Raw genomic sequence first — 57671 nt, 5'->3', positions numbered from 1 at the left:
TGGTAACGGCGGAGCCATCGCGCACAGCAGCATCTCTGCACCCTTCGCCCTGACCGCGAGCATCCTCACCGGCAACGAAACAAAAGGCCTGGGCGGCGCCATCCACAACAACAGTTCCTCCGCGACCATCGCCGACAGCCAGATCCGCAGCAACGACGCCAGGACCGGCGGGGGCATCGCCAACTTCGGCACGCTCACCATCAACACCCTCACCACCATCCGTGGCAACACCGCAAGCTTCTCCGGTGGCGGCATCTACAACTTTGGAACGCTCAATACCCGCAACACCGTCATCGACAGGAACGCAGTCACGCTAGGAACCGGCGCCGGCATTCACAACCTGGGCGACGCAACGCTCAACGACTCCCGTGTCACAAGCAATACCGCGGCCCACGCCCCCGCCGGCCTCCACAACGAAGGCGGAAACGTCACCCTCAACCACACCACCATCGCAAAGAACAACCCCGGCAACTGCGCTCCCTCAAACCCCGCTGCCACCGGCTGCACTCGGTAGGCCCACCCAAGGCCGGTACACCGAGCCGGAAGAAGATCCGATTCTTCGGCGGAGCCGGGATCCGCGCAAGATCCCCGGACCGCCGCCAGGACCTGCACACACGCCGAAGGTCTCACATGCCGCCTCCCCACCAGCTGAAGCGAGCTCCCTGAAGGCCGCGCAGCACGAGGCTGCCTCAAGAAGGGATCGGCTCCACCCGCCCAGCCACCGCGTCCAGCCCTGCCGATGGGTCGTCGAGCGGACGCCGGCCTGGATCATGCACGCCCGCCACCGCCGCCGTCCCGGCCCTCACCGGTCCGGCTGCCACGCCGCCGCACACAGTGAGGTCTCGGCCGCCTCGGCGTACAGGGCCGCACCCAGCCAGGCGCGGGCGAAGTCGGTCGGGTCGGCGGGGAGCAGGCGGCCGAAGGGGTCGCGGCCGCGCCGGGTTGCGGTGCGTTGCAGTTCGGCCAGAAGCTCGGCGGCGGTGGAGAGGGCCGAGCGGCGCAGGTGCCCGGCGTCGGCCGACAGCGATCCGGGGACGGCCAGGAAGGGGCGTCCGGCGGCGACGGCCTGTTCGAGGCGGCGACGCAGGAGGTGGAGCGGGGCCGGGTCCGCCCCCCGGCCGGTGGGGACCTGTGCGACGGAGGGCGGCGGGGCGGAGGGGAGGTCGGCGCGTTGCAGCCGGTCCAGGCCCAGGTCGACCCGCCGGGCGGGATCCGCCGGATGAGCGGCCGCCAGGAGCTGGAGGGTGGGCCGGGAGTCCGGGACGAGGCGACCGACGACGCGCAGGCGCGTGCCGGGCAGGGTTGCCAGCATCCGGAGGTTGTCGCGGTACGCCAGCGCGGGATGGTCGTGGGCCGCGGTGAGGCGGAGCGTCAGGTCGTCGCACGTGGCGAGGAGGCAGTCGCCGCCGGTCTCGCGGGCGGGGCCCAGGATCGTCACGTCGAGGAAGAGCAGGTCGCCGCCGGGAGCCTCGGAGTGCAGGGCGCGCGCGGCCTGTCCGGCGGCCGGCGGGGCCCACAGGACGGCAATGGGTTCGTCCGTCCAGGCCGCGCCCGCCGCCTGGACCGCCTTGACCCCGGCGTCCGCGCCGAGGCGGCCGGTGGGCGAGACGGTGGCCCCCGACAGGGCGAGCCCGGCGTGGGACAACTGGCGGTGGGTGAGCGCGGTATCGCCCAGGCGTACGGTGCGCCCGGCTGCCGCCGTGGCACGGCCGGGGCCGCCCGGGGCGATGTCCGAGACGGTGTAGAGGCGGCCGTCGGCGGCGGCGGTCCAGGTGGTGGCGCCCGCGTAGCCGCCGGCGGTGATCAGGGGTTCGGTGAACAGGCCGTACAGGCGCAGGGATCCGTCCGGTACGTAGGTCTGTCGGGCGGTGCCGCGCAGGGCGGCCAGTTCGGGGCCGGTGGCGTCGGGCAGCCGGTGGGCGGTGCCGAGCAGTTCGCGGACGGCTGCCGTGAGGTCGGCGAGGCGGTGGGCGGGGTCGGCGGAGCGGGCGGAGCGCAGCGCGGTGACGACGGAGACGGCGGCCGCGGCCGGGCGGGGCATGCCGCCCAGCTTGGCGGTGTGGGCCGCCCGCAGCAGTTCGGACTGCAGGACGGCTCCGGCGCCTGCGATGCCCGTGTCGAGCACGGCGGCGCCCGCGGCCCACAGGTGGCCGGCCGCGGCACGCTGCTCCGGGGTGGCCGCGCTCTCCTCGGCCTCCGGCGGCTCCGGGGATCCGGCGTCCTCGCCGGAGGACAATTGCCCGGCGTCCGCGTCGGAGGACGGCTCGGCCACGGGGTCGGCCACCGGCGCGGCGGACGCGATTGCCGCCCGGTGGAGGCAGCCCGGGGCGAGCAGGCAGCCGCAGCGGATCGCGTCCGCCGTGGCCACCAACCCGGCGGGGGCGTGGAGTTCCAGGCCGGTCTCGTCGTCGACCACGATCCGTACGGTGTCGCCGTCGCGGGTGACGGGCCGGTCGGCGATCTTGGTGATGGCGGCGTCGAGCCGCTTGCGCAGCCTGGGCGAGAGCGCGCCGACGATCTCGGCGGTCACGGCGGGCGCGACGGCGGGCAGGTGTCGGCTGTGCTGGCTCATGCGATCTTCTCCCCTACCCAGCGGGCGAGTTCGAGCGGGCTGAGGGCTGCTACCGGCATCCCTGCGGCGACGAGCTGCCCGGCGACGCCAGTCGAGTACCGGGGGCGGCCGGCGTCGTCCAGGCTCGCGCAGCCGAGTACATGGCACCCGGCTCCGGCGAGGGTGCGCACCTCGGAGAGGAGCCCACCGACCGGATAGCCCTCCTCGAAGTCGCTGATCACGACGACCAGGGTGCGGGACGGCACGGTCACCAGAGTCCGGGCGTGGCGCAGCCCGGCGGCGATGTGGGTGCCGCCGCCGACCCGTACCTCCAGCAGCAGGGACAGCGGGTCGTGCACGTGGTCGGTGAGGTCGATGACCTCGGTGGAGAAGGCGAGGAAGTGGGTGGAGACGGTGGGCACCCCGGCCAGGACGGCGGCGGTGAGGGCCGACCAGATGGTGGAGGCCTCCATGGAGCCGGAGACGTCGGTGACCAGGATCAGCCGCCAGTCGGCGGCGCGCCGGGCTCGAGAGCGGAACACCGGGTGCTCGGGGATGACCTGGACGCTGCCGTCGGGGGTCCGGCGCGCGGTGGCGAGGTTGGCCCGCAAGGTGCGGGCCAGGTCGAGCTGTCCGCCGGGGCGTCGGCTCGGGCGGGGCAGCGTCATGCCGGTCAGGGCGGGGCGCAGCCGGGTGGCCAGCTGCCGGGTGAGCTCGTCGACGAGCCGGCGGACCAGGGGGCGGAGTGCGCCGAGCCGGGCCTCGGGGAGGCCGCCCGCGTGCTGGAGGACCGTGCGCAGGAGGTCGACGGAGGGGCGGACGCCGGCGGGGTCGAGTTCGCCCAGGACGTCGCGGCGGCCGGCCGCGGCGGCCGCGGCGAGGACCTCCTCTCGGATGCCGGGCCCGAAGAGGGCGGACAGTTCCTCGGACCATTCGCGGACGCCGGGGTAGGACGCCTGGCGGCCGCCGCGGTTGCCCGAGCCGAGATCGCCGCGGGAGCCCTCGCCGCAGCCGTTGCCGTACAGCTCGTCCAGCGCGGTGGCCAACGGTGCTGCCGATGCGGGCAGTTGGTCGGTGCGACGGCCGAGCACCAGCCGCCAGCGGTCGGCGGGGGCCAGGACGCGGTCCCGCACGGGTACGGCTTCCCCGGCCGCTCCCCCGGATGCGGCGCGCGCCGCCGGGAACGCCGCCGGCGGCAGGCCGGCCCGCTGCGCGGCCTCGCCGTCGGCGATGCCGCCGGGCGCAGCGACGTCCGGGACCGGGGGCCGGCCGGGGGCGTGCGGTGGCGTACCGGCCGGATCCGGGGGCGTGGGCTCCGCCAGGGAGGCTGGTGTCGGTTCGCCGGGGCGGTGATCGCCGTCTTGAGGCGGCGTCGCGGACGGTCCGCAGACGTCGGGACCCGCCGGGAGGGCGGGGGGCAGGAGGCCCAGCCCGGCCAGGGTCTCGCGGGCGGCGAGGTCGGCGCGGGTCCACAGCGCCAGCGCGGCCGGGTCGACGCCGTCCGTGTCGGTGACCAGGCCGGCCGCGTCGCCGAGCCGGTCCTCCACCGCTGTGAGCAGCCGGTCGCGGGAGGCGGGGCTGAGGGTGTCGAAGCCGCCGCGCAGCGCGGGCAGGCGGTCCAGGAAGGCGGTGTCGCCGAGGTCGGTGACCCGGTCCAGCACCGGGTCGAGGACGGGGGCCATGGTCTCCAGGAGCGGGGCGGCCGCGGTGAGCAGGCCGGTGAGGCGGGCGGTCAGCGCGGTCCGGGTGGCGGCGTCGGTGGCCGCGTCCACCCAGGATGCGGTACGGGTGCCGAAGGCGTGGGCGTCCTCGTGGCCGAGCAGGACGCGGACGGCTCCGGCCGCGGCGGACATCAGCGGCGAGCCATCGGCGGCCAGCCGGGTGAGGGCGTCGGTGAGCCGGATCCCGCCGAAGACGTCCGCGCGGTGGGCGAGTTCGAGCAGTGCCCGGGCGTCGTCGGGGTCGTCGGAGCCGGTGAGGCCGTCGACCTGGCGGACGGCGGCCGAGGTGAGCAGTTCGCCTGCCGCCGCCGACCGCGCGGCGCGGGCCGGGTCCGAACCCAGTCCGGCGATGTGGCCGGCCCGGATGCGGTCCAGCAGGCCGAGGGCGGACAGCAGTTGGGGCAGCGTGCCGGTGGCCGGGACGGCCTCGCCCAGTTCCGTGAGCCGTTCGTCGGCCAGCGCGGGCAGTCCGCAGGAGGCGGCCTCCGCGAGGCCGTCGATGCTCTGGGCGGCGGTAGGACCTCCGTCGTCCTGTTCGGCGCGGCGCCGTTCGCGCAGCAGGCCTTCGGCGGCCTGGGCCGGGGTGACGCCGCGGATTCCGGCGGCGGTGAGCATGGCGGCGGTGGCCGGGGTCCAGCGCACCTGCCACCGGGTGGTCACGGCCTCGCCGGCGCCGGTGCCCGTGACGGGCGTCGACGTGGCGTAGGGGATGCCGCAGACCGTCAGCCGGCGCAGCAGGAGTTCGCGGCGGCGGTCGAGGTCCGAGCGCAAGGGATCGAGCCGCAGATCGCGGGCGGCGGGCCCGGTGTCGCCGGGGCCGGGCAGGCCCAGCGCCGCGACCTCGTCCTCCACGGCCGGTGCCAGACCGCTGCGCGGGGCGGCGGGCGCGGGTCGGCCGGAGCGGGTGCCGACCAGGACTCGTTCCAGCGCTCGGGCGACTGCGCGCCCGCGGCCGAGCGGTTCGCCCTGGGTCAGTACGGTCTGCACTGCCTCGATGAGTTCGCCGCGGCCGGGCGCGGGCAGGCCGCGCAGCCGGGCGAGGTCGCCCGCCAGCCGGACGATCTCGCGGGCATCGGCGGGCCCCGAGGGGTGGTCCTGCGCGCGCAGTTCGCCGCAGATCCGTACGGCCGTGGTGAGCAGTGCCTCGTCGATGGCGGCCGGACGGCCCGCCGCCTCCAGGACGAGGTGCTGCCATTCGGGGTCGCGGATGCCGGCCGGGTAGCCGGACCGCTCGTCCAGCAGCGGATAGGTGTACGGGATGAGGGAAACAGTCCAGGCCGGACCGCTGGGGAGCGCGTCCCCGGGCGGCACCGGGCCGGGCCCGGGGCACAGCAGCGCCGGGGTGTGGAAGGCGCCCACGACCACGGCGGCCCGGCGCCCGGCGGCCGTGGCCTCGTCGATCCGGGCGCGCATCCAGCGCTCGCGGGCCAGGTCCGACTCGGCCACCGCCCCGGCCCGTTCGGCGTCGTGTCGCAGTGCCCAGCCCGTGAGCAGCGCGGCACGGCGCAGCGCTTCGGGCGGGGAGCCGGGGGCGGCGGTTTCCACCAGGCGGTCCCACAGGTCCTCGCCGGGACGGCCGGTGAGGCGGGCGGTGAGCGCCTCGCGCAGCCCGGGTTCTTCGTGGCCCGCCCCGGCCGGGCGCCGGGGCTCGTGCCGGGCCGGGTCGGACAGCGGAAGGTCGCAGGCGATCACGGGGATGCTGTGGAGGGCGGCCCAGCGCAGGGCCACGAGTTCGGGAGAGAAATCGGCGAACGGGTAGAAGGCGGGCCCGCGCCCGGCGCCGCCCCCACCGGAGGTGGCGGGGACGGCGGCCAGGGCGACGGGGGCCCGGGTGTCGGCGTGGGCGAGCCAGGGCAGCCACTCCTGCAGATCCGCGGGGAGCTCGACGAGCAGCACCTCGGGCTTCGCCGCGTCCAGTAGTTCCGGCATGACGGCGGCGAGCGACGGCGCGTGGTGGCGCACGCCGATGAGGTACGGGGCGGTGGGGTCGGTCAGGGCCTCCACCGCCTCGTCCGGAGTCAGGGCCGGGGCGGTGGAGTCGGACGGGGCGGTGGAGGCTTCCGCAGTGGTGGCGGCCGGGGACGGAACGGTCATGGCGTCAGCGCTCCAGGGCCGGGCGCAGGTCCCACAGGGTGCGCCAGGTCGCCGAACCCTGCTCGGCGCGGCGGCGCACCGCGCCGTCCCAGTAGCCCAGCAGCCGGGCGGCGTCGGCCGGGTCGTCCTTGCGGACCACGCCCAGCAGGTGGCCGGGGAGCAGGGACAGCACGTCCCGGTCGCCGGGGAAGTACGCGGCGGCCAGGGCCAGCGAACCGGCCACGGACACCGCCTCCGCGGTGCTCATCACCGTGGAGGGGCGCTCGACCTCCCAGCCTTCGGCCGACCGCCCGTCCCGCAGGTCGCGGAAGGCGGTAACGAGGGCTTCGAGGATCGCGTCGTCCACCTGGAAGGGGGCACCGGCCCGGGTGACGGCCGCGTGGGCCTGGCGGCGTACCAGGGCGGTCTCGGCGTCCAGGTCGCCGATGGGGCCGACGGTCTCGAAGTTGAAGCGGCGCTTGAGGGCCGCGGACATCTCGGAGACGCCCTTGTCGCGGAGGTTGGCGGTCGCGATGAGGGTGAAGCCGGGGGCGGCGTGGGCGAGGGCGTCGGCGCTGCCGGCCAGTTCCGGGACGGCGATGCGCCGTTCGGACAGGAGTGAGACCAGGGCGTCCTGGACCTCGGGCAGGCAGCGGGTGATCTCCTCGACGCGGGCCACCGCGCCACGGGTCATGGCGGTGAGGACCGGGGAGGGCACCAGGGCCTGCCGGGTGGGGCCCTGGGCAAGGAGCAGCGCGTAGTTCCAGCCGTACTTGAGCTGGTCCTCGGTGGTGCCGGCGGTGCCCTGCACCACCAGGCCGCTGGTGCCGCACACGGCGGCGGCCAGCAGCTCGGAGAGCATCGACTTGGCGGTGCCGGGCTCGCCGACGAGCAGCAGCCCGCGTTCTCCGGCGAGGGTGACGACGCAGCGTTCCACCAGGGCGCGGTCGCCGACGAACTTCTGCTCGATCACCAGCTTGCGCGGGACGCCGTCGGGCGCCGCGGCGCCCTCGGGCAGTCGCAGGGCCTCGCCTCCGCTGCCCATCACGAAGGTGACGACGGCGCGCGGGCTCAGCAGCCAGGCGGGCGGCCGGGGGCCGTCGTCGTAGGCGGCGAGGAAGGCCAGTTCGGTGGCGTGGCGGTCCTCGGGCGGGCTGACCTGCCGGGCGGACGGGGGTGCTGACGGGGGTGCGGGAACGGTGGTGTCGGTGGTCATCGGCGGCGGCCCTTCCGGGTGGCACGGGTGGTGAGTTCTTCGAAGGCGGGGGCGTCGCCGTCCTTGACACGGCCCCATGCGCGGGCGAACAGGGCGGGCACCGGCAGTTGCGGCACGGCCCGGGCGTGGTCGCGGAGCGGGTAGAGGGGTTCCTTCCAGGTCTCCACCGGCAGGGCGGGGGCCTTGAAGTCGTGCCAGCCGCAGGGCAGGAACAGGGTCCGCCCCGCGCGGGACCGCTTGGCCTCCAGGACCAGGCCGGTGGCGGCCAGTTCGGTCCTGGCCTTCTTCGACCGGCCCGGCGTCCAGCCGGTCCACCGGGCGCGGTCGCGGTCGGTCGGGTCGGGCAGTGCGAGCAGTTGCAGGTAGAGCGCGGCCGCGTCGTCGCCCAGCCCGTGGGTCGCGGCCACCTCGGCGACCAGCTCCGGGACCGAGCGGGCGGGGTCCTGGGCGTAGCCGGTGAAGCCGCCGGGCACCGACCCGGCCAGGACGGCCTGTTCGAGGTCGTCGCCGAGCAGGGCCCGCACGGCGGCCAGGGAGTGGCCACGGCCAGGGCCGACCAGCCCTTCGAGCAGCCCGAGGACGGGATCGTCCGCGTCGGTGATCCCCGCCGTACGCACCAACGTCATCTCGGTGTCGCCGTACCAGGGGCGCAGCACGAGGGCGTCCCCGAGCCGGGTGAGGCCGTCGGCTCCCGCCCCTCCCGTCGCGGGCAGGCCGTACGCGGTGCGCAGCGGGACCGCGGTCGCGGTGCCCTTCTCGGTCCACTCCACGTCCAGGTCGAGGATGAGGCCGGGGTCGGCCAGGCGCCTGCGTAGCGCGGCGAGTCCGGCCGGCAGGTGGGCGCGCAGCGGATGGCCGTACGGCAGTCCGTAGGCGAGCCCGCTGAGCGCGGCCACGGCGCTGGTGAGGTGGCCGCGGCCCGGGACCGCGGCCGGGTCCTCCGCCACGAGGTGGCCGTCCTTGTCGAGCCGCATCGGGGTGGTGCGGCTGAGCCACGCGGTGGTGCCGGGGTTGAGGACGGCTTCGGCCGACGCGATGGAGACGCCGGCCAGGAGGTCTGCCAGCTCCTCCGGCAGCCGGACCAGCGATCCCAGGCGCTCCGCCCAGGTCTTGGCGGCCGCCGCGGTGTCGGGGCCGGTCTCCCACAGGTCGGCGGGGTCGGCGGGCAGCAGCGCGTCCAGCAGTGCCAGCCGGTTGGTGCCGCCGAGCGCGCTCAGCCTGGCGTCGGCCCGTTCGGCCTGCCGGGCCTTGAGGCCCACCAGGGCCAGCCCTGCCGCGTCGAGTTCACCGGTCCCCGCCGCGACGAGGAGGGCCGCCTGTGCGGGCCCGATGCCGGTGGCGGCGTCGAGTGCGACGGGCGCCTCGGGCCGCCACGGCGCGGCGCCGCGCTCGCGGACGAGGCGGATCAGCGGGAGCAGGCGCTCGTGCGGGAGGGCCGGGGTGTACCGCTGGTCCTCGTGGTGGGTGAAGCCGCCGATCTGGCCGAACGCCCCTTCCGGGTCGTGGTCGAGGGCGAGCCAGTGGACGCGGTCGTTGCGCTGGGTGTGCTCCCGGCCGAGGATCACCACCGTGCGGTCGCCGCGGCGCAGCACCTGGCCGATCCGCTGCTTCTTGCCGACCTGGTCCTCGCTGTCCTCCTCGCACAGCAGGACCTGTCGCAGGGCGCCCGCGGGGTTGGCGAGCGGGCCGGTGGCGACCGCTTCCAGGAGGAGCAGCAGCGCCTCCCGGTGTTCTTCGGTGGTGGTGGGGGCGGCGGCGCGGTAGGCGAGGGGGCCCAGGGCGTCCAGGAACGGCAGCCAGCCCAGGTCGATGCCGGGGACGGTGCGGGTCTCGCTCGTCCAGCCGTCGCCGAGTGCCGGCAACGGGGTGGGGTCGGGCAGCGGCTTGCCGTCGGCGGGCTTGCCGGACAGGACCTGGTTGACGGAGAGGATCTGCTGGAGGCCGCTCCACTTCGCTTCGCGCCCCCAGTAGCCGTATCTGCCCGGCGCGGCGATCCCGTCCGCGGCGGCGGTCAGGGTCGTGTCGTCCCCGTGGACGGGCCTGTGGTCGGCGTACATCCCGTCGCCGTGCCGCTTCCCGCCGTGCGGTTCGTCCCGCGGGGGTGCTACGTACGCGGCGATGTCGGCGCGATGGCGGGCGGCCGTCCGCACGAGCACGCTCACGCCGGTGAGCAGCCGGGCGTCGGTCAGCGCGGGGAGCGCCGTGGCGACGGCTGCCTCGATGAGCTCGTCCGCGGAGGGGCCGTTGTACGACTCGTCGGCGGCGACCGCGGCCTTCCGCCCGGCCAGTGCCGTGGCGACGGCGTCGAGGAGGGTCGCGATCTGCGCGTCGGTGACCGCGCGCAGGGCGGCCGAGCCCCGCTCGTCGCGCGGGCGCAGGGCGTGCCAGAACGCGGGCGGCGGGACGTACCGGGTGCCGGCGGCGTACTCGCCGCCCTGGTCTCCCAGGGGGACCGATCCCAGCGCGTCGGTGGTGGCGGCGCCCGCCGGATAGAGCTCTACGGTGCCGCCGACGACGGCGGCGAGGGGCGCGGCTCCGCCCGGCAGCCGCAGGGCGCCCAGCGGTACGGGGTGGTCCCGGCGGCCCGGCGCGACGGCCAGGGTGACGGTCCGCCCGTCGGGGGTCCCGGAGGTGACGCGGCGGTCGGGGTCCTGTCCCTCGGTGCGCACCCAGCGGCCCAGGACGGTGCCGTCGGTGCCGAACGGCGTGGTTTCCAGGCCCGGGAACAGCGGCAGGACCTCGCAATCCTCGGTCACGAGGCGGGCGTCGTCGCGGATTCCCGACTGCAGGAAGGCGGGCAGCGAAGCACGCCCGTGGGTGCCGCCCGCCGGATCGTACTCGACCCAGCAGTGGTCGCGGCCCTGCTTGCCCTGGCGCCAGTGTCCGGTGCCGTCGCCCAGCACGGGGCGGGTGGACGGCAGGGTGGTGTCGCCCGCGTGCAGGGTGCGGCCGCCGGTGGCGCGGCCGCCGCCGGGCAGCGGCAGCGAAGGGGAGCCGACGTCCTGCCCGTTCCACCACTGCGGCAGCTGCTCGCCGCCGAGGGTGAAGGGTTCGCCGGGGCGGTTCGACCAGTACGCGCGCTGCTTGCCGTCCTCCGCCCAGATGACCAGCAGTTCGCCGTCCGTGTACCGGAGGCGGGGACGCCGCCAGCGGTCCAGGTCGGCGGGCAGGCGCAGCTCGTGTTCGAGCAGCACCCCTTCGGGGCCGACCACGACGGCCGTGTGGCGGTTGGCGAGGACCAGGGCGGGCCAGGCCTCGGCGACCACCATCCAGTGGTGCTGGTCGGTCCGGTCGGTGTCGAGCCGCCGGTAGGTCTCCTCCAGGGCGGGCCAGCCCAGTTCGTCCAGAACGCCGGCGCGCAGGGTGGCCCCGAGGACCGGCGCCAGGTCGTGGGCGGCGATCCGGGCGATGGCCTCCGCGTTGACCTGGCCGGCGACCGCGCGGAAGGACGACAGACGCCGGAGCGCCGCTCGCGAACCGGGCAGTCCCGCCGCCCCGGTGAGTTCCGCGGCGCGATCGCGCAGCCAGTCGTGGAGCACGGCGCCGAGGACGGGGTGGGCGGCGATCGCGGCGAGCACGGAGTCCTTCGAGCGATGGCCGTTCATGCCGTTCAGCGCGTCGTACAGCAGTCCGCGCAAGCGGGGACGGCCGGCGACGGCCGTCAGGTCGCGGCGGCCCGGGGTGTCGTCGCCGATCCAGCGCTCCAGCGGGAGGTGGACGTTGGCGCCCGCCGCCGGTTCGGTGACGGGGATGTCCCAGGCGACGCAGGCGTCGAGCAGGTCCAGGTCGGCGCCCGCGTGCCAGCGTCCCTGGAAGAGGTCGACGGGGCGGCCGTCGGAGCGCAGCCGGGGGGCCATGCGCTCGACGAGGGCGAGGGTGCGCGGGCAGCGCTCCGAACTCGACGAGCCGTGCTTGCGGTGCAGGGCCCAGCGGCTGAGCCAGTCCGCGGGGTCGACGCCGTCCGTGCTCTCCGCGTCGGTGAGCAGGGCGTCCGCCCCCGTTTCGGCGAGCAGCGACAGCCAGGCCTCGTCGGCCTTCCGGTCGTCGCCGAGGCCGGTCGGCATGATCTCCAACAGACGGGTGCGGATCTCCGGTCGTGCGGCGGCGAGCGCCACCAGGGTCGGGCGGTAGGCGGTCCAGAACGACGCTGGGGCCCGGACGATGCTCGGTGAGGCGATCAGGTCGCCGACGAAGCCACTCTCGGCGGTCTCCCGGTCCAGGCCCGCGGCCTTGACGAGTGCGCGGGCGTCCTGCGGCAGGGCGGCGTACGGCGCCATGCCCGCACCGCAGCGTTCGACGGCGAGTTGCCGGAACTGCGTCCAGGCCTCGGCCGGGTCGAGGCGACGCGACAGGTCCTGCGCGTGGTCCTTGAGCGCCTTGACGGTCAGCGCCCCGGCGAAGGCGAACTCCAGGAAGACGGCCCGCTGCCGCTCCTCGTCGACCGGCAGGCCGTGGACGCGCTCGGCGGCGCGCGCCTTCCCGAAGAGCGTCGCGGCGTATGTGCTGTTGTCGTGCTGGAGGAAGACGCGCGCGGCCTGCTCGTAGAACGTGGGCAGGAAGTGCGGTACGGCGCGGCCGAGCCGGGTGGCGAGTGCCTCGAAGCCGTCCTTGGCGGCGCCGGCCCGGGACTTGGCCTGGCGGGCCAGCCGTTCCATGTCCTTGACCAGGGCCAGCGCGTGGTGGCCGTTGGCCGGATCGTTGACCAGCGCCCAGGCGGGGAAGCCCAGTGTCTCGCGGCGCACCTGCCCCACCTCGGGGGCGTCGGGCTCGCGGGCGAGTCCGAGGAAGTCCAGTGCCAGGTCCTCGGCCTCGCCCAGGGTGCCCTCCACCAGGCGCACCACGCGCCGGTCGTCCAGGGCCGGGTGGGTGTAGGTGCGGGCGGTGAGGGTGTCGGCGTCGTCACGGGCGACGGTGCCGGCGCGCAGGATCGCCCCGGCGTCCAGCAGGGCCGCGGCCCGGGTGATGTCGTCGGTGTTCATGCCGCCTGCTCCTCGTCATCGATGTCGCGTCCCGCGTACAGGGCCGCCGCCATGCGCATGCCTTCCGACCAGGCGACCGGGCCGAACTGTCCGGCGGTCAGTGCCCGGCCTGCGGCGTCGGTCCAGGTCAGCGAGCCGGTCTCGGTCCGCTCGTAGCTGTCGTAGTCGCCTATCCAGATGCGCGCCTCGACCGTCGCGCCGTCCTCGACGACCGGGCATACCGCCTGGCCGCCGCGGGCCCGGTAGCCGAGCTGGGTGGTGCGCCCGTGCAGGAACCGCAGTTCCTTGAAGGCGCCGCCCGCGTAGTCGTCGACCGAGGCGGTCTCCGGGTCCAGGTCCGCCGGGCGGTGCCAGACCTCGCGGAAGAGCTGCTGCACCCGCTGGTCCACGGTGAGTTCGACCGCGAACTCGCGGAGTTCTTCCAGGTCCGCCAGCAGCACAGGGTGCGGGATGCGGACCAGCTCGGGGCTGATGCGCACCGTGTCGCCGTCGAGGTCGACCAGGCCGAGGCCCCGGACGGGGTCGGCGTCACGCAGGAATCCGGCGACTTCGCCGTCCTCGCCCGTGACGACGAGGTCGTACAGCGCGGAGCGCCAGGCCGTGTCCTGCCACACCTGGACGATGACCGCGACGGGGACGGGCAGCGAGCGCACCATCCAGCGCTCCACGTCGGCGACGCATTGGCGTTCGTGCCGATCCAGCCACTCCACCAGCTGGCGCAGTCCGACCACGGCCGGGTCGTCCGCGAGTTTCCCCGGGACCGTCTTCAGCCGGCGACCCGCCGCATTGCGGCAGACCACTTTCCCGCCGTCGAGGGCGACTTCGTAGTCGCCGGCCGGAACCCACCCCATGTGCTGTCTCCTCGGTCAGACGGCCTGGTCCGGGGCATGGCACGGCATGGCACGGCATGGCACACTCCCGGTCGCAGCGCCGCCGCGATCACGTTGGTGTGACTCTAGGGGCAGCCTCGGACAATGCTTCCGGCAGCGCCACAGGGAGGGCGGATCACGCCTGCGGGGGCCCGGAGCGACGCCCCGGACCCCCGCTTCACGCCACCCCGGCACGGGCCGAACGTCCAGGGCGTCTCTGACGGATCCTGCCGGGCTCGCGGGCCCCTGGCCGGCCTGATCACCCCAGTACCAGGAGCGGGAGGCCGGGGGTTTGGGGTGCGCCCACATCGAGCACCTGCCCGAAGCGAGCGCGCACCGGACCGGGGTGTGGATCACGAACCGGAAACAACGCCGCACCCAACTCGCAGCCCTCGCCGAACTCGACGTGGACTGGACGCGGTAGGTGCTGTGTGAAATCCCGAAAACCCGACACGCCGCGGCCTGCCCGTCGGCAGAGCATCACCAGCCCCGCCCCATTGCGTTGGGGTGCCTCCGGATACACGCCCGTCGGCTCGGGCACCACTGACAGCAGCGGATCGGCGCAGTCGATCAGGACCGGCAAGCTGCCGGGGCAGCCTTGTCGTTCATGGTGCGGGTGCCCGGGTTCTCCCCTCCGCTGCCGACCGGTACGCTCCCGCCCGTGAACGGTCTTCGGGTGGGAGCGTCCGTAGTCGCGGGCGGGCTGGTCCTCGGCGCACTCACCATCATGGGTGGCTGGTGGGCCCTCAACGGCGGGATCTACGGCTGCACCGCCGCGGATGCGGCACTGCAGGACCCGATGGCCACCCAGGTCCGGACGCTCGGCACCCCGCAAGGAGCACAGGCCGACGACGGGTCCTACTCCGGCTGCGACGACGACGACCGCTTCGCGTACTTCGGCCGGGAGTACTCCGAGCCCGCCCGCCGAGCGGACGTCGTTGCCCACTACCAGGCGGCCGCCGCCCGCGACGGCTGGCTGCCGGCACCGCCCGAGCCGGACCAGCCCGCCTGGCGCCACGACCCGGCCGGCGAACGGATCGGCCTCTGCTTCACCAAGCAGATCGACGGCGCAACCTCCCATCTCGCCGTGTCCTGGGCATTCGACGGGGAGCAGGGCTACACGGTGGAGGCACGGGCGAGCCAGAGCGGCGGCTCCTGGTGTCCGTGAGCCCGGCTACGGGCGACGGCGGTGGTTTGCCCACCGGGCGTACGCCCACCTCATGCCCAACGCCCCTGACGGGCAGACCGTCGTCCACTCGGTGTTCTTCTCCTGGGACGGCACCCGCCTGGCCGAGCAGACCGACACCGCTCACGGCACGACCACGAGCTGGGAGTACGACGGCCACCGCCCGCTGACACAGCTGGAGCGCCGCGGAACACCGCAGACGGGGGTGGACTCACGCTTCTTCGCCATCGTCACCGACCTGGTGGGCGCGCCCAGTGAACTGGTCGACGAGGACGGCAAGATCGCCTGGCAGGCCCGCTCCACGGTGTGGGGCACGACGACGTGGAACCGGGGCGGCGCCGCCTACACGCCCCTGCGCTTCCCGGGCCAGTACGACGACGCCGAGACCGGCCTCCTCGCAGGAAGTCCCCCGTGACGCCGCCGGGCTCCCCCTCACCTTCACCTCCGTACTCGTCGCGGGCACCGGCTACTACGACTTCCTCACCACCCCCTGAGCCATAACGCCGGGAGAACCGGCCGGGCGATCGCGAAGGCCAGACAGCGGTCGGACTGTCTGCGGGCCACTCCGATGCCGGCCATGACCACGAGGACGGTTCCGGCGGCCTGTAGACCTCGACACGGCGTGGCGCTACGAGTGGCGCCGCGACCGGCCGCTGACGTCCCCGCCGGCGCCTGTCCGGCGCCCATGAGCCGGGAATACCGCACAGTTCGAATGACGCTCCCCGCCAGATGAGCAGGCGCCGTGGTCGGCGGCGCGGCGGCAGGCGTATGCGAACGACCAGAACAGCCCCGACACCCTGATCGCGGTCTCCGCCGCCAGCAACAGGAGCAAGAGCGACAAGGATCCGGCCGAGTGGCTGCCTTCGGACGTCTCCTACCACTGCACGTACGCCGCGACCTGGGTTGGCACGAAGCTGAGGTGGGACCTGGCTACGGACGACGCTGAGGTACAAGCGCTCCTCGGACTCGCCGAGGACTGCCCGGACACGACCGTGGTCTACGAAAGCGCCCTGTAAAGCCTCCGCGTTCGAGGGGGATCCGGTTCCCGTGCTCAGCTGCAGCGTGGCCGTCGTGTCCGCTCGTGCCGGGCTGGCACGCTGATCGGCGGAGCCCGCCCGGGACCTCCTTCGCACGTCGGCCCGGGCGGGCCGCCAAACCCTGCCGGTGGCCCGGGTCAGCGGTGGGGACTCCAACGCCCGAACCGGGCTATGAGCTTGCGTACAGCCTCCTCGTCGAGGCCGAGGTGGGCGGCGGCCTGTGCGGTGTCGAGATCGCCAGCCGTGCCGCGGGCGGCCCAGTACGCCGTCCGGATCGGGCGGCGGCGTGGTGCGATCCAGGGTGCCCGAGCGCCACAGGCTGTTCAGGACCACGGCGCCGGCCATCAGTGACAGAACCAGACCCGCGTCCGTGTACCCGGACCACAGCACCCACCCGGCGCCCCCTGCAGGAACACCAACCTCGTACGTGCGCACCAAGCGGCCGACCTCACCGATCCAGCAGTGCGTCCGGAGCACTCTCACGCCACGCCGAGCGGCCTTGGCGCGGGCGTCAGCAGGACCAGCCGGGTTGACCAGGGGCCGGGCGCGCTGCCCCCGAGCGCCCCCGCCGCGCCCCCCGGTTTCCGTGCCCCTGCCCGGCATCACCTCGTTGCTCCGACTGGATGTTCTGGACGCGAAGACCGCTGGGAGACCTGCGGCCGGGAGACGGGGGAACGGTATGCGCGACGGGCGCTGGAGGGTGACCTGGGGGCTCTGCGGGGCAGTGGCCCTGACACTGGCGGTGCTGTGGGGCGTACAGAACGCCGAGGTCGTCTCGACGGCTGCATCTGTCCTCGCCACTGTCCTCAGCGTGTTCGGCGCACTCTCGGTGTGGGCCTGGCGCCGCTCACCCGGCCGGGCGCGCTCCGACGGCGACCAGCTGACGCAGGCCCAGGACGCCCTGGCCCGGTTGGTCCAGGCGCAGTGGCGCGAGGAGGCGCGGCTGCGCGGCCTGTACACCCCGCTGCCCCTCCCCGTGACCTGGTCGGACTCCCCGCGCGAGGACCTGTGGGGACACTCCCCGCTGATCGGTGGGCCGGTCTCGTGCCGGGTGGACCAGCCTGATGAGCTGGCCGCGCTCCTGGGCCCGCCGCCCCGCCCCGGCCGGCTCGTCGTCCTCGGTTCGGCGGGGTCGGGCAAGACCACCTTCGCGGTCCTGCTGGCGCTTGCTCTGCTCGGCGCCCGCGGTCAGGGCGATCCGGTGCCCGTGCTGCTCACCCCCGCTTCCTTCGACCCGGACCGGGAGAACGGCACCGTCTGGCTGCGCCGCCGGATCGCCGCCGACTACCCCGCCCTCACCGACGCCGACGCCTACGGCCCGAGTGCCCTCGACGACCTCCTCGACGGCCGGCGGATCCTGCCGGTCATCGACGGGCTGGACGAACTCCCCGAGGCGGCCCAGCAGGCGGTTCTGAAAGCGCTGAAGGACGCCTTCGACCCCGACGCACCCCTGGTCCTGACCTGCCGGACCGAGGCCTTCGGCGCGGCCGTGGCCGGGGCGGGCCCGCTGACCGGTGCCGCGGTGATCGAGCCCGCCGCACTGCATGCCGCGGACTCCCTCGAACAGCTCCGCCTCGCCACGGCGGCGGGACCGTCCCGGACCCGCTGGGACCTCGTGGCGGAAAACCTGCGGGATCACCCCGACGGCGCCCTCGCGCAGACCCTCACCAGCCCTCTGAGTGTGGCCCTCGCCCGGACCGTGTACACCGAGGGCACCGGCGACCCCTCGGAGCTGCTGCGCCTCACCACCAAGGAGGCCGTCGAGGACCACCTCCTGGACGCCGTCGTGCCCGTCACCTACGAACGCGCCCGGCGCCGGGACCCTGCCCGCCGCTGGAGCCCCGAGGACGCCCAGCGCCACCTCACCCGCCTGGCCTCCGGCATGGCGCGGCGGCGCACCTATGACCTCGCCTGGTGGCGGCTGTACGACGACACTCCCACGATCGCGCGCGCCTGGTCCCGCGCCACCGCCCTGGCCGCCGCCCTCGTCGTCCTCACCTTGCTGGGCTGCGCCGTCGCTCGTTCCCTGCCAGGGGCTCCGCCGCCGGAGCCGGGCCTGGCCGAGTGGTACGTACGGTCCGCCGCCGTCGGCGTGTGGTGCGCGTGCCTGACGGCCGCGTGGATCCCCGCCCGCCCCCTCGGTCCCGCCCTCACCGCGTCTCTCGGCGGACTGGCCTTCGCCGTTCCCGGGATGACGGTCGACCCGGTCCCGGGAGTGGAGCCCGCCTGGTACGCGATCGGCTGCGTGTGCGTCCTCGGCTTCTCCTTCCTCCTCGTCCTGTACCCGTCCGGACACCCCTCACCCCCGCCCGTACCGAGCCGCGGCACGCTCACCCCGGCACACCGGTCGCGCCGCCTCGTGCGGGCCGCGCTCCTGGTCCTCGGCACCACGCTCCTCACCGCAGTCGCTCTCTGGGCCTACGGCCTCGTCGTGCACCCCACGGGCGCCGCTGCGTCTGCCGCCCGGTCCGCCGCCCCGCTCTGGGCGTACGGCCTGGGTCTCGGCGCCCTCTTCGGCACCGGCCAGGCCATGCTGTACTTCACCCGCGGCACGACGACCGCACGGGATCGCCTGCACCCCGCCGCCACCGTCCGCGCCGACCGCCTCGTCACCCTCGTCGGCTGCTGCGCGGCGCCCCTCCTCGTCACCATGCCCTGCGGTCTCCTCCTGGTTCTGCAGGGCAAAGCAGAGGCAGCGGAGTTCCTCGGCCTGCTGCTGAGCATGGGACCCACCGGTCTCGTGCTCGCCCTCGCCGCGCGCGCCTGGCCGTACTACACCGCCGCCCGCCTGCTGCTCGCCGCCCGCAGCCAACTCCCCTGGAACCTGCAGGCCTTCCTCGACGACGCCCACCGCCTCGGCGTCCTGCGCCAGGTCGGCCCCGTCTACCAATTCCGCCATGCCCGTCTCCAGCAGCGCCTCGCCCACCGCGACACGGTCCCCACCCCCCGCCCCGCCCCGAACAGTGACACGCGCTCCGGCCGGCCCGCCCTGCCGTGACCGCACAGAGGCCGGCGGCGCCGCCGGGCCGCCCGTCCGGCGGGACGTCGTCCGCTCCAATTCCCAGCGGGGAAACTGGAGTTCACGAAGGCCGTCGTCAGGTGGCGATGTCGCGGATCAGGGAAACTGCGCTGCGGTCGACGAACCTGCGCAGCATCACAAGGTCGCGCATACCCGCAGATCGGTTCACAAGGTGTACGTGACCAACCGCATCACACTGCTGTCACCCCGCGCACCCTCGCAGGCCCCGCCCTGTCACTGGCCGGACTGCCCACGCCGACGACACCGACAACCCCGGCTCAACCACACGCACCTCGCGGACCAGGCTCGACTCCACCGGATCCGGCGGCCACATCACCGCCGACGCCGAGGGCATCGCCGCCGCAGGCAACCGGATCTACGTCTCTTCCCAGGGCATCACCGCGCACTTCGCCTGAGCACCGGTGATCCACAGGCCCGGGCGGCACAGGCGCAGCCCGGGCCGACCCTCCAGTACGGGCACACAGACCTGGCAGCTCTGCAGGAGCACCCCGGGAGCGCGCCGTACCCGACCAACGGGATGCCGGAGTGGTGGGAGTTCTCGCGGGTAACCTTCGTCGACCGCCACACGAACGGCTGACGTCGGCGTACGGGCGCAGCGGGGACGGCCGCGCTCACGCTCGCGGGTAGCCGTGGCCCGGCGGCGGGCACTCCCGGCCCGGCTCGGTCGTGCGGATCGGCATACGAATCTGAAGACGTGTCAGTTCAATGCCCGGCGGTAGAAGGAGATCTTCTCGCGGACGTACGCCTGCTGGCCGCGCAGGTGGAGGATGTTCTCCTCCACCTGCGCGTCGTGCTGCTCCAGCAAGGCCAGGCGCTCGGCGAAGGTCCCGTCGCCATCGCGGACGAGTCCGGCGAAGCGCCGCATCTCGGCGATCGGCATCCCGGTGTCGCGCAGGCAGCGCAGCACGGCCAGCCACTGAAGATCGTGCTGGGTGAAGCGGCGGTGGCCGGTGTGCGAGCGGGGGACGGCGCCCAGCAGACCGATGCGTTCGTAGTACCGCAGGGTGTCCAGGCTGAAGCCGGACCGTTCGACCGTCTCGGCAGGGGTCAGGTACTCGGTCGTGGGTGCGCTCATGCGGGGATCATGCCATCGGCGGCAACGGGCCGCCGAATGGTTTGACCTGGACCGCGCTCCAGGTGGCACCGTTCCTTTCACGGCGCCCGGCGTCCCACGCCAACGGCCCAGCCCACGCCCCCCTTTGTAGAGGAACTCCCATGCGTTTCCGTACCCTTGGCCTGCGCGCTGACGGCACTCCCGGCCCGACGGTGAGCACGCTCTGCCTTGGCACGCTGCCGTTTGGCACCCGCATCGACGAGCAGCGCGCGATCGACCTGCTGGACCGGTTCGTCGAACGTGGCGGGACCTTCATCGACACCGCCAACTGCTACTCCTTCTGGCTCGACGGCGCGAACGGCGACGAGAGCGAGCTGGTGATCGGACGCTGGCTCGCCGAACGCGGCAACCGCGACGAGGTCGTGCTGGCCAGCAAGGTCGGCGCCCGGCCGACCGGCCCCGGTGAGTGGCCGGGCACTGCGGAGGGACTGTCGGCGGCAGCCGTCCAGGCCGGAGTCGAAGGCAGCCTCAAGCGGCTCGGCACCGACCGGCTCGACGTCCTGTACGCGCACATGGAGGACCGCCGGCCGGCACTGGCCGAGACGGTCGCGGCGTTCGGCGGACTCGTCGCCGACGGCACCGTCGACGTCCTGGGCGTCAGCAACCAGGTCACCTGGCGCATCGACCGGGCCCGTGCGGCGGCCCGCGAGCAGGGAGTGGCCGGATACAGCTGCGTACAGCAGCAGTACACCTACCTCCGGCCCCGGCCCCGCGCGACCTTCGGCTCCTGCGAGCACGCGACGCCGGAACTGCTCGACTACGTCCGCAGCGAACCCGGCGTCACGCTGCTCGCCTACACTTCCCTGCTGGCCGGCGCGTACACCGACCCCGCCAAGCCCCTCCCGAGCGGCTTCGATCACCCCGGCGCAGCCGCCCAGTTGGCCGCGCTGCGTGACGTGGCGGCCGAGACCGGCGCGACCGCCAACCAAGTCGTCCTGGCCTGGCTGCTCGGTGGCGACCTCCCCATCCTGCCCGTCGTCGGCGCCTCGACCCTCGCCCAGCTCGACGAGGCCCTGGACGCCGTCGACCTGGACCTGACCCCGGCGCAGCGCGCCCACCTCGACCAGGTGTAAGGCCGCCTGGACTTGACGGACACGCATGCAGAGGTCGGCGGGCTCCGGCGGTGGCGGTGTCACAGCTGGGGGATGTACGGGGCGAGGCCGACGATGAGGATGGACCGTTCGCCCGGCCCCGGTTCGGAGCCCGTGCGGACCGGGCCGACGTAGTGGCTGACCCTGTGGTCGTGGACGGCGTAGCCATCCAGTGGGTCGGCGAGGGTGAAACTGGTGTGGATGTCCGCCCACGGGTCCTCGGGCTGCAGGCCCGCACTGCCCGGCGTGGCAATGACGTTCTGCCCACCCGTGACGTTGGTACGGCTGATCAGGTGGGCGAAAGTGAACGTGCTGGCCGAACCTCCGTCCTGGTGGAGGCAGTTCGGGGAAGAAACAGCATCCTGACCCGGACGGTCGACGCCGAGCCTGATCAGGTGAACCCCAGCCCACAGCGGCCGCCTCCTCAGGTCCCTCAGAGCAAGGACCTGCTCGATGTCCCAGTGCAGGAGCCTCAGCAGCAGTGCGTTGTCGCGCAGCGCCTCGGGGATGTCGGGGAGGACGCGGAGCTTCCGCGGGTGCTCAGGGTCGTCCTCGCCCTGGGAGAAGTTGGTGACCGTACCGTGTACGGGGTCGGGGGTTCCGGGAATCCAGGACAGTTCGTCCTTCCACGGGAGATACACGGCATGGGAATAGCGGCGGAACCGGTTCGTTCCCGGAGCGTACGGGTCGGGCGGAAGATCCGCGCAGCTCTCCTGGATCTGGGCCAAGTCCCTCGCCGCGGAGCCGCCCGGGGCTATGCCGAATTGCTCAGCGCCGTAGCGGGCGAACCCACGCTCACGCAGACCATCCGCTCCTGGTGCGCCAGGACCCCCCGCATCAGTGTGCGGCCGCCGTCGGGGCTCAGCATTTCCCACGTGTTCCTCCAACAGGTCACCAGCGCGGCCATGGCGCCGGCGGCCGTGCCGACCTTACGCACACCTCGCCCTCCTCCCGGTCACCAGCTCCCCGTCAGCCCCTGCACGACTTACGCTGACCGCCCGGTGGCCGATCTCAGGTTGGCTTGCGCCACACGGAGATGTGCTTCGCGGAGTCCTGGGTGAACGGCGTCCCGTCCCAGTCCGCGACGCGACGTTCCAGCTCGAGCCCGGCGATCCGTGCCATCAGGTCGAGCTCGGCCGGCCAGGCGTAGCGGTGCCGGGAGTTCTCGCGGCGGTAGCGGCCGTCGTCGGCGTCGCGGGTGAAGTGGTGCGAGACGAGGATCTGCTCGACGAGGTCGAAGGTGTCGAAGCCGAGATGCTGCTCGGAGACGTCGAACGGCACCGCGACCTGGCCGGGCGGCAGCAACCTCAGCGGCGGCACGCCCAGCTCGATGACGAATCGGCCGCCCGGCTCCAGATGACGTGCGGCGTTGCGGAAGCACTCGACCTGCTCGTCCTGTGTGAGCAGGTTCGTGATGGTGTTGTAGACGAGGTAGACCAGGGTGAACTCGCCCGGGACGGCCGTGGCGGCCATGTCCCCGATGGTCACCGGGAGCATGTCCTCGCCGAGCTTGCGCCGCAGTACCGCTGCCATGTGCTCGGACAGTTCGATGCCCACGACCGGCACGCCGCGTTCCCGGAGCGGGACGCCCACCCGTCCGGTCCCGATAGCCAACTCCAGTGCCCGGCCGCCTCCGGCGAGCTCGGCGAGGAAGGCGAGAGTCGGTCCGAGAACGGCGGCCGAGGACGTCTCGGCCTCCTCGGCGTCGTAGCGGTCGGCGGTCGCACGGGTCCACAGCTCACTGCTCGTCACGGGCGGCCACTTTGCCGGGTACCGAGGGGTGCTGTCGACGCGTTTTCCGCATCGTTGCCCACACACACGACGCCGACGTCGCCCTGGCGCAGGCAGCATCGGCGTGGGATCCCGGTGGTGGCGTGCGGACGCGACAACGCTCGGCCGGGGAGTCCGGCCGAGCGTTGTCGTGTTCTCGCGGTCCGCTGGCGGGTTTAGTACCAGTGGTGGTTCTGCCAGAAGGTCCAGGCGCCTTCGGGGCTGCCGTAGCGGGAGTTCATGTAGTCCAGGCCCCACTTGATCTGGGTTGCCGGGTTGGTCTTCCAGTCCGAGCCCGCCGAGGCCATCTTCGAGGCCGGCAGGGCCTGGACCAGGCCGTAGGCGCCCGAGGAGGAGTTCGTGGCGGTGTGGTTCCAGCCGCTCTCCCTCGAGACGATGTTGTTGAACGCCGCGAACTGGGCCGGGTCCTTGATCATCTGCTGGGCGATCGCCTTGGCGCTCATCGGGGCGGCCTGCGCGGGAACCGCGGCCAGCATGGAACCGGCCACTCCCAGAGCAAGGACGGTACCGGCGAGGGCCTTCTTGGAAGCGGCGATGCGGCGGATGACGGTGTGGGACACGGACGGGCCTTTCGAAGGGGACAAGGGCGGTCGCAGGCATGCCGAAGACATGCGTGAGCCACTCACGCGAAGGAGAGGGGTTCGTCGGCGGGAGCGGGAGAACCGGATCCGGGGGTGAACCGTCCGGGGGTGAGCCCGGGGAATCTCCGTCCGCCTTGCGACTCATCCAGTTCTACGGGGGTCCGGGGCGTCTGGCAACGACCCCTCTTACTAGTGGCCCTCGCAGCCGGGGCGGAACGGCCCCCACCGGCCGGGACGGTATCGGTGCAGGTGGGGGGCGGTGTGAGGGGGTGGGTAAGGGTCGTTTAAGGACTACTATCCCGCCTCGTATGTGACCAAGGTCCTGTGGGGCGGGTCACCGCCGGGAGGCCCGGATCTCACCCTCCGTGGCTACGCGTACCCCTTTCAGGGGAAGGCGGGCAGACCGAAACAGCCCCCAGATCCAAGGCCACAGGCGCATCGAAGGCTGCCGTTCGCGCGGCCGGCTGGGTTTGTCACGGCCTGCATCGCGTAGAAGGGGCGCCCGGTGAGGGAACGGCGTCCCGCTGTCCGGGTGTGCATCAGAGGGGTTCCAGGTCGACGGAGGCCGTGGGGGGCGGTTCGCCTGCGCCCGGAGTGTCGGGGAGGGCCTGTTCCGTCCAGATGACTTTGCCGCCGGGCGTGTAGCGGGTGCCCCAGTGGTCGCTGAGCTGCGCCACCAGGAACAGGCCGCGCCCTCCCTCGTCCGTGGCGGCGGCGTACCGCGCGTGCGGGGCAGTGCTGCTGCCGTCCCATACCTCGCAGGTGAGCGTGCGGGCGTGCAGCAGTCGTACCCGGACCGGCGCGCTGCCGTGCCGCAGGGCGTTGGTGACCAGTTCGCTGAGGATCAGTTCGGTGGCGAAGCCGAGCTCCGAGAGGCCCCATTCGTCGAGCTGCTTCACCGCGACGCTCCGCGTGGCGGCAACCGCACTCGGCTCGAACGGCACGTCCCACTCCGTGACCCGGTCCGGGCCGAGGGTCCGCGTCCGCGCGATGAGCAACGCCACGTCGTCGGTCGGACGGGCCGGCAGGAGGAGATCGAGTACGGCCCGGCAGCTCTCCGCCGGTTCCCGGTCCGGATGGCTCAGCGCCGTGCGGAGCAGCTCCAGCCCCTCGCCGATGTCCCGGGTCCGCTCCTCGATCAGCCCGTCCGTGTACAGGACGAGCTGGCTGCCTTCGGCCAGGTACAGCTCCGCGGCTTCGAACGGAATGCCGCCCAGTCCCAGCGGGGGCCCGGCCGGCAAGTCCACGATGTCCGTCATGCCGTCGGGAGCGACCACGAGGGGTGGCAGATGCCCTGCCCGCGCCATGCTGCAGCGCTGGGACACCGGGTCGTAGACGATGTACAGGCAGGTCGCGCCCAGTACGCCGCCGTCCAGGTCGTCGGCGGCCCCGTCGCGGTCGATGCGCTGGACGAGGTCGTCCAGGCGGGCGAGGATCTCGTCGGGCGGCAGGTCGAGGGTGGAGAAGTTGTGCACCGCCGTGCGCAGCCGCCCCATGGTGGCCGCGGCGTGCAGTCCGTGCCCGACGACGTCTCCGACGACCAGCGCGACCCGGCTGCCCGGCAGCGGGATCACGTCGAACCAGTCGCCGCCCACCCCGGACTGGGCGGGCAGGTAGAAGTGCGCCACGTCCACGGCGCTCTGCTCGGGCAGGGCGCGCGGCAGCAGGCTGCGCTGGAGGGTTTCGGCGAGGGCATGTTCCCGGGTGTAGCGGCGGGCGTTGTCCATGCTGACCGCCGCACGGGCGACGAGTTCCTCGGCCAGTGACAGCTCGTCCTCGTCGAAGGGCTCCGGCTTCTGCGACCGCCAGAAGTTGACCACGCCGAGTACGACGCCCCGCGCCCTGAGCGGGGCCACGATGAGCGAGTGGATTCCGTATTCGACGATGGCCCGGGCTCGCGGCGGGTCCTGGGCGTGCCAGCCCGGCGCGTCGGTCAGGTGGGGCACCAGCTCCGCTTGGCCGGTGCCGTAGCCGCGCGCCTGAGGGGTGGACGGAAGGAAGTCGATCAGCCACCCGCGCGGGTAGAGGGGATGGTCGGAGCGGATGCCGCTGACCGCCGTGCGCCGCATGTCGGCGCCGGCGCCGGGTTCCTCGCCGTCGAGCACCGAGTCGGCCAGGTCGACCGTGACGAAGTCCGCGAACCGCGGCACGGCGACGGCGGCGAGTTCCTCGGCCGTCTGCACCACGTCGAGGCTCGTTCCGACGTCGCCTCCCGCGTCGTACAGCAGCTTGAGCCGTCTGCGGGCCGTCTCCGCCCGGCTCGTCAGGACCTGCATCTCGGTGGAGTCCCGGATGGTGACCACGGCGCCCTCCCGCCGGCCCCCGGGGTGGGTGGGCCGCTGGTTGAGCACGAGCAGCCGGTCGCCCACTTCGAGCACCTCGTCGGTGGCCACGCGGCCCGACAGCAGCAGGTCCGCCATCCGCCGGTCCAGGCCGGGCACGTCCCCGACGCCGCGTCCCTCGGCGTCCTCCGGCAGGCCGAGCAGCCGCTTGGCCTCGTCGTTGGCCAGGCGTAGCCGCCCGTCACCGTCGGTGATCAGAACCCCTTCGCGGACGGCGTGGAGCACCGCGTCGTGGTGCTCGTACATGCGGGTCATCTCCTGCGTACCGAGCCCGTGAGTCTGCCGGCGCAGTCGCCGGCTGATCAGGGCCGTGCCGCCGGTGGCCAGGGCCAGGCCGGTCGCGATGGCCAGGAGGATGACGGGGAGCTGACGGTCGACGACACCGGTCACGTTCTTCACCGTCAGGCCCGCCGAGACCAGTCCGACGACCCGGCCGTCGGGCGCGGTGACCGGCACCACCGCCTGGATCTCCTTGCCGAGCGGACCCTCGACGCTCTCGGTGTGGACGTGTCCGGCGAGCGAGGGCTCGATGTTGCCGACGAACCTCTTTCCGATGCGGTCCGGATGGGGATGGCTGTACCGGATGCCGTTGGTGTCCATCACCACGAGGAAGTCAACGCCGGCGGCCTTGCGCGTCGTCTCGGCGAGGGGCTGCAGGACGGCGGACGGGTCGGACGTCTTGAGCACGTCCTGCAGGCCCAGGGAGTGGGCGAAGGTCTGCGCGACGGAAACCGACCGGTTGCGTGCCTCTCGGTCGCTGTCGTGCCGCGACTGGAGCAGCAGGGACAGCAGGGCGCCGGCGGCGAGCAACACCACGATCGCCACCTGGAGGACGAACACCTGACCGGCGACGCTTCGTAGTCTGTTGCCTAGGAGTGACCGCACCGACACGCCCGGCACGGGTGGCAAGGAATGGTCACGCACCCAGTTGTAGCACCTCTGGGCGTCCGTGGCCCCCGGGCACGCACCATCACGCCCCGGCATTCACATGCAGGCCCGGCCACGATCCTCTTCCCGGCGGGGCTGGACGACGGCGACCGCGCGACGCTGCTCAGGCGTTTCACCGGCGAGGCCCGTGCGGCGGTCACTCTCAGCCATCCCGGGATCATCACCATCCACGACGTCGTCGAGCACCACGGCGCCCCCGTCATCGTCATGGAGTTCATCCGGGGGCAGTCCCTCGCCGCGGCCATCCGCGAGCAGGGCCGGCTGCCCGTGCGGCGGGTGGCGGAGATAGGGGCCGCCTTGCTCGGCGCGCTCACCGAAGCACACGACGCGCGGATCATCCACCGCGACATCAAGCCGGACAACGTGCTCCTGACCAAGGACCGCGTCGTCCTCACCGACTTCGGCATCGCCCACCTGGCGGATGCCACGACCAAGCTCAGTCAGAGCGGGACCGTCATCGGCACCCCGCACTACATGCCCCCGGAGTAGTTGGAGGGCAAGCGCCCGACCCCCGCCAATGATCTGTGGGCGCTCGGCGCCACCCTCTACCACGCCGTCGAGGGACGTCCGCCGTTCGAGGCCGACGGGCTCCAGGCCCTTGCCGTAGCCGTCTTCACCCGACCGCACGGGCCGCCGACGCACGCCGGCCTGCTGGCGCCCGTGCTGGACGCGCTCCTGACGAAGGATCCGGCGCTGCGCATCGGCGCCGCCGAGGCCGCCGAGCTGCTGGCGTCGGCGCTGCGGGCCTCCCGGTCCCGGGCGGACACGACCGCCGAGGCCGTCGCGCGCGAGCCCGTACCGGCGCCCGTCCCGGAGGCGGCGACGGAGCACGCTCCGACCCCGACCGAGCGGGAAGCGGAGCTGCCTGCCTCGTCTCCGCTGCCGACGCCCACGGCCGGGGAACCGGCGCACATGCCCGATACCCTCCGCCCGCCCGTGCCGGAGCGGCCGACCGCCCCGCCCGTGGCCGGGCCCCCGGCCGAGGATCTGATCTCGCTCGGCTGGTCGGACCAGCGGGGGCGGGACGAGGGTGCGTCCACCCGACGGCGCGCCCTCACGCGGCGCTCCTCCGTTGTGGGCGTGGCCGTGGTCACGCTCGCAGCCGGCTCCGTTCTGACCTGGAAGTTGACCCGTGACACCCCGCCCGGCGGCGGGACGACCGGAGGCGGCTCCTCGGCCTCCGCCGTCACGGTGGTCATCGGGGTGGACGCACCGCTCAGCGGCGGCCTGTCGGCCATGGGGGTCGGCATGAAGAACTCCGCCGACCTGGCGGTCAGGACGTCCAACCGGACCGGGCACGTACCCGGAGTGAACTTCGAGATCAAAGCTCTGGACGACGAGGCCGCTCCCGCCAAGGGCCGGCCGAACGCCGCGCAGTTCATCGACGACGCGAAGGTGCTCGGCGTCGTCGGGCCCCTCACCTCCGGGGTCGCCAAGACCATGGCGGAACCGCTCGGACGGGCGAACCTCGTCAACGTGTCACCGGCCAACACCGACCCCGTGCTGACACTGGGCCCCCACTGGGCCAAGGGCTCCACGTCCCGCCCGTACAAGACCTACTTCCGGACCGTCGCCACGGACGTCGACCAGGGGCCGTTCGCCGCCCGGTACCTCCACGGCGAGGCCGGGAAGAGGAAGCTCTACGTCATCGACGACGGCAGCGCCTACAGCAGCAGCCTCACTTCCGGGCTCAGTACGGCGTTCACGAAGCTCGGCGGAACCGTCGTGGGTACGGACCTGATCGATCCCGCACAGGACGACTTCTCCTACCTGGCCCCCCAGATCCGGGCCTCCGGCGCCGATGCCGTGTACTTCGGCGGCTATTACGACACCGCCGGGCCGCTCTCCGCGCAGCTCAAGCAGGCGGGCGTGACCGTCCCCCTGATGGGCGGCGACGGCATCTTCGACCAGCAGTTCCTCGCCACGAACACGAAGGCCGAGGGCGATCTCGCCACCGGCATCGGCGTTCCTGCCGAGGACCTGGCAAAGGGACGGGACTTCCTGGACCAGTACCGGGCGGCGGGGTACCCGGAGGCGGCCGGTTCGTACGGCCCCTACGCGTACGACGCGGCCTGGGCGGTCATCGAGGCGGTGAAGGCCGTAGTGGAGGCCCACGGCGGAACCCTGCCCGCGGACGCCCGGGCGAAGGTGCCGCAGGCCGTGTCGGGGCTGGCGTTCGACGGCGTCACCGGTCGCGTGGCCTTCGACGAGTACGGCGGCACGGTCAACCGCCAACTGACGGTGTACGCGGTGAAGGGCGGCAGCTGGACGACCGTGAAGAGCGGCCCCGGCGCCCCCTGAGCCGTCCCGGGCACGCCGGAGGCGCCGCGGCTCCCCCCTTGGCAGCCACGGCGCCTCCTGTCCATCGAGTGACCTACAGCCGTTGCCAGAGCGCCGGGACCACCGGCGGCTCCCAGCCCGTCTGGGCCTGGTGGCCTTGGATGCAGCGGTAGCTCGCGCCGCCGTAGGTGACGGTGGCGCCGGCCGCGTAGACGGAGCCGGCCTTCCAGGTGCCGCCGGGCTCGGGGTTGCCCGGGCCGGGGCCCGGGTCTGTTCCGGTGACCTTGAGGGTCAGGCCGTAGGAGGACAGGATCGGGTTCAGCGGCTGGAAGAAGGTGGTTCCCCCGCTGGAGCAGTTGCCGGAGCCGCCCGAGGTCACGCCCTGAGCCTGGCTTCCGGAGATGTAGGAGCCGCCGGAGTCACCGGGCTCGGCGCAGACCGTCGTACGGGTGACGCCGGAAATGGTGCCCTCGGGGTAGGTGACGCTGGTGTTGTGCTGCTGGATGGTCCCGCAGTGCCAGCCGGTGGTCGATCCGGAGCGGCACACCGAAGCCCCGACGGGTTGCAGCACCGAGCCGGTGACCTGCACGTTCGTCCCGCCGCTGCCCTTGACGTAGGGGGTGGAGGACCAGTTGGCGTTCGCCGCCACCCAGGCCATGTCGTTGCCGGGGAAGACGGAGGCCTGGAAGGAACCCTGGGCGACCTGGTTGAAGCCGCTGGTGGTGGTCCCGGCCCGCCCGCAGTGCCCGGCGGTGGCGAAGCCGTTCACCGTGCCCTTGGTGATCGGGAATCCCACCGAGCAGCGGCCGCTGCCGTTCATGTAGTACGCGTCCCCGCCGCGCAGGTCGTACAGCGGGCGCGGGGCCTCGGCGGTTCGGACCACCGTGACCAGTGCCGGGTCGGTCCCGGTGGCCGCCAGCAGGCCGGCCGCGGCTCCGGGCCGGGTCTCCTCGACGACCAGGGTGTTGCCGCGCGGGTCGACGTAGCGGACCGGGGTCCCGGCGGTGGCGGCCCGGTCCAGCGCGGCCTTCGCGGTGTCCAGGTCGGCCAGGGAGCGGCCGACCAGCTTCGCCCGGGCCCCGGTGGCCCGTATGGAAGCGGTGTCGGCGGCCCGGGTGGTGGCCACGGTCAGGGTCCCCGCGTCGGCGCCGTCCAGCCAGGCTCCGGCGAAGGCCGCGCCGAGCCGGGCCTGGAGCCGGGCGGCGGTGGCCCCCGCCTCGGCCTCGTGGGCCAGGCGGGCCTTGGCCTGTGTGGGGGTCAGGCCGAGGTCGCGCTGCATGGCGGTGAGCAGCTCGGGAGGAGCTTCTGAGGTGCGCAGGGTGGCGGAGGCCGACTTCTGCGGGCGCGCGGTGTCGGTGGCGTCCGCGGGGGCGGCGGTGGCAACGGCGCCGGTGGCGGCCAGCAGCAGCCCGGCGGCCGCCAGGGCGGTACACGCCGCGCGGGCGTGTCGCTTGAGCATGGGGGATCTCCTCGGTTCGTGGGGGTCAGCGACACCGTAGGAATCCCAACGCTCCTGCGGGAGATGCCGGTTGGCCCCTCCCCCGGTGTTATGGCCGCGCGGTGGAGGCCTCCTCCGCCGGGAGGCCGGTGGGCGGGCGGGGCCCCGTCCGGCCTACGCCCGTTCCGCCAGTGCCGCCGCGACCGCGACCGCGGAGGATCGGGCCAGCGCCTCCGTGTGCGCGTCCCGGGCGTGCTTCAGCACCGCTGCCGCGCGGGCGGCTGCCCGCGCCGCCGGATGCCAGCCGAGCAGGTGCCTCCACACCAGTGGGCTCCCGGCGAGCGGCCTGGTCACGAGCCCGGGGGTCACGGGGAACGTCGCCCGGCACAGGCCCACGGCCCGCCCGACCTGTACGAGGTGCACGCACGAAGCCGTGTCCGTCTCGTACACGCACGCCGGGGTGAACCCGGCGCGCACGCACGCCGCCGCGAAGCAGTCCCCGAAGCACCCGTCGCCCGGTACGTCCGTCCATGCCTCGGCGGCCAGCTCCGCCAGCTCGATCCGCGGCCGCCGCGCCAGCGGGTGGTCCTCGGCCAGCATCACGTGCACCGGGTCCCGTGCCACCTCCCTCCACGCGAGCCGCCCCGGCTCCGGCGGGGCGCTCTCCCCGCACACCCCGACCAGGGCGAAGTCCAGCCTGCCGGCGGCCACGCCCCCGGCGACCTCCCGTTCCGACCACGAGGTGTACGTGGTCACCGGTACACCGGGCTCCTGCCGGATGATCCGGTCCACGAGCCCGCCCAGCAGCGGCCCGTGCGTTCCCCCGAGCCGGTAGCCGGCCGTGCCCTGCCGGGCGAAGCGCACCGCCTCCTCCTGAAGCTCGCACACGGCCGGCAGCACCACGCGGGCCCGTTCCAGCACCAGCTCCCCGAGCGCGGTGGCTCGTACGCCGTCCCGCCCCCGGACGAAAAGCGGCCCGTCCAGCGCCCGCTCGATCCGTTTGAGCTGGGTGCTCAGAGCGGGCTGTGTGAGCCCCAGCACGGTGGCCGCGCGGGTCAGGCTGCCGGCGTCGGCGACGGCTCTGACGATCTTGAGGTGCCTCAACTCCAGATCCATGCCCTGAGCTTGGTCCAGACCTGTGGGCGTGCGCTATGGGTGTGCGCCATGGGTCTGCGCTACGGGTCTGCCGCATTCGGAATCCGCCGGCCGCCAGGATCGGGTGTCTGCCCTGCTCAGGAGGGTGCGATGCTTCATGCACGCCGGCAGTGAGCCGGCTCGACGAAAGGTGCGGTCACATGGCGGCAGGATTCTCGGAGTGGAAAGTCAACCGGCAGTATGCGGAGAACGACCGTGTCGTTCATTTCGGCAGGCAGTACCGGTGCCTGGTGACGCACAAATCCAATTCCGCGAGCAATCCGGCAACGACCGTCAAGATGTGGCAGCCCTACGCCGGCTGAGCGGCCTGCGTTCTCAGCCCGCGGCGAGCTGGGCGAGACCCCGATTGGGAGCGCTCTCAGCCGTCGGCCCGTCCCGGCGCTAGGCTGTAGACGATCCGGCGACCGCAGAGGTCCGCACCACCCTGCGTGTCGCCGCCCCCGTCGACGAGGAGCATCCGCCTTGCCCGAGCAGTCCCCCGGGTCCCGCCCCACCCTGGAAGCCGTCGCGGCGCGTGCGGGAGTCTCCCGGGCCACCGCCTCGCGGGTCGTCAACGGGGGCGACGGGGTCCGCAAACCGCTGGTCGACAAGGTGCTCCGGGCGGTCGACGAGCTCGGCTACGTCCCCAACCACGCCGCCCGGACGCTGGTGACCCGGCGAACGGGCGCGGTGGCCGTCGTCATCGCGGAGCCGGAGGTGCGGATCTTCTCGGACCCCTTCTTCTCCCAGCAGATCCGGGGCATCAGCAAGGAGCTGACCGCCCACGACACCCAGCTCGTCCTGCTGCTGGTGGAGGGTCCGGGGGACTTCGACCGGATCACCCGGTACCTGTCCGGCGGGCACGTGGACGGCGCGCTCGCCTTCTCGCTGCACACGGACGACCCGCTGCCCGCGATCACCCGGCGAGCGGGGATTCCGACCGTGTTCGGGGGCCGGCCCGGCTGGACCGCCGACCCTGGCGAACGGGCCGTTCCGTACGTCGACGCCGACAACCGGGGCGGGGCCCGGGTCGCCGTGCAGCACCTGCGTGACCTCGGGCGGGAACGGATCGCGCACATCGGCGGGCCGCCCGACCAGACCTCGGCGATGGACCGCCTCGACGGCTACCGGGACGTGCTGCTGGACATGGATCCGACGCTCGTCGCCGAGGGCGCCTTCACCGTGGAGAGCGGGGCGCGGGCGATGGCGGAGCTGCTGGAACGGCGGCCCGACCTGGACGCGGTGTTCGTCGCGAACGACCTGATGGCGTCGGGGGCGCTACGGGTCCTGCGGGAGCGCGGGATCGCGGTGCCGGAGCAGGTGGCGGTCGTCGGGTTCGACGACATGGATCCGGTGGCCAAGGAGACCGACCCGCCGCTGACCACCGTCAGGCAGGACATCGAGGGCCAGGGGCGGCTGATGGCCCGGCTGCTGCTGCGCATCCTCGACCGTACGGGGAACGGCGCGGCACCGGACTCGGTGATCACCCCGACCATGCTGGTCCGGCGGGCCTCGGCCTGACCCCCGACGCGCGCGTACGGCGGGTCTCCGCCCCGAGGAGCCGAAGACCCGCCGCGCCGATCGTGCCCGTACGTCTGGTTCGTCCACGCAGGAGGGACTACACGTACGGGATCTTCAGCACCGCCGCGTCCGTGCCCGTCTGCACCTGTGACGTGCCATGGCCCAGCGCGTTCCAGATCTCCAGGCGGACGGTGCCGTTCTTGAGTTCGCCCAGACTGCCCGTGACGGCTTGCGCGCCGACCGCCTGCGTGTACTCCTCCCAGCCCGCGACCGGGTCGGTCGCGAAGTAGCGGAAGGTTTCCGTGCGGTCGAAGGTGCCGTCACCGGTCAGGTCGTAGCTGACCCGGACCTGCGGGGCGAGCCCGACTTTGGTGCCGGCGTCCACCCTGAGGCGGAACGCGGTGGCGGCCCCGGCGGACACCTTGCCGTTGACCTGCTTCGCCTCGTAGACGGTCGGCCGATACGGGGTGCCGTCCCGGTTCACGCCGTCGGCCGAGGCCAGGGTGTCCGCGCCGGCCGGGTCGGTGGTGGCGGTGGTGAGGACGCCGCCGGTCTTGAGGCGGAAGGTGTTGCCGGTGGACGGGCCCGGCTCCTCCGGGTCCGGGTCTCCGCCGCCGGGCCCGGTGCCCGTGGCCGTCGAACGGGCCGGTACGGAAAGGGTTCTGCCGTCCGAGAAGGTCACCGTGCGGGTGGTCGAGCCGTGGTTGTGCGCGGTGTAGGTGCGGGTTCCGTTCTTGGTGAAGACGGCGGAGGTGGGCAGGTCTCCACTGACCGTCATGTCCGGTGCGCCGAGGGTGTCGAGGGTGTTGATCCAGTGGTAGGTGTGCGCCTTGGACTCGCCCTGCTCGGGGGTGTAATTGCCGTTCGCACCGTCCCACTTGGCCTTCGCCGCAGCCGGATCGGTCAGTGCCTCGAATTCCCAGAGCAGGTCGCGCCACTCCTGGGCCGGGCCGCCGTTCTCGCGCTCCATCTCGGCGATGTTCCGCTTGATGGCGGCCTTTTCACGGGCCAGGTGGAGTGAACCTCCGGTCACGGGCAGGACGTTGATGCCGTGGATCTCCTCCGGGTTGGCGGTCCACCAGGTGGAGTACGCGGCGCCGCTGCCCCAGACCATGCCGACCGTGCCGTACTTGTACGAGGCGGGGAAGACCTGCTCGCTCGCGTCGAACCAGTACTGGGTGATCGCCTCGGACTCCGTCGTCAGCAGGTAGCTGCCGAGGTCGCGGAGCGAGGTGTCGCCGGTCGCCGCGCCCCAGAGCACGAGGCCGGCGCTGAGGTTGACGGACTCCGACGAGGACTCCTGGTTGTTGCCGGCCGCGAAGCCCTGGTGGCCGGAGGCCCAACTGTGGCCCGCGTACACGTCGAAGCCGCGCAGGAAGGGGTACGCCGCGTCGGTGCGGCTCGGGTTGGCCGTGTCGCGGATCAGGTGCTTGATCATCGCGCCCCAGGCCGAGTCGGCCGCCCAGGCCTGGTCGTACTGGGCGATGATCGCCGCCGCGTAGACGTAGTAGCTGTAGTGGAAGTGGTGGTCGTTGAGTTCGGTGTCGCTGCCGTACGAGGCCGGGTAACCGGTGAGGGTCTTCCAGTCCTTGTCGTAGCTGAACCCGCTCGCTCCGCCCGCCGTGAACCACTCCTGGAGCCGGCCCTTCATCAGGCCCAGGAGCTTGTCGCGGGTCGCGGTCTGGCCGATCTGGTCGGCCACGGGCACCAGTTGGGCGAGGCGGCCGAGCGCCTTTCCGGTCCAGTAGGTGTCGGAGGCCCCGGAGAACGGGTCGGAGGCATGGGCGACCTCGTTGAGGTAGCCGGTCAGCCGGGCCCGGTCGACGCCGCCGGCGGCGGGCAGGGCGGGCACCACGCCGTTGTTCTTCTGGCTGGTGGTGAAGGAGGCGGACTCGCGGACCTTCATGGTGCCGCGTGGTGAGACGTACGTGTAGGGGGTCAGCGCGTCGGTCGTGTGCAGCCACTGGTGGCGGTAGAGGGCCTGGAGCGTGCCGCGCTCGGCGCCCTCCTTCGCCTCCGTGGTCAGGGTGTAGGTCGCCCGGACGTCGCCGCCGGCGCTCTGCCAGGCCACCTGGGAGCCGGTGACGAAGCTGAAGGCGTACTTCCGGTAGGTCGCGAGCGCGTCCGTGGAGGGCAGGACGGCGAGCGAGAAGTAGTCCTTGCCCGCGAGTCCGGCGGTGATCGTGGTGCCGGAGACGTTCCAGTCGGCGCCGGTCGGGGCGAAGAGGGCGTAGTGGTGACCGGCGACCGTGATGCCGACGACGTTGCCGTTGTCCGCGAAGACGGTGGGCGTGGAGGCGGTCGTGATGCGGGCGTCGCCGCCGGAGCCCTTTGCGTACACGAACGGCATGCCGTGGCCGATGGTGGCCCGGAAGGTGCGGGAGCCGTCCGCCCAGTACGGGGTGACCGTCCAGTCGGACCAGGCGTCGGCCTTGGTGTCGGGAGAGTTCAGGCCGGTGAGGCCGACGGTGAGGTCGGCCTTGTGGGCGTACTCGTACTGCCGGCCGTCACCGACGATCGCGGGCGCGGTCGGGTAGCCGACCTCCAGGCCGGAGGCCTTGGCCTGGTAGGTGAGGGGGTGACCGTACATGGGGGTGGAGTACGGGTTGTCGCCGTAGCGCTGGTAGGCGAGCGAGGTCCACCAGTCGTTGGTCGGGACCGGCTTGTCCCGGGCGGCGGCGGTGAGTTTGGGGGTGACGGGGGCGCCGGTGTTCGTGGTGGGGCCTGACGTACCGGCAGGCCGGGTGTCGGTGTAACTGCCGGACCCTGCCGGGATGGTGGCGGCGGCCGCCGGAGAGGCGGCGGGGCCCAGGCCGACGGCGGCCAGGCCGATGGCCAGGAGCGTCGCCACTGCGGGTCTGGAGAGGGAGGCTTGCACGAAACACACCTCGATCACGTGGGGGGAAGAGCGCGTTCGAGAGCGCTCTCAAGTGCCAAGGAACGTAAATCTCCTGAAACCTCAGTGTCAAGGGAGCATGCTCAACGCGCAGTTGGGCCCAGCGCCAAGCTGTTATGCGTTCGAGTCTTGACGAGGGACAGGCGGTGGGGGACGCTCCAGACGCACGCACTGAGAGCGCTCTCAACGCGCTCGGTTCAGCCCGAAGTCAAGGGAGGCTTCCCATGCCCATCGCCCGAGCCGCCAAGAGAGCCACAGCCCGCCTCGGCGCGGTCGTCCTCACGGGGGCCCTCCTCGCCGCCTGTGGATCCAGCGCCTCGCCGGACGCCTCCGAGGGCGTGGGCGGAAGAGTCACCCTCTCGATCGACCTCTTCGGATCCTTCGGCTTCAAGGAGGCCGGGCTCTACGAGGAGTACCAAAAGCTCCACCCCAACGTGACGATCAAGCAGAGCGACACCCAGGACGAGGCGGACTACTGGAAGTCGCTTCAGACCCGCCTCGCGGGCGGCGGCGGTCTCGCGGACGTGCAGGGCGTCGAGGTCGGCCGGATCGCGTCGGTCACCCAGCAGCAGTCCGACAAGTTCCAGGACTTGAAGGCGTTCGGGGCCGACAAGCTCGCGGGCCAGTTCGCCGAGGCCAAGTGGTCTGCGGCGACCACGAAGGACGGCAAGGTCCTCGGCCTCGGCACGGACGTGGGCCCCGAGGCCATGTGCTACCGCACCGACCTCTTCAAGCAGGCCGGTCTCCCCACCGACCGCGGGGAGCTCGCGAAGAAGTGGTCCACGTGGGACGGATACCTGGAGCTGGGCAAGGAGTACAAGAAGAAGGCACCCGCCCAGAGCGCCTGGCTGGACAGCATCGGATCCCTCTACGGGGTCATGATCGGCCAGGAGAAGGAGCGGTACTACGACGCCTCCGGCGAGTTGATCTACGAGAAGAACCCGGCGGTCAAGACGGCTTGGGACACCTCCGTGAAGGCGGCCGAGGCCGGCCTGAGCGCCAAGCTCGACCAGTGGTCCCCGCAGTGGAACCAGGCCTTCGCCGCCGGTTCGTTCGCCACCATCCCGTGCCCGGCCTGGATGCTCGGCTACGTCAAGGGCCAGGCTGGTGACGCCGGCCAGGGCAAGTGGGACGTCGCCAAGCTGCCCGGTGGCGCGGGCAACTGGGGCGGCTCGTACCTCTCGATCCCGCGTGCCGCCAAGCACAAGGAGGAGGCGTACAAACTGATCGAGTGGCTCACCGCGCCCGAGCAGCAGGCGAAGGTCTTCCAGAAGCAGGGCAACTTCCCCTCCTCGACGGGCGCGATCGCGAAGATCGCGGACGCCGAGGACCCCTACTTCTCCGGCGCCCCGATCGGCCAGATCTTCGGTGACGCGGCCAAGGAGTCCCCGGTCCAGGTGCTGGGCGTGCACGACCAGAACGTGATGCAGCAGCTGACGAACGCGCTGAGCGAGGTCGAGCGCAAGGGAGTCTCGTCGGGCACGGCGTGGGAGACGGCGAAGAAGGGCGTGGCGAACGTCATCGGCTGACACCGGTCGCGGGGCGACCGGCCGTCGTCCTCCCCGGCGGCCGGTCGCCCGCGCACCTCGGCGAACCGGCCGCAGCCCCTACCCCTACCCCTTCCCTCCCCCTCCCGCCCCCGTAACCCCTCCTGCCCCGATCCACCGAAGGGCCGCATCGTGTCCCCCACCTCCACCGCGAAGGCCGGCTCCCGCCCGGCCAGGACCGGATCCGGTCCCGGATCCGGCCCCGGGACCGGCCCGGACGACGGTCCGGCAGCCGCTCTCCGGCGTACGTGGCGCAAGGCCTCTCCGTACGCCTACATCGCCCCCTTCTTCACCCTGTTCCTCGCCTTCGGCCTCTTCCCGCTCCTCTACACGGCGTTCGTCTCCCTCTACCGCGTCGAGCTCCAGACGAGCGGCGAGATGGAGTGGCGGGGCATCGCCAACTACACCGCGCTCTTCACCGACGAGTACTTCTGGATCTCGCTGCGCAACACGTTCACCATCGGCGTGCTGTCCACCGTGCCGCAGCTCGCGATGGCACTGGGCCTGGCCCACCTGCTCAACTACAAGCTGCGCGGGCGGACGTTCATCAGGACCGCGGTCCTGCTCCCCTACGCGACGTCCGTCGCCGCCGCCACGCTCGTCTTCGCGCAACTCTTCGGCCGCGACTTCGGGCTGATCAACTACGTGATCGGGCTCGTCGGTGTCGACCCGGTGGACTGGCAGACGGGCACGGTCGCCTCACAGATCGCCGTGTCGACGATCGTGATCTGGCGCTGGACCGGCTACAACGCACTGATCTACCTGGCGGGCATGCAGTCGATCCCGCACGAGCTGTACGAGGCCGCGGGGATCGACGGCGCCTCTCGCTGGCGGCAGTTCATCCACGTGACGCTTCCCGGACTGCGTCCGACCATCGTCTTCACCGTGATCATTTCGACGATCGGCGCGACCCAGCTCTTCGGTGAGCCACTGCTGTTCGAGGGATCGATCTCCGGCGGCATCTCGCACCAGTACCAGACCCTCGGCCTGTACATGTACGAGCAGGGCTGGGGCTTCTTCCACCTGGGGCGGGCCGCGGCCATCGCCTGGGTGATGTTCGTCCTGATCGTGGTGCTCGTCGGGGTCAACGCCCTGATCGCGCGCCGCCGCGCACGCAAGGAGGCCGGCCGATGACCGCGCTCGCCCCACCACCGACCGCGCCCGAGAAGCGCCGCCCTCCGCGGGATCGGCCGGGCAAGCCCCCCTGGCTCCACAAGGGCGGCGGGGCCGGGAGGACGATGACGGGCGGCTGGCTCGCCTACCTCGTCCTCGGTTTCGCGCTGCTGATCTCGGCGTTCCCCTTCTACTGGACGATCGTCGCGGCGAGCCGGTCCAACGCCGACCTGGCGCAGGTGCCGCCGAGCCTGCTGCCCGGCCCGAACCTGATCAAGAACTTCGAGGCGGTCCTCGAAGAGGCCGACATCGGCAAGGCGCTGCTCAACTCGCTGATCGTCTCCGGGTCCATCACCGTGGGCACGGTGCTCTCCTGCACGTTGGCCGGGTTCGCCTTCGCCAAGCTGAAGTTCCGGGGCCGGGGCGCCCTGCTGACGCTGACGATCGGGACGATGATGATCCCGCCGCAGCTCGGCGTGATCCCGCTGTTCATGCTCATCGCCGAACTCCAGTGGGTGAATCAGCTCCAGGCGGTGATCCTGCCGGGTCTGGTGTCGGCGTTCGGGGTGTTCTTCATGCGCCAGTACCTGATCCAGTCGCTGCCGGACGAGCTGATCGAGGCGGCCCGCATGGACGGGGCCTCCACGGCCCGCATCTTCTGGTCGATCGTGATCCCGATCGCGCGGCCGGGGATGGCGGTGCTCGGGATGCTCACGTTCATGACGGCGTGGAACGACTTCTTCTGGCCGGTCATCGCGCTGTCCTCGCAGGAGCCGACCGTGCAGGTCGCTCTGCGGCAGCTCGGCGGCGGCTACGTCAACGACCAGTCGGTGATCATGGCCGGCACGCTGCTCGGCACGCTGCCGGTGCTGCTCGTCTTCGGCCTGCTGGGCCGGCAGATCGTCGGCGGCATCATGCAGGGGGCCGTCAAGGGCTGACGCGTTCCCCGGCCCCACCAGCCCCATCTGATCGTCCCCCTCCGATCGTCCCCCTACTCCCTGGAGTGTCCGTCCCATGACCGCTGTCGATGCCCGCCCGGCGACCTCCACGGGCACGCGCCCCGAGACCGGGACGGGGCTCCGCTTCCCCACCCGATTCCGCTGGGGGACGGCCACCGCCGCCTACCAGATCGAGGGAGCCGCCGCCGAGAACGGCCGGACGCCCTCCATCTGGGACACCTTCAGCCGCACCCCCGGCAAGGTCCGCAACGGTGACACCGGTGACATCGCCGCCGACCACCTGCACCGGATGCCGGACGACGTGAAGCTGATGAAGGAGCTCGGCGTCACGGACTACCGCTTCTCCGTCTCCTGGCCCCGGGTCCAGCCGACGGGGCGGGGCCCGGCCGTGGAGCGCGGCCTGGACTTCTACCGCCGCCTGGTGGACGAGTTGCTGGCGAACGGCATCAGGCCCGTCGCGACGCTCTACCACTGGGACCTCCCGCAGGAGCTGGAGGACGCCGGCGGCTGGCCGGAACGGGACACCGCACACCGGTTCGCGGAGTACGCGGGCCTGGTGGCCCGGGCGCTCGGCGACCGGGTGACGACTTGGACGACGCTGAACGAGCCTTGGTGCGGGGCGTTCCTGGGGTACGGGAACGGGGTCCACGCCCCCGGGCGCACCAGCAACCTCGCCGCGCTGCGTGCCGCCCACCATTTCAACCTGGCCCACGGCGGCGCGGCCCGCGTCCTGCGTGACCGCCTCCCGTCCACCGCCGAGATCTCCCTGACCTTGAACCTCCACGCCCTGCGCCCGCTGACGGACACCGCGGCGGACCGGGACGCGGTGCGCCGGATCGACGCGGTGGCGAACCGGATCTTCGTGGACCCGGTCTTCCACGGGCGGCTGCCGCAGGACCTGGTGGATGACACGGCGGGGGTGACCGACTGGTCGTTCGTCCGGGACGGCGACCTGGAGGTCGCGTCCACCCCGATCGACTCGCTGGGCATCAACTACTACTCCCCCAGCGTGGTTTCGGCGGGCTCCTCCGCTTCCCCCGCCCCCTGGGCGGGAGCCGAGGAGCATGTGGCGTTCACCCCGGCGGCGGGCCCGCGCACGGCGATGGACTGGCCGGTGGACGCGGACGGGCTGTACGAGTTGCTGACCCGGCTGCGCGACGAACTCCCGCACCTCCCCCTCCTGGTGACGGAGAACGGGGCGGCGTACGACGACTACGCGGACCCGGAGGGGCGGGTCCACGACCCGGAGCGGGTGGCGTACCTCGACGCGCACCTGACGGCCGTACACCGGGCGATCGAGGACGGTGTGGACGTACGCGGCTACTTCCTGTGGAGCCTGCTGGACAACTTCGAGTGGGCATACGGCTACAGCAAGCGCTTCGGTATCGTCCACGTGGACTTCGCGTCCCAGCGCCGGACGGTGAAGGACAGTGCGCGATGGTACGCGGAGGTGATCGCGCGGGGCGGGCTGGCGCGGGGCTGATGGGGATCTCTCCTGCGCGCGGTCCTGGGAACGTCCCGGGGCCGTCCGCGTCGAACCACGCGCACGACCAAGGATCCGGGTACCGAGAACGGCGTTGCCCACGACCCGCGTCGTACTCTCGAACCGTGCACGAGAACGAGATCAAACTCAAAGCCATCGCCGCGCTCACCGCCCTGCGCGCGGATGTCGGCGAAGGCCTCGCCTCCGACCTGCTCGCGGAAGTGACCCCCGGTCACTTCCTGGTGCCGGCGGGAGCCGACCCCGAAGAGGTCGGCGGCGCCGTGCTCGACCAGCTCTCCGCGCCGCTGAGCGCTCTGGTCAACGGTTTCATCGCCGCCTTCGCGGCGGTCGCCTACGCGTACGACGAAACCGGCGCGGAGCCCGGTACCGACGCGATCCTGCAGGAACTCGCCCTTCGTCTGGCCCGCGAGGACGGTCAGCAGTCGCCCTGACACACCCGGACGGGTCCCGGACCAGCAGGCGCCCTGGACGGCGATTCGGCTCGCGCACGGGTGGCCCGTAGGCCACGGTGGACCTTCCCTGCACCATTCGTGTTCCGAGGAGGCCCGTCATGAACTGGACGCTCGAAGTGGTTCTGGTCCCTGTCACCGACATGGACCGGTCGAAGGAGTTCTACGCGGACAAGGTCGGCTTCGGGGTCGACCTCGACAGCGAGGTCGCGCCCGGCATCCGCATCATCCAGCTGACCCCGCCCGGCTCGCGCTGTTCGATCGCGCTGGAGCACGGGGATGCCCCCGGCGCCCGGTACGCGCCAGATGACACCGGGCACGCTCCAGGGCCTGCAGCTCTGCGTCACCGATATCGAGGCCGCGCGCGAGGAGCTGACGGTGCGCGGCGTCGAGGTGTCGCCGGTGCGGCACGTCGGCGAGAAGGGCTGGGAGGACGGCAAGGGTGACACCTGGAACTCCTTCCTGACCTTCTCCGACCCGGACGGCAACGGTTGGGTCGTCCAGGAAGCACCCTCGGAGCTGTCGGAACGCTGACGGCTGCGACGACCCCCGCGTTCCGCCTCGGCGGCGGGGCCGGGCTCCCCCGCAGTCGGCGCGGCAGTATTGAACACGTTCAAACCTTCTGCCAGTATGGGCGTCGAGCACCTGCCGGAGCACGGGAACATGAACCCCCCTGTCTTCGAGGCGGGTTGCCACGACTTCCGGGGGTCCCGCGGCATGCTGATCGTCTACGCCCTCTACCTGCTGATCGTCCTCGTCCTCACGGCCGCCCCGGGCGCGGCCCTCGGCTTCGGGTGCATCGCGGTGAGCCGGGGGCGGGCGCGCGCCGCCAGGATCGCGCTGCTGCTGGCCCTCGGGGCAGCCTGTGCAACGTTGTGGCTACTGGCGGTGGGCGTGGACAGCCACTGGGCACCGCCGATAGCCGGCATGTCCTTCGCCGGGACCCTCATCGCGGGGTTCACGACCCTGGGGCGCCAGAACCGCAGACTCCTCGCCCAGCAGTACGAGGCCTTGCCCTGGCCCCCATGGCCGCCGGCAGCCACCGGGCGCTAGGACCCGTCCTCAGCGCCCGCCGGCACGACCGGCCGGGCTCGGGTCCTGTTCCCGGATCGCCCAGGGGGAACCGTACGCGGTGAGCAGGTCGAGGAAGGGGCGGGGCGGCAGGGCCTCCGGGCCGAGGACTCCGGACCCGGACCACACGTCGGCGGCGAGCAGTTCGAGGGCCACCACCGGGTTGACGGCGGTCTGCCAGACCACGGCCTGGGAGCCGTACTCGCGCATGGACCACTCGTTGTCGACCACGTGGTAGAGGTACACCTCGCGCGGCAGGTTGTCCTTGGTGCCCTTGACCCAGGTCCCGGCGCAGGTGCGGCCGGTCATCCGGTCACCGAGGGTCGCGGGGTCGGGCAGGCAGGCCGCGACCACGTCGCGCGGTGAGACGCGGACCGGGCTGCCGTCCTCGCCGCGGACGGTGACCGGTTCGGTGGAGTCCAGGCCGAGCGCGTGGAGGGTCTTGAGCTTGCCGATGAAATCGTCGCCGAGGCCGTACTTGAAGGTGACCCGGCGGGCTCCGACCCAGCGCGGGACGAGGAGGACCTCCTCGTGCTCGACGTTGACGCACTCCACGGGGCCGATGCCCTCGGGGAAGTCGAAGACCTCCGGCTCGCTGAACGGTTCGGTGGTGAACCAGCCGCGCTCGCGCTCGTACACCACGGGAGGGTTCAGGCACTCCTCGATCGTCGTCCAGATGTTGAAGGACGGTGCGAAGTCGTAGCCCTCGACGGTCAGATCGGCCCCGTCCCGGATGCCGAGCTCCTCGATGTCGTCGAAGAGTTCCTCGGCCGCGTAGCGGGCGAAGACGTCCGAGAGGCCGGGCTCCACGCCCATGCCGACGAGCGCGAGCCGGCCCGACTTCTCCCACTCCGCGGCCCGTTCGAACTGCTCGTCGCCGAGCTTCACCCCGCACGTGCCGTACGGGTCCGCAGGGTGCGGGCGGGACAGCGACATGGCCATGTCCACATAGTGGGTGCCGGCCGCCAGCGCGGCGTTGAACAGCGGCATCACGAAGCGCGGGTCGGTTGCGTTCATCAGGACGTCGCACCCGTGCTCGGTGAGCAGCCGGGCGACTTCCTCCTCGTCGGAGGCGTCCGCGCGGCAGGCGGTGAAGCGCTGCTCCGCCTCACCCAGGGCGGCGACGGCGGCCTCGGCCCGGGTCAGGTCGTAGTCGGCGACGACGAAACGGTCGAAGAAGCCGCGGCGGGCGGCGATCTTGGCGATCGCACTCCCGACGCCGCCGGCACCCACAAGCAGAACGCGCATGGCGAGGTCCTCTCTCGGTGGGGCGTGTGCCCCAGGGGGCTGATGGAACCGTCTGCCAAGAGTTAAGGTCAATGCTGTTGGCATAAGGGCGGGGAACGGTCCAGGAGGCGAGTCCGCGATGCCTAAGGACGTGGTTGCGGAGGAGGCCCGCCGACGGCGGCGTCCGACCCGGCAGGGCACGGTGCTCTCCGAGCGGCTGATCGTCGAGACGGCGCTGCGGATGGTGCGGGAGCACGGCGGCGCGGGCCTGACCGCCCGGCGGCTCGGCGCCGCCCTGGGCGCGGACCCCAGCACCCTCTACCGCTACTTCGACGGCATGGACGGGCTCACCCTCGCCATCGGTGAGGAGCTCATCGGCCGGGCCCTCGCCGGCTGGGTCCCGACCGGGCGGTGGCGCGAGGACCTGCGCTCCCTGGGCCTGCGCATCCACGGTGCCTACCTCGCCCATCCGCAGGCCGCCCTGCTGACCGCGAGCCGGGTGACCGGGCGCCCCCGGGAGATCGCGGCCGACGAGGCCATCCTCGGCAGCCTTCGCGGCGCGGGGTTCGGCGACGAGGACGCCGTACGGATCTACCACGCCTACATCGACCAGTGTCTGGCCTTCGCGGCGCTCGACGCGGGTTCCCTGGCGCTGACGGAGCAGGCCCGGGAGTCCGATGAGGAGCGGTGGGAGTCGACGTACGCCCGCCTGCCGGCCGGGACGTACCCGAACATCGCGGCCACCGCCGGACTCCTCGCGGCCCGGATGCCGCAGAGCGCCTATCCGGTCGCGCTGGACATGCTGCTGGAGAGCGCCGAGCGTGAGCTGGCCGGCGCGCGCGGGGGCGCGGGCGCCCGCCGCCGCCCGACGGGCCGACCGGCCGCGCCCTGAGGACGTCGGGCTCCGCGGACGACGCGCCCTGAGCAGGACTGTGCGTTCGTCATGATGCGCAGGTCTTTCGGTAAGGGAGGTCCGGGAGGTAGGTGTGCCAGTCGGACCGGGAGAGTCCGGATCCCGCACGAGTGCAGACCGACTCCGCGAGTCGGACCGGGGTCACCTGGTGGGTGCGGACGGTGCTGTGTTCGCCCATGCTGTGCAGGGTTCGTCCGTCGGGAGAGAAGGCGACGGCGACGATCCCGTCGCCCGGGGCCGGCAGCGGTGGTCCCAGTGGTTGGCCCGAGTTCACGTCCCAGAGCCGGAGCGTGCCGGAGGCGCCCGCCACGGCAAGGGTCCGGCCGTCGGGAGAGAAGGCCAAGGCGGTGACGGACCTCGCGGAGTCGAGGCCGACCGCGTCGAACCCGGCCGGGAGGGTGGCCAGTCGTCGCTCGGCGTCCCCGTCCCACAGGGTGACCCCGCCCGTCGTGTCGCCGACCGCCAGGCGCGTGCCGTCGGGGCTGTAGGTCATCACCCCGCCCCGTTCCGTGGTGGGGCCCCGCTCGGTGCGCCGGCCGGTGGTGATGTCGAAGGTGTTCGAGGGGGTCGCGAGGAGTCGGCCGTCGGGGCGGACCGCGACCGGGGCGGCTCGGTCGCTCCGCGGGCCGGCCGTGGAGGAGATCCGGTCCTTCGTGAGTTCCTGGGGTCGGGTCCGGCGTCCGCTCGCCAAGTCCCGGACGTCCAGGGCGTCAACGCCCGCGCGCGTCGTGAGCAGGGACCGGCCGTCGGGCGAGACGGCCAGTCCCGTGATGGGCATCCGGGCGGCGAACGGCGGTTCCGCGCCCGTGGGGAGCGGGCGGGACGAGTCCGTCCGCACGTCCCACAGGGTCGGCTCCTGGGCGGTCTGCCGTTGTGCGTCCGCGGCTTCGGAGCCTTCGGCGGACTCGGTTCGGGCGTGGGCGAGGGTTCGTCCGTCGGGGGTGAGCGCGAGCAGGACACGGCAGTCACGTTCTGCGGGCGTTTCGGTGGATCCCGGTACGGCCTTCGGGCAGTCGGCCGACGGGGTGCGGGCGGTGCGCCGGCCGTCGGCGACGGCGTAGGCCTCGAACCAGGTGCCGGCGCCCTGCCGGCGGTCGACCGCGACGGTCGTGGCGTCCGCGCTGAAGGCGCCCGTCGACGCCGGTTCGGGGTTCCAGTCCGGTGTCGCGGCCGGTCCGTAGGAGATCGTACGCACCATGGTGTCCCCGAGCCGGCGTTCGGTCAGGTACCTGATGACGCCGTCCTTCGGGTCGATCCGGAGCTGGGAGGCGGCCCCGTTGGCGAGGGAGTAACGGAAGACCGGCCGTTCGGGCGCGGCGAGTCGCCACATCAGGATCTCCCGGCCGTCGACGGCCGCGGCGAACCGGCCGTCGGGGCTGGTGGTCACCTCGGTCAGGCCGTGGTGATCGATCCTGGCCGGTTCCCTGCCCGTGATCGGGTCCCACAGGCTCAGGCCGTCCGTCGCCCGGGTCACGAGGACGGCGCCGTCGCCGGTGAATCGGAACGAGTCGACGGCACACCCGCCGGGTCGGGTGGCGGGCAGCTCCGTGCTCCGGGCCACGTCCCAGACCTTCAGGGGCACGTCGGTTCGTTCGAAGGAGTTCGCGGCATCCCCTCCCCTGGCGCACAGGGCCAGGTGGCGTCCGTCCGGGCTGAGCGCCCACATCGGATGCCGTCCGGTCGGCACCTCCAGCAGGGTGCGGCCGTTTCGTGCGTCCCGGAGCGAGAGCCGGCTGGTGGCACCGTCCATGTCCAGGTTGGCGACGACCTGTTCGGCAGCGGTCCAGGTGATGGAAGGGCCCGCCGGCCGGGGCGCGGCGTCGAGCGCCGTCCCGGACGCCAGGTCCAGTCGACGCGCCCCGGTCCCGGATCCGGGCTCCGTCTTCCCGCCGGTCCGCTGCACCAGGGCGGTGCGGCCGTCCGGGGAGATCCCGCGGAACAGAGTGTCCGGGTCGAGGGCCGTCTCCGGCCCGACCGGCGTCCTCTTCGTGACGTCCCAGGCGCGTACGGAGTCCACGTCGACGGTGACCGCGATGCGGCCGTCCGCGCTCAGCCGGACCGGGAGCGCCGGATGGGAGTTCCAGGGGCCCGCCGCGTCCGGCACGTCGTAGGCGTCCGACTCGGCCTGGACGGACGCCGCCAGCAGCGCCGACCGGGTCTCGGCGGTCTCGGCGAGCCGCCAGGCGGCCACGCTCAGCCGCATCGCCAGCGCAGGGTCGGAGCTCCGCAGGCCCTGGGCCACGGCTGCCAGCTGACCGGCGGTCAGTTCCTTCCCCTTGGCCCGCCGGATCTCGGCGTCGACCCGCTGGCGGACGTTGTCGCGGCCCTGCTGCCAGGCGGTCGTGCCCGCCACCGTGAGGAGGACGAGGAGGAGGCCGACGACCGAGGTCACGCCGCGGCGGATTCGATGCGTGCGGGCCCGGGACGCGAGGCCCGCACGGAGGAACTCCCGCTCCGTCGGGATCAGCTCGGCGGAGCGGCCCGCGTCGTGCGCGAACGTGGCCTCGGCCTCGGCCAGTTCCCCTCCCCGCAGGAGCGCCCCGGCGTCGCGTCGGCGGGTCAGCCAGTTCTGGGTGGCCTGGGTCAACCGGCGGTGGCGTCGCAGCCGTTCGCGGTCGGTGTCGATCCAGCCGCGCAGCCGCGGCCACGCGGTGATCAGGGCTTCGTGCGCCAGGTCCACGACGTCCCGGTCCAGGGTGACGAGCCGGGCCCGGGCCAGCCGGTCCAGCACGGACCCCGCCTCGGCGGCCTCCGGCGAGTCCGGTGGCACGAGGGTGTCGCGGGGGACGGGACGCCGGGTGTCGGGGGCTCCGTCGCCGGGGGTGATCAGGTTCAGCAGGAGGCGACGCGCGACGGGGGCGCGGTCGGAGCCCAGTTCCGCGTACACCTCCTCGGCGGTCTGGGCCAGGGCGCCGCGCAGGCCACCGGCCGCCTCGTGTCCGGCCAGGGTCAGCGTGCGGCCGCGGCGGCGCCGCCAGGTCTCCAGCAGGGCGTGGGAGAGCAGCGGCAGGCTGCCGGGTTCGCGGGTGACCTCTTCCACGAGCCGGGCCGTGAGGGCACGTTCGACGGTGAGACCGGCCGCCGCGGCGGGGCGCACGATCGCGCCGCGCATCTCCTCGGCGGTCAGCGGGCCCACGGGGAGGGTCGCGGCTCGGGCGGCCTCGGCCAGGGCGGGGTGGGCCAGACAGTTCGCGTAGAAATCGGCGCGCACGCCGAGCACCACGCGGATCCGGCTTCCGGGGTGGCGGGCGGCGAGGAGGGCCGCGAGGAAGTCCCGTCGTTCGTCGGGGTCTGCGCAGAGGGTGAAGACCTCCTCGAACTGGTCGACGATCAGCCAGGTCTCGCCGTCTCCGGCGGCCGGGGTGAGAACCGGCGCGTGGGTCCGCATCGGGTGTTCGCCGGGGGTGAGGACGCGCACGGCCGCGGCGGGCGGCAGCGGCGGGGCGGAGCGGCGCAGCCGCGGGATGAGACCGGCCCGCAGCAGGGAGGACTTGCCGCTGCCGGAGGGGCCGAGGACGACGCCGAAGCGGTGTTCGGCGAGCAGGGCCGTCAGTTGGTCGGTCAGGCGTTCCCGGCCGAAGAACACCGGCTCGTCCTCGGGTTCGAAGCGTGTCAGGCCCCGGTAGGGCGGAGTGCCGCCGGTGTCGGCGGCGAGCTCGAGGGAGGCCAGGGCCTCGGTCGCGGATTCGGCTTCGGCCTCGCGCCACCGTCGTTCCCATTCCGTACGGGCGCCGCCGCAGGCCTCGGCGTAGGCCAGCGCCACGGGCAGGCTCGGGAGCCGGTTCCCGGCGGCGGCCTGGGAGAGCGCCGTCACCGAATAGCCGGCCCGCGCGGACAGTTCGCGGTAGGGGACGGAGCCGGCCGCCCGGCGCAGTGTGCGGAGCTCACCGGCGAACCGGGCGGTTGGACCAGCCTGTGGGTCGAGCGCCTTCTCCGGCCGTCCCGCTCCGCTTCCCATGCTGCTCCCCTCCCCCGGGATCAAGATCTTTTCCACCGTAGGAGGGGGCACCAGCAGCCACAAGAGCCTCTTCGGCCAGGAAATCAATTGTTCAGCCGCCCGGATCGAGGCTGCTGAACAATGCGCGAGCCGGTGGACTGCTGCCGTACCCCGGTCGCCGCGCGGCCCGGACGGCTCGCCCTCCCACCCCCCGCCTCTCCCCCTAGGGGCCGGTGGGAAACGGGCCGGCCGGCCCCGGCGACCGGCGTCACCACCACGCCACGCACACACCGCGCGTACGCCACGTGCGCCATACGACGGGGCGCGCGCCACGGCTCCGGCCGCCGTGCGCGCCTTCCACAGGAGCAGAGTTGTTCACACGGACCCACAGGCCCCGACGTGCCGCGGGGGCCCTCGCCCTCGCCACCGCCGTCGTCGCCCTCAGCACGGGGCTGACCGGCCCCGCAGGGGCGGCGCCCGCCGCCTCCCCCACAAGCAGCACCACGGGCACCCCCGTGACCGTCACGCTGATCACCGGCGACCGCGTGACCGTGAACGGCAGCGGCGCCGTCGTACGCTTCGAGCCCGGCCAGGGGCGTGAGCGCGTACCGGTCGAGATCGAACGCGCCGACGGCCGCACCCTGGTCCTGCCCGCCGACGCCCGGGCCCTGCTGGCCGCCGGCAAGCTGGACCGGCGCCTCTTCGACGTCACCACACTCGCCGACCCGACCCTGCGCGCACTGCACCGCGGCGGCCTCGGCCTGATCGTCCAGTACGAGGGCTCCGCCGGCCCGGCGCGCGCGGAGCTGCGGTCCGCCGCCGGCGACGGGGCGGGGCACGCCCTCCAGACCGTCAACGCCGAAGCCGTCAAGGCCTCGCCCGCTGACGCCACGAAGGTCTGGGAGGCCTTGACGGAGCCCACCGCGCGCGGCCTGCGCGCCACCGGCCCCGGCATCGGCAAGGTCTGGCTGGACGGCGTACGCAAGGCGAGCCTGGACAAGAGCACGAAGCAGATCGGCGCCGACCGGGCCTGGCAGGCCGGGTTCGACGGCACGGGCGTGAAGATCGCCGTCCTGGACACCGGTGTCGACAAGACCCACGCGGACCTGAGGAGCCAGGTCGTCGGGGAGAAGAACTTCTCCGACTCCCCCGACGCCACCGACCGCGTCGGCCACGGCACCCACGTGGCCTCCATCGCGGCCGGGACCGGGGCCGCGTCCGGCGGGGCGCTCAAGGGCGTCGCGCCCGGCGCCAGGGTGATCAGCGGCAAGGTCCTCGACGACCGTGGCTACGGCACCGATTCCGCGGTCATCGCGGGGATGGAGTGGGCCGTCGCCGAGGGTGCGGACGTCGTCAACCTCAGCCTCGGAAGCCGGGACTTCCCCGGCGTGGACCCGGTCGAGGCCACCGTCGACCGGCTGTCGGCGCAGAAGGGGGTCCTGTTCGCCGTCGCCGCGGGCAACGACGGTGCCGGCGAGTCCACGGTCGGCTCGCCCGGCAGCGCCGACGCCGCCCTGACCGTCGGCGCCGTCGACGCCGAGGACGTCCTCGCGGAGTTCTCCAGCAGGGGCCCGCGCGTCGGCGACGGCGCGGTCAAGCCCGACGTCACCGCGCCCGGCGTGGGCATCGCCGCCGCGGCGGCCCCGGGGAGCAGGCTCGACACGGACCCCGGGGCCCAGCACCCCGCCCCGGGGTACCTGCAGCTGAGCGGCACCTCCATGGCCACCCCGCACGTGGCCGGAGCGGCAGCGCTGCTGAAGCAGAAGAACCCCGGCTGGACCGGAACCGAGCTCAAGGGCGCGCTGACCGCGTCCACGAAGGACGGCTCGGCCGGCGTTCAACAGCAGGGCACGGGCCGCGTGCAAGTGGACAAGGCCCTCACCCAGACGGTGATCACCGAACAGCCGTCGGTGTCCCTCGGCACGGCCCGGTGGCCGCACGCCGACGACGTGCCGCTCACCAAGAAGATCGCCTACCGCAATCTCGGCACCACCGACATCACCCTCGACCTCGCGGTGACCGGCACCGATGCCCGGGGCACGTCCGCCCCGGCCGGGTTTTTCGCGCTCGGCGCCGACAAGGTGACCGTGCCCGCAGGGGGCCGGGCCGAGGTCGACCTGGCCGCCGACACGCGGCTCGGCGATGTCGACGGCGCCTTCTCCGCCTACGTCACCGCCACCGGCGGCGGCCAGTCGGTGCGTACGGGCGCGGCGGCCGTCCGTGAGGCCGAGGCGTACGACGTCACCATCACGACCCTCGACCGCGACGGCTCAGCCGCCCGCGCGTTCTCCCACTCCCTGTTCGGCATCGCAGGCGCCGCCGACGGCATATGGGTGGGTGTCCGCAACGAGGCCGGCCCCAGCACCCTCCGTCTCCCCAAGGGCACTTACGCCCTCCACGGCTCCGTGTACCAGGACGAGTCGGACCTCGCCCGGGGCGTCGACTGGCTGGTCCAGCCCCGGCTGGAGGTTTCCGGCACCACCAAGGTCACGGTCGACGCGCGGACCGCGAAGCTGGTGGACATCACCGTTCCCGGCCTGTCCACGGCCGACTTCGCCCTGCCGTACTACCAACAGACGGTCGGCGACGGCTACATCGGCAACGGCTGGGTCCTCCCCCAGGGATACACGGGATTCCGCACCGCCCACATGGGGCCGGCCGTGACCGACGGCTCGCTCACCCAGAGCTGGCAGGCGACCTTCCTCAAGGACCCGGCCACCCAGTACTCCGTTGCCCTCGGTGGCGTGACGAAGCGCCTCGCCACCGGGTACACGCGGCACGTAAAGGCGTCCGCGCTGGCGAAACTCTCCGTGAACATGGGCGTGCCCGCCCCCGGCAAGTCCGGCTACGCCTACGCCGCCCCCACCCTGCCCGGCATGCGTGAAGGCGACCTCTACGGAGGCGTCCAGCCCGCTCCCGGCACCCGCACGCTCCTGCTCTCCGCCCTCGACGGGGCGACCTGGCGGAGCGGGTTCTGGCAGCTCGGTGCCCCCGACGAAGACGGCAACCAGCGCATCGAGGCGGACCAGGCCGCCCTGGAGCCGAAGCGCTACACGGCGGGCTCCTCCCACCGCGAGACCTTCAACACCGGAGTCTTCTCGCCGCTCCTGGGCAAGGGCCTGGGCGTGTTCCGCACCGCGCCCGACCCGGAGACGGGCGAGCAGACCATCACCGCCGCGGTGCCCCTCTTCGGCGACGGCGCGGGACACGGCGGCTCCTCGGCTCTCACCAAGGCCGCCACCACCTTGTACCGCAACGGAGTCAAGGTCGCCGAGAACGAGGACCCGCTGAGCGGCTGGGAGCCCTTCACGGTCGACGGCGCCGAAGCCGAGTACCGGCTGGCCACCTCCGTCGAGCGGTCGCCGGACGTCTCCCCCGTCTCCACCCGCATCGACACGAGCTTCATCTTCCGCTCCCGCCAGGTAGCCGCCCGGACCTCGCTCCCGGTCTCCACGGTGCGCTTCCGGGCCCCGCTCGACATGGCCTCCCGCGCCCCGGCGGGCAAGGTCACCCGGATCCCCGTGACCGTGCAGGGCGCGGCCGCCGGGAAGAACCTCACGTCGCTGACGGTCTCCGTGAGCGCAGACGGGGGCACGACCTGGAAGCCCGTCACGGTCACCGACGGCGCGTTCTCCGTCCGCAACCCCGCGAAGGAGCGGGGGATCTCCTTCCGGGCCCAGGTCACCGACAAGCAGGGCAACGTCTCCGAGGTCACGATCATCAACGCCTACCTGGGCAAGTGATCTAGCCGGCCGGAGGTGTCCCGGGCGAGCTGGTCGTACGTCCCCCAGCCCGAGCCGACCTTGACCCGCGTGTTGAAGGGCTTGCCGACGCTTCACGTGCCGGTGTACAGCCGCAGCCCGCCGACGTGGTCGCGGGCCAGCAGGTCGGGGCGGTGGTCCCCGGTCACGTCGCCGGTGGCCACGAGGCGGTTGTATGTCTGCCAGCCGCGGCCGGACCAGAGGGGCGCCGACGTGCTCTTCAGTCCGGTCTCGTAGAGCGTGAGCACGCCGTCGAAGGAGAGGGTGAGCAGCTCGGCCTTGGTCGTGCCGCCGACGTCGCCGACCGGCAGCAGGTCCTTGAACGAGGCGTCGGGGTCGGTCTTGTAGATCGCGTAGTCGCTCCAGGCCGAGATCGAGGACAGGTAGACGCCCGTGCTCTGGTCTTACTCCATGACGATCATGTCGCTGATGCCGTCGCCGTCGACGTCGTGCCGCGGCTTGGCGGCGGCCACCCGGGCCAGGGGCGTGGCGCGGTCGGGCATCACGACGGTCGGGCGCCCGCCGTCGCGGCGCGGCGCGGCGTCGGAGGCCGGCTCCGCCGCCGGGGCGGCCGGGTGCCGCGCGAAGACGGAGGCGGGTGGCAGAGGCCGTGGGGCGGCGGTGCTCGGGGCGGCGGAGAGGGCGCCGGCGGCCAGGGCGAGTACGCCCACGGCGGCCAGGGCACGCAGGCGTCCGCGGTGCGGTGAAGTCCAGATCCCCCCTGAGGATCGAGTCGTGGGGCCTGCCCGGGCACGTGCTGCCGTGTGCCCTGGAACACGCGTCCGTGCGTGAACGGGCCCCAGCTCCGTCGTGCAGCGTATGCCGTGCCACTGACAACGGATGGGGACGCCTCGCATCGAGTCCCGTTCCGGGAAGCCCAGTTGGTGATCCGGGGCAAGCGGTTCGACCGGGAGCCCGAGCCGATCACCGGGCAGGCGCTGCTGCGGGAGCTGGGCCGGGATGGAACGGGCGCGGTGTATCGCGCGCGGCACGAGTCGAGCAGCAGGCCGGTGCCGAATGACCGCGGGAGCCAATCCGGCCAAAAGACTTCCGGCGCGATGCGACATGTGAAATTTTACATGTCACACATCAATCGCCCGTGTCCCCGCACGCGGCCACAACGGCCCCGGAGGCCCCCGCAGATGCATCCCTTCCGGATATCGAAGGCCAGCACGCGCAGACTCCCCGCGCTGGGCGCCGCCGTCTTCATTGCGCTCGGCCTGCTCGCACCGCAGAGCCAGGCCGCCTCCGTAGACGCCACGGCGCCGGCCGGAGCGTACGCACGTGGAACCGCGACCCCGGCGCCGCGGTCGATCCCGGTCCCCAAGTCGCCCGATGCGATGAACAACAGCTCCCGCTTCCGGATCTCCTCGCAGGACAGCGCCGAAGAGTCCGCCGCCGCCCCCGCCCCGACCGTCAAGTCCGTACAGCCGGCCAAGTCCGGCAAGGACGGCCAGCGGTCCTCGGCCGCCGCCGGGGACGAGTGCGGCGACCTCTCCGGCGTGATCAACGCGACCGGCGCCACCCTGGTCCAGCAGCTCAAGGCGCTCCCCCGGATCACCTGTACGTACCCGCTGTTCAGCCTCACCGGGGAGAACGCGCGGAAGGCCTTCCACGAAGCGCAGATGGTGACCGTCGCCAACGCGCTGCGCGACGCCTCCGCCACCTACTCGGGCAGCAACAGCGCCGCCGTCGGGCAGCTGGTGCTGTTCCTGCGGGCCGGCTACTACGTGCAGGACAACAACGGGGACGTCGTCGGCCCCTACGGCGCGGCTCTCGACGCCGCCGCGTTCGGCGCGCTGGACGCCTTCTTCGCCTCCCCGCGCAGCAAGGACGTCACGGACGCAAACGGTGAGATCCTGGGCGAGGTCGTCACCCTGATCGACAGCACCCACGCGGCCGGCCGCTACGCCGGCGTCGTCAAGTGGATGCTCGGCAGCTACGACGGCACCTGGCCCGGTCAGATGAACCTCGCGATGCAGCACGTCGAGTGGGTCGTCGAGAACGGCTTCAAGGCCGCGAACGACGACCGCGGATGGCGGGCCGCGCTCAAGGCCGACCCCGCCATCCTCGACACCTGGGCCGGATTCATCACGCGCAACGGCGCGCAGCTCAACCGCCTCGACGTCGTCAGCAACGTCGGCCGCTTCCTCGGCCACGCCCTCGACGTCCCCGAGCTCAAGGACCGGGTCCGCCCGCTGCTGAAGGACCTGATCAACCGCTACCCGAACGTCGGCCCCACCGCGCCGATCACCATGAACCTGGGCTGGTACACGCGCCAGTACGACAGGAACAACTGCGCGGCCTACGCCATCTGTGACCTGGGCGAGCGCGTGCTCCCGGCGATCCTGCCGATCCAGCACACGTGCACCGCGGGCCTGAAGATCCGCGCCCAGGACTTGTCCCCCGGGCAGTTGGCAAGCACCTGCACCAGCCTGGTCAACCAGGACGCCTACTTCCACCGGGTCATCGGCGACAAGGGCGCGATCCCCGGTGACGTGAACACCAACCTCGAGGTCGTCGTCTTCGACGACTACACCAACTACTCACTGTACGCCTGGGCCATCTACAACATCGACGTCGACAACGGCGGCATGTACGAGGAGGGCAACCCGGCCGCCGCCGGCAACCAGGCCCGCTTCATCGCCCACGAGGCCCACTGGCTGCGCCCGGACTTCCAGATCTGGAACCTCAACCACGAGTACACCCACTACCTCGACGGCCGCTACAACATGGCCGGCGACTTCGAGGCCGGCATCGTGACGCCGACCATCTGGTGGGTCGAGGGCATTGCCGAGAACATCTCGTTCGGCTACCGGGGCGAGCGCAACGCCGACGCGATCGCCGAGGCCGGCAAGAGGACCTACAAGCTCAGCGAACTCTTCGACACCGTCTACGGCCAGGACGCGGACCCCGAGGTCAACTCGAACCGGGTCTACCGCTGGGGCTTCCTGGCGGTCCGCTACATGCTCCAGGCGCACCCCGCCGACGTCGAGACCGTGCTGGGCAAGTACCGCGCCGGTGACTGGAACGGTGCCCGCACCTTCCTGAAGCAGACCATCGGCACGTCCTACGACGCCGGCTTCGCCACGTGGCTGACGACCGCCTGCGCGACCAACGACTGCGGCCCCCTGCCGGAGGCCCCCTCCACCCCGCTGTGCACCGTCAGCGACCCCCGTCAGTTCGACAAGAACTGCCGCCGGGACAACCTCACGGCCACCACCGGGAACTACAGCTACCACTTCGTGTACCTGCCGGCCGGCGTCCAGCAGCTGACCCTCACCAGCAGCGGCGGCTCCGGCAATGCCGACCTGTACTACGGCGGCAGCAGCTGGGCCACCACGAGCAGCTACCGGGCGAAGTCCACCAACGCGGGCAACGGCGAGACCCTGACGGTGGACAACCCGCCGTCCGGGTGGGTGTACTTCAGCCTCGCCGCCTCGCAGGACTTCAGCGGGGTGAGCCTCTCCACGCAGACCAAGTGAGCCACCGGACCACCGGGTCCTGAACACGACGGCGGTCCTTGCCATCCGAACGGGGGCGGGCGGGGGGCTAGCCGACCTTCTTCCAGGTCTGGCATCCGTTGGTCTGGAACGCCTTGTCGGTGGGCGTGATCGTCACGACGGCCTGACCCTGGGCGTTGTCGTTCGCGATGATGCCGGACAGGCCGCCGGACGTGTTGCGCAGCCGTGCCCAGTAGCAGTTGGGGAGCTCGTCGTCCTGCGGTCCGGTCGTTCGGTACGTGCCGGGCTGGATGTCCTGGCCCACGAGGAAGGTTCCGTCGCCCGGGAACTCGCGCAGCGGCCCCGTGGGAGAGGGCTGTGCGACGGGCTTGGCGGTCGTGGTCGCGGTGACGGTGGCGGTCGCGGTCGCGGTCGCGGTGACGGTTTCCGCCGGCTGTGCGGGCGTGCGCCTGTCGGCGTCGGATCCGGTGGCGCCGGCACCGAGCACGAGCCCGGCGACGGCTGCGGCGGAGTGGGTCAGCACGCTCTTCCACGGGATTCCCCGTCGCTGCGGTGGCGGGGCGGGCACCGGCCCCCACTGCGGAGGGCCGGCCGGTGGAGGGGGCGCCGCAGGTGGTCCGGGCGGGGGTTCCTGTCCGCTCATGGGCTCAGCGTGCGCCCGACCCGCCCGCCCCGCCAATCGACCATGGTGCGCGCGGCACGTACGCCACGTACCAGCGCTACCGCGTCAGCTTGTTCTCGCCGCGGTGGGGCAGCCAGAAGCAGGACGCGGCCAGCAGTGCCGTCGTCGCGGCGCCGGTCAGGACGGGGACGTTGCCCAGCCAGGCCGCCAGCGCGCCGCCGGACAAGGCCCCGACCGGAACGGTCGTCAGGAGCGCCGCCTGGGCGAACCCGGCGACGCGGCCCTGGAGGTGGGGCGGGGCGATCAGTTGCTGCGTGGTCGTCATCGAGATCGCCCACACCGTCGCCGTGACGCCGAAGAGCAGTTGGTACGCGATCAGCGCCGGGAAGGCGAGCGCCAGTGACGCCGCCGGGACGAGGAAGATCGCGAGGGCTGCCACCACCGCGCAGATCCGTGTCGCCCGGTACAGCTCCACGGACGTCGCGAACCGGCCCGCGACGAGGACTCCGGCGACGGTGGCCACGCTGAACGAAGCGTAGACGATCCCCAACTGCCATGGAGGAAGGAGGAGTTCCCGGGTGGCGTATACGACGAAGAGCGCGTCGGCGGCGCCGCCGCCCAGGTTGAACCCGGCGCCCGCGACCACCTGCCTGCGCAGCACCGGCTCCGCCCGGACCACCGCGAGCCCCTCGCGGAGCGCGGCGAGGCGGGGGCCCCGGCTCGCCGTGGGCTCGGCCGGTCTGTTCAGCGATGCGGGCAGGGCGAACAGCAGCGCGGCCTCTACGGCGTAGGCGGCGCTGCCCGCCAGCAGGGCCGGGGCGGGCCCCGCGAAGCCGACGAGGACGCCGCCCAGGGCGGGCCCGCCGATCTGGCCCATCGTGCGGGCGCCGGTCAGGGCCGAGTTTCCGGCCAGCAGCTGGTCGGGCCGGACGACCCGGGGCAGCGCCGCCTGCAGCGCCACCGAGAGCGTCCAGGTCAGCGTGCCCGACAGGGCGGCCACCGTGTACAGGTGCGGCAGGCCGAGGCTCCCGAGCTCCGCGGCGAGCGGGACCGAGCCGACGACCACCACCTGCAGGGAGGTGAGCGTGACGGCCAGGCTGCGCAGCCGGGCGCGGTCGGCGAGCACACCGGCGAGGGGGCTGAGCACGGCGCCGGGGAGATAGGTCAGGGCCAGCAGCGCCGACGCCCCGAACGGGCCGGCGTCCAGCCGGGTCACGGCCAGGAGCGCCAGTGCCAGTGCGGTGATCTGCCGTCCGACGGAGCTCGCCGCCTGTTCGCCGCAGAGCAGCAGGAACG

The 57671-nt window shown here is 72.8% G+C and carries 38 protein-coding genes and 2 pseudogenes (2 of these 40 cut by a window edge); 20 read left to right on the top strand and 20 right to left on the bottom strand.

The features are described from left to right. On the top strand, window positions 1–514 hold the end of the coding sequence (locus MTF69_RS22660; protein WP_243337045.1) for a hypothetical protein. 662 nt of this gene lie to the left of the window's left edge; only the last 514 of its 1176 coding nucleotides appear in the window; its start codon lies off the left edge, out of view; it ends in the stop codon at window positions 512–514. A 288-nt stretch (window positions 515–802) separates the two neighbouring features. On the opposite strand, the gene MTF69_RS22655 is transcribed toward MTF69_RS22660, so the two are convergent. Genes MTF69_RS22655 through MTF69_RS22635 form a run of 5 tightly spaced genes read right to left on the bottom strand, consistent with a single transcriptional unit; the run spans window position 803 to window position 13391 of the window. Continuing rightward, window positions 803–2572 (bottom strand): hypothetical protein, encoded by a 1770-nt coding sequence (locus tag MTF69_RS22655; RefSeq protein ID WP_243337044.1) that lies wholly within the window; start codon window positions 2570–2572, stop codon window positions 803–805. Further along, window positions 2569–6366 carry a DUF5682 family protein gene (locus tag MTF69_RS22650; protein WP_243337042.1) on the bottom strand — a complete coding sequence of 1266 codons (3798 nt, stop codon included), beginning with the start codon at window positions 6364–6366 and terminating at the stop codon, window positions 2569–2571. The genes MTF69_RS22655 and MTF69_RS22650 overlap by 4 nt, the downstream gene beginning before the upstream one ends. 4 nt (window positions 6367–6370) lie before the next feature. Continuing rightward, the gene (locus MTF69_RS22645) at window positions 6371–7561 is read right to left on the bottom strand and encodes an AAA family ATPase (RefSeq protein WP_243337040.1); all 1191 of its coding nucleotides are present in this window, start codon (window positions 7559–7561) and stop codon (window positions 6371–6373) included. After that, window positions 7558–12540, bottom strand: coding sequence for a hypothetical protein (locus MTF69_RS22640; RefSeq protein ID WP_243337039.1), 4983 nt, complete (start codon window positions 12538–12540; stop codon window positions 7558–7560). Before MTF69_RS22640 ends, MTF69_RS22645 begins: the two co-directional genes overlap by 4 nt. Further along, window positions 12537–13391: a DUF4132 domain-containing protein gene (locus MTF69_RS22635; protein WP_243337038.1), complete on the bottom strand. Its 855-nt coding sequence runs from the start codon at window positions 13389–13391 to the stop codon at window positions 12537–12539. The genes MTF69_RS22640 and MTF69_RS22635 overlap by 4 nt, the downstream gene beginning before the upstream one ends. Window positions 13392–13701: 310 nt before the next feature. Here MTF69_RS22635 and MTF69_RS42970 point away from each other — a divergent pair, with 310 nt between their 5' ends. The 4 genes and pseudogenes from MTF69_RS42970 (at window position 13702) to MTF69_RS22620 (ending at window position 18630) form a co-directional block, all read left to right on the top strand. Then, entirely contained in the window at window positions 13702–13833 is a 132-nt protein-coding gene (locus MTF69_RS42970; RefSeq protein WP_279346082.1) for a hypothetical protein, read from the top strand. 237 nt (window positions 13834–14070) lie between these two features. Continuing rightward, window positions 14071–14577, top strand: a complete 507-nt coding sequence (locus MTF69_RS22630; protein WP_243337036.1) for a hypothetical protein — start codon at window positions 14071–14073, stop codon at window positions 14575–14577. 61 nt (window positions 14578–14638) lie between these two features. Then, window positions 14639–14989 (top strand): annotated as a pseudogene (locus tag MTF69_RS22625) (RHS domain-containing protein); the annotation flags it as partial. Window positions 14990–16311: 1322 nt separating this feature from the next. Beyond that, window positions 16312–18630, top strand: a complete 2319-nt coding sequence (locus MTF69_RS22620; RefSeq protein WP_243337035.1) for an NACHT domain-containing protein — start codon at window positions 16312–16314, stop codon at window positions 18628–18630. 739 nt (window positions 18631–19369) lie between these two features. Here MTF69_RS22620 and MTF69_RS22615 read toward each other — a convergent pair. Beyond that, window positions 19370–19747: a MerR family transcriptional regulator gene (locus MTF69_RS22615; protein WP_243337033.1), complete on the bottom strand. Its 378-nt coding sequence runs from the start codon at window positions 19745–19747 to the stop codon at window positions 19370–19372. A gap of 140 nt (window positions 19748–19887) precedes the next feature. Between MTF69_RS22615 and MTF69_RS22610 the strand changes: the two genes are divergently transcribed. Beyond that, window positions 19888–20859: an aldo/keto reductase gene (locus tag MTF69_RS22610; RefSeq protein ID WP_243337032.1), complete on the top strand. Its 972-nt coding sequence runs from the start codon at window positions 19888–19890 to the stop codon at window positions 20857–20859. A 59-nt stretch (window positions 20860–20918) separates the two neighbouring features. On the opposite strand, the gene MTF69_RS22605 is transcribed toward MTF69_RS22610, so the two are convergent. The 5 genes from MTF69_RS22605 to MTF69_RS22585 all read right to left on the bottom strand — a co-directional run bounded on the left by MTF69_RS22605 (window position 20919) and on the right by MTF69_RS22585 (window position 26431). Continuing rightward, a complete protein-coding gene (locus MTF69_RS22605) occupies window positions 20919–21605 on the bottom strand; it encodes a 2OG-Fe dioxygenase family protein (RefSeq protein ID WP_243337030.1) in 687 nt (228 codons plus the stop codon). A 26-nt stretch (window positions 21606–21631) separates the two neighbouring features. Next, entirely contained in the window at window positions 21632–21814 is a 183-nt protein-coding gene (locus MTF69_RS22600; protein ID WP_243337029.1) for a hypothetical protein, read from the bottom strand. Window positions 21815–21888: 74 nt separating this feature from the next. Then, the gene (locus MTF69_RS22595) at window positions 21889–22629 is read right to left on the bottom strand and encodes a class I SAM-dependent methyltransferase (protein WP_243337027.1); all 741 of its coding nucleotides are present in this window, start codon (window positions 22627–22629) and stop codon (window positions 21889–21891) included. A gap of 194 nt (window positions 22630–22823) precedes the next feature. Next, window positions 22824–23279: a transglycosylase SLT domain-containing protein gene (locus MTF69_RS22590; protein WP_243337025.1), complete on the bottom strand. Its 456-nt coding sequence runs from the start codon at window positions 23277–23279 to the stop codon at window positions 22824–22826. A gap of 509 nt (window positions 23280–23788) precedes the next feature. Continuing rightward, the gene (locus MTF69_RS22585) at window positions 23789–26431 is read right to left on the bottom strand and encodes a SpoIIE family protein phosphatase/ATP-binding protein (RefSeq protein WP_243337023.1); all 2643 of its coding nucleotides are present in this window, start codon (window positions 26429–26431) and stop codon (window positions 23789–23791) included. A gap of 72 nt (window positions 26432–26503) precedes the next feature. On the opposite strand from MTF69_RS22585, the gene MTF69_RS22580 reads away from it, so the two are divergent. Both MTF69_RS22580 and MTF69_RS22575 read left to right on the top strand, forming a co-directional pair. Continuing rightward, window positions 26504–27028, top strand: a complete 525-nt coding sequence (locus MTF69_RS22580; protein ID WP_243337021.1) for a serine/threonine-protein kinase — start codon at window positions 26504–26506, stop codon at window positions 27026–27028. After that, on the top strand, window positions 27029–28840 hold the full coding sequence (locus MTF69_RS22575) for an ABC transporter substrate-binding protein (protein WP_243337020.1): 1812 nt from the start codon (window positions 27029–27031) through the stop codon (window positions 28838–28840). Between the two features lie 73 nt (window positions 28841–28913). Here the strand turns inward: MTF69_RS22575 and MTF69_RS22570 are convergent, their stop codons facing one another. Continuing rightward, window positions 28914–30278 carry a carbohydrate-binding protein gene (locus MTF69_RS22570; protein WP_243337016.1) on the bottom strand — a complete coding sequence of 455 codons (1365 nt, stop codon included), beginning with the start codon at window positions 30276–30278 and terminating at the stop codon, window positions 28914–28916. A 153-nt stretch (window positions 30279–30431) separates the two neighbouring features. Then, entirely contained in the window at window positions 30432–31373 is a 942-nt protein-coding gene (locus tag MTF69_RS22565; RefSeq protein ID WP_243337015.1) for a LysR family transcriptional regulator, read from the bottom strand. A 179-nt stretch (window positions 31374–31552) separates the two neighbouring features. On the opposite strand from MTF69_RS22565, the gene MTF69_RS22560 reads away from it, so the two are divergent. Continuing rightward, entirely contained in the window at window positions 31553–31714 is a 162-nt protein-coding gene (locus tag MTF69_RS22560) for a carbohydrate-binding protein (protein WP_243337014.1), read from the top strand. Window positions 31715–31874: 160 nt separating this feature from the next. Continuing rightward, on the top strand, window positions 31875–32912 hold the full coding sequence (locus MTF69_RS22555; protein ID WP_243337013.1) for a LacI family DNA-binding transcriptional regulator: 1038 nt from the start codon (window positions 31875–31877) through the stop codon (window positions 32910–32912). A 97-nt stretch (window positions 32913–33009) separates the two neighbouring features. Here the strand turns inward: MTF69_RS22555 and MTF69_RS22550 are convergent, their stop codons facing one another. Beyond that, window positions 33010–35808, bottom strand: coding sequence for a glycosyl hydrolase (locus MTF69_RS22550; RefSeq protein WP_243337007.1), 2799 nt, complete (start codon window positions 35806–35808; stop codon window positions 33010–33012). A gap of 224 nt (window positions 35809–36032) precedes the next feature. Here MTF69_RS22550 and MTF69_RS22545 point away from each other — a divergent pair, with 224 nt between their 5' ends. From MTF69_RS22545 to MTF69_RS22515, 7 genes and pseudogenes are all read left to right on the top strand, one after another. Continuing rightward, window positions 36033–37337, top strand: a complete 1305-nt coding sequence (locus tag MTF69_RS22545) for an ABC transporter substrate-binding protein (RefSeq protein ID WP_243337005.1) — start codon at window positions 36033–36035, stop codon at window positions 37335–37337. Between the two features lie 150 nt (window positions 37338–37487). After that, entirely contained in the window at window positions 37488–38489 is a 1002-nt protein-coding gene (locus tag MTF69_RS22540) for a carbohydrate ABC transporter permease (protein ID WP_243337003.1), read from the top strand. After that, the gene (locus MTF69_RS22535) at window positions 38486–39406 is read left to right on the top strand and encodes a carbohydrate ABC transporter permease (protein WP_243337002.1); all 921 of its coding nucleotides are present in this window, start codon (window positions 38486–38488) and stop codon (window positions 39404–39406) included. The genes MTF69_RS22540 and MTF69_RS22535 overlap by 4 nt, the downstream gene beginning before the upstream one ends. 76 nt (window positions 39407–39482) lie before the next feature. Continuing rightward, window positions 39483–40910 (top strand): GH1 family beta-glucosidase, encoded by a 1428-nt coding sequence (locus tag MTF69_RS22530; RefSeq protein WP_243337000.1) that lies wholly within the window; start codon window positions 39483–39485, stop codon window positions 40908–40910. Window positions 40911–41035: 125 nt separating this feature from the next. Beyond that, entirely contained in the window at window positions 41036–41362 is a 327-nt protein-coding gene (locus tag MTF69_RS22525) for a hypothetical protein (protein WP_243336993.1), read from the top strand. Window positions 41363–41481: 119 nt separating this feature from the next. Further along, window positions 41482–41914 (top strand): annotated as a pseudogene (locus tag MTF69_RS22520) (VOC family protein). Window positions 41915–42043: 129 nt separating this feature from the next. After that, window positions 42044–42433 (top strand): hypothetical protein, encoded by a 390-nt coding sequence (locus MTF69_RS22515; RefSeq protein WP_243336992.1) that lies wholly within the window; start codon window positions 42044–42046, stop codon window positions 42431–42433. A 9-nt stretch (window positions 42434–42442) separates the two neighbouring features. Here the strand turns inward: MTF69_RS22515 and MTF69_RS22510 are convergent, their stop codons facing one another. Further along, window positions 42443–43699 carry a saccharopine dehydrogenase family protein gene (locus tag MTF69_RS22510; RefSeq protein WP_243336990.1) on the bottom strand — a complete coding sequence of 419 codons (1257 nt, stop codon included), beginning with the start codon at window positions 43697–43699 and terminating at the stop codon, window positions 42443–42445. A 118-nt stretch (window positions 43700–43817) separates the two neighbouring features. Between MTF69_RS22510 and MTF69_RS22505 the strand changes: the two genes are divergently transcribed. Beyond that, entirely contained in the window at window positions 43818–44570 is a 753-nt protein-coding gene (locus MTF69_RS22505) for a TetR/AcrR family transcriptional regulator (RefSeq protein WP_243336988.1), read from the top strand. A gap of 49 nt (window positions 44571–44619) precedes the next feature. Here MTF69_RS22505 and MTF69_RS22500 read toward each other — a convergent pair whose 3' ends face one another. Beyond that, entirely contained in the window at window positions 44620–48549 is a 3930-nt protein-coding gene (locus MTF69_RS22500) for a DNA-binding protein (protein ID WP_243336986.1), read from the bottom strand. A gap of 350 nt (window positions 48550–48899) precedes the next feature. Between MTF69_RS22500 and MTF69_RS22495 the strand changes: the two genes are divergently transcribed. Next, a complete protein-coding gene (locus MTF69_RS22495; protein WP_243336984.1) occupies window positions 48900–52271 on the top strand; it encodes a S8 family serine peptidase in 3372 nt (1123 codons plus the stop codon). A 92-nt stretch (window positions 52272–52363) separates the two neighbouring features. Here the strand turns inward: MTF69_RS22495 and MTF69_RS22490 are convergent, their stop codons facing one another. Both MTF69_RS22490 and MTF69_RS22485 read right to left on the bottom strand, forming a co-directional pair. Beyond that, complete coding sequence (locus MTF69_RS22490) at window positions 52364–52537, bottom strand: hypothetical protein (RefSeq protein WP_243336982.1); 174 nt, start codon at window positions 52535–52537, stop codon at window positions 52364–52366. Between the two features lie 156 nt (window positions 52538–52693). Further along, window positions 52694–52960, bottom strand: coding sequence for a hypothetical protein (locus MTF69_RS22485; RefSeq protein ID WP_243336979.1), 267 nt, complete (start codon window positions 52958–52960; stop codon window positions 52694–52696). Between the two features lie 471 nt (window positions 52961–53431). Between MTF69_RS22485 and MTF69_RS22480 the strand changes: the two genes are divergently transcribed. Beyond that, window positions 53432–55774, top strand: a complete 2343-nt coding sequence (locus tag MTF69_RS22480) for a M9 family metallopeptidase (protein ID WP_243336977.1) — start codon at window positions 53432–53434, stop codon at window positions 55772–55774. 67 nt (window positions 55775–55841) lie between these two features. On the opposite strand, the gene MTF69_RS22475 is transcribed toward MTF69_RS22480, so the two are convergent. Together MTF69_RS22475 and MTF69_RS22470 are read right to left on the bottom strand one after the other, a co-directional pair. Then, window positions 55842–56276, bottom strand: coding sequence for a hypothetical protein (locus MTF69_RS22475; RefSeq protein ID WP_243336974.1), 435 nt, complete (start codon window positions 56274–56276; stop codon window positions 55842–55844). A 196-nt stretch (window positions 56277–56472) separates the two neighbouring features. After that, window positions 56473–57671, bottom strand: partial view of an MFS transporter gene (locus MTF69_RS22470; protein WP_243336965.1) — the 3' portion only. Its footprint extends 19 nt past the window's final position; 1199 of the gene's 1218 nt are visible here — the last part of the coding sequence; the start codon falls outside the window, past its right edge; the stop codon is at window positions 56473–56475.

This window comes from Streptomyces sp. AP-93, assembly GCF_022808175.1.
Taxonomy (GTDB): Bacteria; Actinomycetota; Actinomycetes; order Streptomycetales; family Streptomycetaceae; genus Streptomyces.
This window is presented reverse-complemented; position numbering and strand designations above follow the sequence as displayed.

Bases quoted from the DNA above. Each gene is read 5' to 3' on its own strand.
- MTF69_RS22655 (WP_243337044.1), bottom strand. From the start codon at position 2,572: ATGAGCCAGCACAGCCGACACCTGCCCGCCGTCGCGCCCGCCGTGACC.
- MTF69_RS22650 (WP_243337042.1), bottom strand. From the start codon at position 6,366: ATGACCGTTCCGTCCCCGGCCGCCACCACTGCGGAAGCCTCCACCGCC.
- MTF69_RS22645 (WP_243337040.1), bottom strand. From the start codon at position 7,561: ATGACCACCGACACCACCGTTCCCGCACCCCCGTCAGCACCCCCGTCC.
- MTF69_RS22640 (WP_243337039.1), bottom strand. From the start codon at position 12,540: ATGAACACCGACGACATCACCCGGGCCGCGGCCCTGCTGGACGCCGGG.
- MTF69_RS22635 (WP_243337038.1), bottom strand. From the start codon at position 13,391: ATGGGGTGGGTTCCGGCCGGCGACTACGAAGTCGCCCTCGACGGCGGG.
- MTF69_RS22620 (WP_243337035.1), top strand. From the start codon at position 16,312: ATGCGCGACGGGCGCTGGAGGGTGACCTGGGGGCTCTGCGGGGCAGTG.
- MTF69_RS22615 (WP_243337033.1), bottom strand. From the start codon at position 19,747: ATGAGCGCACCCACGACCGAGTACCTGACCCCTGCCGAGACGGTCGAA.
- MTF69_RS22610 (WP_243337032.1), top strand. From the start codon at position 19,888: ATGCGTTTCCGTACCCTTGGCCTGCGCGCTGACGGCACTCCCGGCCCG.
- MTF69_RS22590 (WP_243337025.1), bottom strand. From the start codon at position 23,279: ATGTCTTCGGCATGCCTGCGACCGCCCTTGTCCCCTTCGAAAGGCCCG.
- MTF69_RS22580 (WP_243337021.1), top strand. From the start codon at position 26,504: ATGGTCACGCACCCAGTTGTAGCACCTCTGGGCGTCCGTGGCCCCCGG.
- MTF69_RS22570 (WP_243337016.1), bottom strand. From the start codon at position 30,278: ATGCTCAAGCGACACGCCCGCGCGGCGTGTACCGCCCTGGCGGCCGCC.
- MTF69_RS22565 (WP_243337015.1), bottom strand. From the start codon at position 31,373: ATGGATCTGGAGTTGAGGCACCTCAAGATCGTCAGAGCCGTCGCCGAC.
- MTF69_RS22560 (WP_243337014.1), top strand. From the start codon at position 31,553: ATGGCGGCAGGATTCTCGGAGTGGAAAGTCAACCGGCAGTATGCGGAG.
- MTF69_RS22545 (WP_243337005.1), top strand. From the start codon at position 36,033: ATGCCCATCGCCCGAGCCGCCAAGAGAGCCACAGCCCGCCTCGGCGCG.
- MTF69_RS22535 (WP_243337002.1), top strand. From the start codon at position 38,486: ATGACCGCGCTCGCCCCACCACCGACCGCGCCCGAGAAGCGCCGCCCT.
- MTF69_RS22530 (WP_243337000.1), top strand. From the start codon at position 39,483: ATGACCGCTGTCGATGCCCGCCCGGCGACCTCCACGGGCACGCGCCCC.
- MTF69_RS22515 (WP_243336992.1), top strand. From the start codon at position 42,044: ATGAACCCCCCTGTCTTCGAGGCGGGTTGCCACGACTTCCGGGGGTCC.
- MTF69_RS22510 (WP_243336990.1), bottom strand. From the start codon at position 43,699: ATGCGCGTTCTGCTTGTGGGTGCCGGCGGCGTCGGGAGTGCGATCGCC.
- MTF69_RS22505 (WP_243336988.1), top strand. From the start codon at position 43,818: ATGCCTAAGGACGTGGTTGCGGAGGAGGCCCGCCGACGGCGGCGTCCG.
- MTF69_RS22500 (WP_243336986.1), bottom strand. From the start codon at position 48,549: ATGGGAAGCGGAGCGGGACGGCCGGAGAAGGCGCTCGACCCACAGGCT.
- MTF69_RS22480 (WP_243336977.1), top strand. From the start codon at position 53,432: ATGCATCCCTTCCGGATATCGAAGGCCAGCACGCGCAGACTCCCCGCG.